This is a genomic window from Stenotrophomonas sp. YJH_SMC_91, assembly GCF_059368495.1.
In genome coordinates this window covers 1-56,361 of sequence record NZ_JCAFRT010000017.1, presented here as the reverse complement: position 1 = coordinate 56,361, position 56,361 = coordinate 1, and the positions used below count along the sequence as shown (strand labels likewise).

At 66.7% G+C, this 56,361-nt stretch carries 51 protein-coding genes and 1 rRNA gene (1 of these 52 only partly in view); 20 read left to right on the top strand and 32 right to left on the bottom strand.

Annotation, left to right across the window (positions count from 1 at the left end):
• A protein-coding gene (gene scpC / locus AC5P5X_RS17620) for a succinyl-CoA:acetate CoA-transferase ScpC (protein WP_005407828.1) crosses the window boundary here: on the top strand, positions 1–1,270 show its 3' portion. 245 nt of this gene lie to the left of the window's left edge; only the last 1,270 of its 1,515 coding nucleotides appear in the window; its start codon lies off the left edge, out of view; the stop codon is at positions 1,268–1,270.
• Positions 1,271–1,443: 173 nt separating this feature from the next.
• Here the strand turns inward: scpC and hglS are convergent, their stop codons facing one another.
• The 9 genes from hglS to AC5P5X_RS17575 form a co-directional block, all read right to left on the bottom strand.
• A complete protein-coding gene (gene hglS, locus AC5P5X_RS17615) occupies positions 1,444–2,808 on the bottom strand; it encodes a 2-oxoadipate dioxygenase/decarboxylase HglS (RefSeq protein ID WP_111189097.1) in 1,365 nt (454 codons plus the stop codon).
• A 165-nt stretch (positions 2,809–2,973) separates the two neighbouring features.
• The gene (locus AC5P5X_RS17610; RefSeq protein WP_111189098.1) at positions 2,974–3,462 is read right to left on the bottom strand and encodes a hypothetical protein; all 489 of its coding nucleotides are present in this window, start codon (positions 3,460–3,462) and stop codon (positions 2,974–2,976) included.
• A 31-nt stretch (positions 3,463–3,493) separates the two neighbouring features.
• Positions 3,494–4,246, bottom strand: coding sequence for an HAD family hydrolase (locus AC5P5X_RS17605; protein ID WP_012478958.1), 753 nt, complete (start codon positions 4,244–4,246; stop codon positions 3,494–3,496).
• 84 nt (positions 4,247–4,330) lie between these two features.
• Positions 4,331–4,747, bottom strand: coding sequence for an EF-hand domain-containing protein (locus tag AC5P5X_RS17600; RefSeq protein WP_049418551.1), 417 nt, complete (start codon positions 4,745–4,747; stop codon positions 4,331–4,333).
• 232 nt (positions 4,748–4,979) lie between these two features.
• Positions 4,980–5,351, bottom strand: a complete 372-nt coding sequence (locus AC5P5X_RS17595) for a hypothetical protein (RefSeq protein WP_012478956.1) — start codon at positions 5,349–5,351, stop codon at positions 4,980–4,982.
• Between the two features lie 398 nt (positions 5,352–5,749).
• Positions 5,750–6,463 (bottom strand): M15 family metallopeptidase, encoded by a 714-nt coding sequence (locus AC5P5X_RS17590; protein WP_087803659.1) that lies wholly within the window; start codon positions 6,461–6,463, stop codon positions 5,750–5,752.
• On the bottom strand, positions 6,396–7,949 hold the full coding sequence (locus tag AC5P5X_RS17585) for a serine hydrolase domain-containing protein (protein WP_111189099.1): 1,554 nt from the start codon (positions 7,947–7,949) through the stop codon (positions 6,396–6,398). Before AC5P5X_RS17585 ends, AC5P5X_RS17590 begins: the two co-directional genes overlap by 68 nt.
• Positions 7,950–8,004: 55 nt before the next feature.
• The gene (locus AC5P5X_RS17580) at positions 8,005–11,028 is read right to left on the bottom strand and encodes a TonB-dependent receptor (RefSeq protein ID WP_099479115.1); all 3,024 of its coding nucleotides are present in this window, start codon (positions 11,026–11,028) and stop codon (positions 8,005–8,007) included.
• A gap of 51 nt (positions 11,029–11,079) precedes the next feature.
• A complete protein-coding gene (locus AC5P5X_RS17575; RefSeq protein WP_049460875.1) occupies positions 11,080–12,552 on the bottom strand; it encodes a transglutaminase-like domain-containing protein in 1,473 nt (490 codons plus the stop codon).
• Positions 12,553–12,684: 132 nt separating this feature from the next.
• On the opposite strand from AC5P5X_RS17575, the gene AC5P5X_RS17570 reads away from it, so the two are divergent.
• From AC5P5X_RS17570 to AC5P5X_RS17545, 6 genes are all read left to right on the top strand, one after another.
• Entirely contained in the window at positions 12,685–14,121 is a 1,437-nt protein-coding gene (locus AC5P5X_RS17570; RefSeq protein ID WP_111189100.1) for a C40 family peptidase, read from the top strand.
• Positions 14,122–15,216 carry a dipeptide epimerase gene (locus tag AC5P5X_RS17565; RefSeq protein WP_111189101.1) on the top strand — a complete coding sequence of 365 codons (1,095 nt, stop codon included), beginning with the start codon at positions 14,122–14,124 and terminating at the stop codon, positions 15,214–15,216.
• A 520-nt stretch (positions 15,217–15,736) separates the two neighbouring features.
• Positions 15,737–16,585 carry a MurR/RpiR family transcriptional regulator gene (locus AC5P5X_RS17560; protein WP_005407816.1) on the top strand — a complete coding sequence of 283 codons (849 nt, stop codon included), beginning with the start codon at positions 15,737–15,739 and terminating at the stop codon, positions 16,583–16,585.
• Between the two features lie 15 nt (positions 16,586–16,600).
• Positions 16,601–17,362: a L,D-transpeptidase family protein gene (locus tag AC5P5X_RS17555; protein WP_043035505.1), complete on the top strand. Its 762-nt coding sequence runs from the start codon at positions 16,601–16,603 to the stop codon at positions 17,360–17,362.
• Entirely contained in the window at positions 17,359–18,660 is a 1,302-nt protein-coding gene (locus AC5P5X_RS17550) for an APC family permease (RefSeq protein ID WP_111189694.1), read from the top strand. The genes AC5P5X_RS17555 and AC5P5X_RS17550 overlap by 4 nt, the downstream gene beginning before the upstream one ends.
• 110 nt (positions 18,661–18,770) lie before the next feature.
• Complete coding sequence (locus AC5P5X_RS17545) at positions 18,771–19,094, top strand: hypothetical protein (protein ID WP_005412038.1); 324 nt, start codon at positions 18,771–18,773, stop codon at positions 19,092–19,094.
• Positions 19,095–19,181: 87 nt separating this feature from the next.
• Here AC5P5X_RS17545 and yiaA read toward each other — a convergent pair whose 3' ends face one another.
• Positions 19,182–19,634, bottom strand: a complete 453-nt coding sequence (gene yiaA / locus AC5P5X_RS17540) for an inner membrane protein YiaA (protein ID WP_005407812.1) — start codon at positions 19,632–19,634, stop codon at positions 19,182–19,184.
• 168 nt (positions 19,635–19,802) lie between these two features.
• Here yiaA and AC5P5X_RS17535 point away from each other — a divergent pair, with 168 nt between their 5' ends.
• The gene (locus tag AC5P5X_RS17535) at positions 19,803–20,972 is read left to right on the top strand and encodes a PQQ-dependent sugar dehydrogenase (protein WP_043035504.1); all 1,170 of its coding nucleotides are present in this window, start codon (positions 19,803–19,805) and stop codon (positions 20,970–20,972) included.
• A 64-nt stretch (positions 20,973–21,036) separates the two neighbouring features.
• On the opposite strand, the gene AC5P5X_RS17530 is transcribed toward AC5P5X_RS17535, so the two are convergent.
• The 4 genes from AC5P5X_RS17530 to folB form a co-directional block, all read right to left on the bottom strand.
• The gene (locus tag AC5P5X_RS17530; protein ID WP_111117857.1) at positions 21,037–21,582 is read right to left on the bottom strand and encodes a hypothetical protein; all 546 of its coding nucleotides are present in this window, start codon (positions 21,580–21,582) and stop codon (positions 21,037–21,039) included.
• A gap of 130 nt (positions 21,583–21,712) precedes the next feature.
• A complete protein-coding gene (locus tag AC5P5X_RS17525) occupies positions 21,713–23,887 on the bottom strand; it encodes a glycoside hydrolase family 3 N-terminal domain-containing protein (RefSeq protein ID WP_111117858.1) in 2,175 nt (724 codons plus the stop codon).
• Positions 23,888–24,015: 128 nt separating this feature from the next.
• On the bottom strand, positions 24,016–25,287 hold the full coding sequence (locus AC5P5X_RS17520; RefSeq protein ID WP_005407808.1) for a mechanosensitive ion channel family protein: 1,272 nt from the start codon (positions 25,285–25,287) through the stop codon (positions 24,016–24,018).
• Positions 25,288–25,378: 91 nt separating this feature from the next.
• Positions 25,379–25,732, bottom strand: coding sequence for a dihydroneopterin aldolase (gene folB / locus AC5P5X_RS17515; protein ID WP_005407807.1), 354 nt, complete (start codon positions 25,730–25,732; stop codon positions 25,379–25,381).
• 354 nt (positions 25,733–26,086) lie between these two features.
• On the opposite strand from folB, the gene AC5P5X_RS17510 reads away from it, so the two are divergent.
• On the top strand, positions 26,087–26,740 hold the full coding sequence (locus tag AC5P5X_RS17510) for a hypothetical protein (protein WP_049396178.1): 654 nt from the start codon (positions 26,087–26,089) through the stop codon (positions 26,738–26,740).
• Between the two features lie 33 nt (positions 26,741–26,773).
• On the opposite strand, the gene tsaD is transcribed toward AC5P5X_RS17510, so the two are convergent.
• Positions 26,774–27,799 (bottom strand): tRNA (adenosine(37)-N6)-threonylcarbamoyltransferase complex transferase subunit TsaD, encoded by a 1,026-nt coding sequence (gene tsaD / locus AC5P5X_RS17505; RefSeq protein ID WP_032966370.1) that lies wholly within the window; start codon positions 27,797–27,799, stop codon positions 26,774–26,776.
• Positions 27,800–27,965: 166 nt separating this feature from the next.
• Between tsaD and rpsU the strand changes: the two genes are divergently transcribed.
• The 6 genes from rpsU (at position 27,966) to AC5P5X_RS17475 (ending at position 33,117) form a co-directional block, all read left to right on the top strand.
• Positions 27,966–28,181, top strand: a complete 216-nt coding sequence (rpsU, locus tag AC5P5X_RS17500; protein ID WP_002808376.1) for a 30S ribosomal protein S21 — start codon at positions 27,966–27,968, stop codon at positions 28,179–28,181.
• Between the two features lie 134 nt (positions 28,182–28,315).
• Complete coding sequence (locus AC5P5X_RS17495) at positions 28,316–28,759, top strand: GatB/YqeY domain-containing protein (RefSeq protein WP_062606923.1); 444 nt, start codon at positions 28,316–28,318, stop codon at positions 28,757–28,759.
• A gap of 105 nt (positions 28,760–28,864) precedes the next feature.
• Complete coding sequence (locus AC5P5X_RS17490) at positions 28,865–29,785, top strand: YihY/virulence factor BrkB family protein (protein ID WP_049396179.1); 921 nt, start codon at positions 28,865–28,867, stop codon at positions 29,783–29,785.
• A 60-nt stretch (positions 29,786–29,845) separates the two neighbouring features.
• Positions 29,846–31,585: a DNA primase gene (gene dnaG / locus AC5P5X_RS17485; protein WP_033833640.1), complete on the top strand. Its 1,740-nt coding sequence runs from the start codon at positions 29,846–29,848 to the stop codon at positions 31,583–31,585.
• Between the two features lie 28 nt (positions 31,586–31,613).
• On the top strand, positions 31,614–32,114 hold the full coding sequence (locus tag AC5P5X_RS17480; RefSeq protein WP_076739838.1) for a protein tyrosine phosphatase family protein: 501 nt from the start codon (positions 31,614–31,616) through the stop codon (positions 32,112–32,114).
• Positions 32,115–32,145: 31 nt separating this feature from the next.
• A complete protein-coding gene (locus AC5P5X_RS17475; protein WP_005407800.1) occupies positions 32,146–33,117 on the top strand; it encodes a bile acid:sodium symporter family protein in 972 nt (323 codons plus the stop codon).
• Between the two features lie 116 nt (positions 33,118–33,233).
• Here the strand turns inward: AC5P5X_RS17475 and AC5P5X_RS17470 are convergent, their stop codons facing one another.
• From AC5P5X_RS17470 to AC5P5X_RS17450, 5 genes are all read right to left on the bottom strand, one after another.
• Positions 33,234–34,040, bottom strand: coding sequence for a hypothetical protein (locus tag AC5P5X_RS17470; RefSeq protein ID WP_049396183.1), 807 nt, complete (start codon positions 34,038–34,040; stop codon positions 33,234–33,236).
• A gap of 146 nt (positions 34,041–34,186) precedes the next feature.
• Positions 34,187–35,080, bottom strand: a complete 894-nt coding sequence (cyoE, locus tag AC5P5X_RS17465; RefSeq protein ID WP_043035494.1) for a heme o synthase — start codon at positions 35,078–35,080, stop codon at positions 34,187–34,189.
• A 4-nt stretch (positions 35,081–35,084) separates the two neighbouring features.
• Positions 35,085–36,248 carry a COX15/CtaA family protein gene (locus AC5P5X_RS17460; RefSeq protein ID WP_005407797.1) on the bottom strand — a complete coding sequence of 388 codons (1,164 nt, stop codon included), beginning with the start codon at positions 36,246–36,248 and terminating at the stop codon, positions 35,085–35,087.
• Positions 36,249–36,258: 10 nt separating this feature from the next.
• On the bottom strand, positions 36,259–36,828 hold the full coding sequence (locus AC5P5X_RS17455; protein ID WP_005412027.1) for a redox-active disulfide-containing membrane protein: 570 nt from the start codon (positions 36,826–36,828) through the stop codon (positions 36,259–36,261).
• A 108-nt stretch (positions 36,829–36,936) separates the two neighbouring features.
• Positions 36,937–37,650 (bottom strand): SURF1 family protein, encoded by a 714-nt coding sequence (locus tag AC5P5X_RS17450; protein WP_024958179.1) that lies wholly within the window; start codon positions 37,648–37,650, stop codon positions 36,937–36,939.
• A gap of 57 nt (positions 37,651–37,707) precedes the next feature.
• Here AC5P5X_RS17450 and AC5P5X_RS17445 point away from each other — a divergent pair, with 57 nt between their 5' ends.
• Positions 37,708–37,926, top strand: a complete 219-nt coding sequence (locus tag AC5P5X_RS17445; RefSeq protein ID WP_005412025.1) for a twin transmembrane helix small protein — start codon at positions 37,708–37,710, stop codon at positions 37,924–37,926.
• Between the two features lie 20 nt (positions 37,927–37,946).
• Here AC5P5X_RS17445 and AC5P5X_RS17440 read toward each other — a convergent pair whose 3' ends face one another.
• From AC5P5X_RS17440 to AC5P5X_RS17415, 6 genes are read right to left on the bottom strand one after another with little or no spacing between them, the layout of a single operon-like run.
• The gene (locus AC5P5X_RS17440; protein ID WP_005412024.1) at positions 37,947–38,822 is read right to left on the bottom strand and encodes a cytochrome c oxidase subunit 3; all 876 of its coding nucleotides are present in this window, start codon (positions 38,820–38,822) and stop codon (positions 37,947–37,949) included.
• Between the two features lie 13 nt (positions 38,823–38,835).
• A complete protein-coding gene (locus AC5P5X_RS17435) occupies positions 38,836–39,426 on the bottom strand; it encodes a cytochrome c oxidase assembly protein (protein WP_043035492.1) in 591 nt (196 codons plus the stop codon).
• Positions 39,423–39,659 carry a hypothetical protein gene (locus AC5P5X_RS17430; RefSeq protein ID WP_033835837.1) on the bottom strand — a complete coding sequence of 79 codons (237 nt, stop codon included), beginning with the start codon at positions 39,657–39,659 and terminating at the stop codon, positions 39,423–39,425. Before AC5P5X_RS17430 ends, AC5P5X_RS17435 begins: the two co-directional genes overlap by 4 nt.
• 8 nt (positions 39,660–39,667) lie before the next feature.
• The gene (ctaD, locus tag AC5P5X_RS17425; RefSeq protein WP_005407790.1) at positions 39,668–41,275 is read right to left on the bottom strand and encodes a cytochrome c oxidase subunit I; all 1,608 of its coding nucleotides are present in this window, start codon (positions 41,273–41,275) and stop codon (positions 39,668–39,670) included.
• A 59-nt stretch (positions 41,276–41,334) separates the two neighbouring features.
• On the bottom strand, positions 41,335–42,291 hold the full coding sequence (gene coxB / locus AC5P5X_RS17420; RefSeq protein ID WP_005407789.1) for a cytochrome c oxidase subunit II: 957 nt from the start codon (positions 42,289–42,291) through the stop codon (positions 41,335–41,337).
• 11 nt (positions 42,292–42,302) lie between these two features.
• Positions 42,303–42,779: a DUF2244 domain-containing protein gene (locus AC5P5X_RS17415; RefSeq protein WP_004153894.1), complete on the bottom strand. Its 477-nt coding sequence runs from the start codon at positions 42,777–42,779 to the stop codon at positions 42,303–42,305.
• A 274-nt stretch (positions 42,780–43,053) separates the two neighbouring features.
• Here AC5P5X_RS17415 and putA point away from each other — a divergent pair, with 274 nt between their 5' ends.
• Positions 43,054–46,272, top strand: coding sequence for a bifunctional proline dehydrogenase/L-glutamate gamma-semialdehyde dehydrogenase PutA (gene putA / locus AC5P5X_RS17410; RefSeq protein WP_111189695.1), 3,219 nt, complete (start codon positions 43,054–43,056; stop codon positions 46,270–46,272).
• 117 nt (positions 46,273–46,389) lie between these two features.
• Here putA and AC5P5X_RS17405 read toward each other — a convergent pair whose 3' ends face one another.
• The 3 genes from AC5P5X_RS17405 to AC5P5X_RS17395 form a co-directional block, all read right to left on the bottom strand.
• On the bottom strand, positions 46,390–47,463 hold the full coding sequence (locus AC5P5X_RS17405) for an AAA family ATPase (protein WP_111189696.1): 1,074 nt from the start codon (positions 47,461–47,463) through the stop codon (positions 46,390–46,392).
• On the bottom strand, positions 47,450–48,049 hold the full coding sequence (gene pnuC / locus AC5P5X_RS17400) for a nicotinamide riboside transporter PnuC (RefSeq protein ID WP_049417763.1): 600 nt from the start codon (positions 48,047–48,049) through the stop codon (positions 47,450–47,452). Before pnuC ends, AC5P5X_RS17405 begins: the two co-directional genes overlap by 14 nt.
• A gap of 140 nt (positions 48,050–48,189) precedes the next feature.
• Positions 48,190–49,542: an outer membrane protein transport protein gene (locus tag AC5P5X_RS17395; protein ID WP_049417761.1), complete on the bottom strand. Its 1,353-nt coding sequence runs from the start codon at positions 49,540–49,542 to the stop codon at positions 48,190–48,192.
• 227 nt (positions 49,543–49,769) lie between these two features.
• Between AC5P5X_RS17395 and AC5P5X_RS17390 the strand changes: the two genes are divergently transcribed.
• Positions 49,770–50,462, top strand: coding sequence for a rhomboid family intramembrane serine protease (locus tag AC5P5X_RS17390; protein WP_005407784.1), 693 nt, complete (start codon positions 49,770–49,772; stop codon positions 50,460–50,462).
• Between the two features lie 82 nt (positions 50,463–50,544).
• Here the strand turns inward: AC5P5X_RS17390 and AC5P5X_RS17385 are convergent, their stop codons facing one another.
• Together AC5P5X_RS17385 and AC5P5X_RS17380 are read right to left on the bottom strand one after the other, a co-directional pair.
• Entirely contained in the window at positions 50,545–51,993 is a 1,449-nt protein-coding gene (locus AC5P5X_RS17385) for a S41 family peptidase (protein WP_012478926.1), read from the bottom strand.
• Positions 51,994–52,101: 108 nt separating this feature from the next.
• The gene (locus AC5P5X_RS17380) at positions 52,102–53,403 is read right to left on the bottom strand and encodes a murein hydrolase activator EnvC family protein (protein ID WP_076739842.1); all 1,302 of its coding nucleotides are present in this window, start codon (positions 53,401–53,403) and stop codon (positions 52,102–52,104) included.
• A 94-nt stretch (positions 53,404–53,497) separates the two neighbouring features.
• Between AC5P5X_RS17380 and AC5P5X_RS17375 the strand changes: the two genes are divergently transcribed.
• On the top strand, positions 53,498–54,160 hold the full coding sequence (locus tag AC5P5X_RS17375) for a DUF4097 family beta strand repeat-containing protein (protein WP_005407780.1): 663 nt from the start codon (positions 53,498–53,500) through the stop codon (positions 54,158–54,160).
• 86 nt (positions 54,161–54,246) lie between these two features.
• Entirely contained in the window at positions 54,247–55,962 is a 1,716-nt protein-coding gene (locus AC5P5X_RS17370; protein WP_049417756.1) for a M28 family metallopeptidase, read from the top strand.
• Between the two features lie 317 nt (positions 55,963–56,279).
• Here AC5P5X_RS17370 and rrf read toward each other — a convergent pair.
• Positions 56,280–56,361 (bottom strand): 5S ribosomal RNA (gene rrf / locus AC5P5X_RS17365); the annotation flags it as partial.

Here is a 56,361-nt window from a genome sequence, read left to right as displayed (position 1 = left end):
CAAGGCCGATGGCATCGCCATGCGCATGCCGTTCCAGAGCGACCCGGATGCGCGCAACCGCATCAACGAGGGCAAGCTGGACTACATCGACATCCACCTCAGCCACGTTGCCCAGCACGTGTGGTTCGGCTTCTACGGCGAGATCGATACCGCCGTGATCGAAGTCTCGGCCATCCGCGAGGACGGCTCGCTGGTGCCTTCCACCTCGGTCGGCAACAACAAGACCTGGCTGGACCTGGCGAAGAAGGTGATCGTCGAGGTCAACGAATGGCAGCCGGCCGGCGTCGACGGCATGCATGACATTTACTACGGCACCGCGCTGCCGCCGCACCGCAAGCCGATTCCGCTGGTGAACGCCAACGACCGCATCGGCGACACCGCACTGCGCTGCGACCCGGACAAGATCGTGGCCGTGGTGCGCACCAACGGCCCGGACCGCAACAGCCCGTTCAGCCCGATCGATGCGACCAGCGAGCAGATCGCTTCGCACCTGATCGAGTTCCTCAAGCATGAGGTGAAGAAGGGCCGCCTGCCGCCGAACCTGCTGCCGCTGCAGTCGGGCGTGGGCAACATTCCCAATGCGGTGCTGGCCGGCCTGGCCAAGAGCGGTTTCCGCGACCTAGCCGCGTTCACCGAAGTGATCCAGGACGGCATGCTCGACCTGCTGCGTGATGGCGTGCTGAGCTACGCTTCGTGCACCGGCTTCGCGCTGAGCCCGCAGGCCAACGAGACGTTCAAGGAGAACATCGATTTCTACCGCGAGCGCATCATCATGCGCACGCAGGAAATCTCCAACCATCCGGAACTGGTGCGCCGCCTGGGCTGCATCGGCATGAACGGCATGATCGAGGTGGACATCTACGGCAACGTCAATTCGACGCACGTGATGGGCACGCGGATCATGAACGGCATCGGCGGTTCCGGTGACTTCGCCCGCAACGGTTTCCTGTCGGCGTTCCTGAGCCCGTCCACCGCGAAGAACGGCACCATTTCGGCGATCGTGCCGATGGCCAGCCATGTCGACCACACCGAGCACGACGTGTCGGTGATCGTCACCGAACAGGGCCTGGCCGACCTGCGTGGCCTGACCCCGCGCAAGCGCGCGCAGGTGCTGATCGACAACTGCGCGCATCCGGATTTCCGTCCGCAGCTGCAGGATTACTTCGACCGCGCCAGCCGCGAGAGCTACGGCAAGCACACCCCGCACCTGCTGCCGGAAGCGCTGTCGTGGCACCAGCGTTGGCTGGATACCGGAACGATGAAGGGCTGATTGCGTTGGGGGTCAGAGCCCTTTTCTGCCGAAAAGGGATCTGACCCCGATCATGCGCAACGTTGGGGTCGGATCCCTTTCTACAGGAAAGGGCTCTGACCCCAGCTACGGAATCGGGTAGTGCCGGCCGCTGGCCGGCTTCCCCAACAGCCGGCCAGCGGCCGGCTCTACCTTCACGCGGTGCGCAGCGCCGCCAGCGACTCAGCCTGCAGCCGCTCGTAGATCTCGAACTCGTCATTCACCGCCACGCCCAGCGCCTGCTCGAAGGCCTCGCGGTTGGCATGTGCGGCATAGGCGCGCTGTTCTTCACCACCCAGGTTCGACTGGAAGATGCCCGCGGCACTGACCGGCAGGAAATCCTCGTAGACGATCGGATCGGCCGTGGCCAGGCCGGCGGCCACCAGCACTTCGGCCGGCAGATCCGCCACGCGCTCGGGCGCGGCACGGCCGGCGTCGGTCAGCTGGTAACGGTAGTAGCCCAGTCCTTCCTGGCGCAGCGTGTCATGGTCATCCGGGAAGCTGGCGAACACCGCCTGCAGGCGCTGGCCGTAGTCGCCAACGGTACTGCCTTCGCCACCGGCATCGCGTGCCTGCGACAGCAGCTGGTCGTACAGCGCGCGGCCCTTCGGGGTGAGCGCAAGGCCGCGCTGTTCGATCTCGCCGAAGCGCGCGGTATGGGTGCCGGCATCGCCGCCTTCGCCGCCCGGGAAATGCACGGCCTCTTCCAGTGCCTTGAAGCTGGTCTGGCGCAGCAGGATCGGGCAGGCGCGGCGCGGCGGGCCCTCGATCACCGCCTTGGCCGCCATGCCGTGTTCGATCATCGCCGCCTGCGCAGCGTCGATGTCCAGCGTACGCGGGGTCAGGTGGTTGATGTGCGGGCCACGGAAGCTGACCACGTCGGCCACCAGGCGATGCGCGTTGTGCAGCGCGTGGTAGGTCGGCAGGTCGACGGTGGCATCGCCGTGCCAGCGGAAGGTTTCCAGCGCTTCGTCGACGAAGCGTTCGGCATCGGCCTGCGACAGGCCGCCGTCACGCTCGGCCTGGTCGATCAGCGCCAGCGCGCCCTCGGTGAAGATGCGGCGGCCTTCGAGGATGCGCGCGGACTCGGCACGCAGCGCTTCGTCTTCGATCAGCTCCAGGCGCAGCAGCGAGGTGAACACGCGGAACGGATTCTGCGCCAGCGCGGCGCCGGTGAGCGGGCGGAACGCGGTGGAATGCACCGGCACGCCCGCGACCGACAGGTCGTAGTAGCCGACCGGGTACATGCCCATCACGGCGAACAGGCGGCGCAGCGTCGCCAGTTCCTGCACGGTGCCGACGCGGATCGCGCCGTGGCGTTCTTCATCCAGGCGCGCGCGCTCGTCGTTGCGCTGCAACTGCGCGGCCAGAGCGGGGTCCTGCGCCAGCACCTGCGCGTTGATCCGCTCCACCAGTTCCACCAGCGTGCCGTACAGCGGCACTTCGGTGCGGTACATGCGGGACATGGCCTGTGCGAACAGGCGGCGGATCACATCAGGCGAAACCAAAGAGGCGCTCATCAGTCACTCGATTACGGGAACGGGGGAACAGCTCGGACCCGTATTGTCGCCGGAGCGCGGGGCGGCGGCGATATGCAGAGCAACATGAAACAGATCGGTAGTGCCGGCCGCTGGCCGGCATCCGCTGCGAGCGGGTATCCCCAGGTTGCCGGCCAGCGGCCGGCACTACCGCTTCAACTGGCGCTTCAGGGTGGCATCCAGGGTGATCGGCCGGTCCCAGTGCTGGTAGCTGGCCACGATGGCGTGGCGCACGGCCCGGTAATGCAGGTTGTCCGGCTTGGTGGACATCCGCTTCACCACCGCTTCCCAGCCGCCGTCCGGGTCCTGGCTGAAGGCGCGCACGCTGTCGCGGCAGGTCTGGCCGCTGGCCTTGGCCCAGAAGCAGGCGAAGTAGATGTCCCCGGCCTGCCAGCCATGGGTGGTGAACAGCGCGCTGATGTAGCCACGGGGCACATCGGCATAGCGCGATACCTCATCGAGAAAGGCATCCGGGTAGCGTTCGGCGTAATGGTTGATGTCCTGCAGCTGGGCATCAACCCAGCTGTCGCCGGTTGCCACCTCATACGCAGCCGAACGCTCGGCGGTCTGCTGGGCCAGCACGGTGGCCGGCGCCAGCAGCAGGGACAACAGCAACACGCGCAGTCGGTAATTCATGCCCCGATTCTGCCGCAGCCGCCGGGCCCTGTCAGGCCGCCGCAGCGGCCTTGGCTTCGATCGCCGCCAGTGCGGCCGGCCAGTCGTGGGCGGTGTCGGCGGTGACCATGCGCGGTTCATCATCGGCGACGCCGTGCTGGGTCTCGTGGGCCCAGGTCACTGCGTACGGGGTATGCACGCCCCAGCCTCCCAGGGTAACCACCGGCTCGATGTCCGAACGCAGCGAGTTGCCGACCATCACGAAGCGCTGCATGGGCAGGTCGAATTCGGCCAGCACGCGGGCGTAGGTTTCCGGGTCCTTCTCCGAGACGATCTCGATGCGCGGGAACAGCTCGCCCAGGTTGGCGACCTTGATCTTCGCTTCCTGGTGGAACAGGTCGCCCTTGGTGATCAGCACCACCGGGTAGTGCTCGGCGATGGCCGCCACCGCTTCGCGCACACCGTCGATCAGTTCGACCGGGTGGCGCAGGGTGTCGTGGCCGATATCCAGGATGCGCTGGATGTCCTTCGCTTCGATGCGCTGCCCGGTGATGTCGATGGCCGCTTCGATCATCGACAGCGTCATGCTCTTCACGCCGTAGCCGAAGGTGCCCAGGTGGCGCTGCTGCACTTCCAGCAGGTGGCGCGCAGTCTGGGTGTCGTGCACGTCGACGTAGCGCGACAGCAGGTCAAGGTAGTCCTGCTCGGCCTTGCGGTAGTAGTCCTCGCTCTTCCACAGCGTATCGTCACCGTCAAAACCGACCAGGCCGATGGCGCGCGACGGCGCAGGCGTGGAGGTGTTCATCGCGCAAGGATACAGGGGCCGTGGTGACGAAAAAAACCCGGGCGGCCGAAGCCGCCCGGGTTCCCATACGCCCCGATACAGGTCTTACCTGCCCTGCGCACCCTGCGCTGCGCCGCCGGCGCCGGCCTGCTGGGCGGCCACATAGGCCTTGTACTCATCGGCGCTCAGCTCGCCGTCCTTGTTGGTATCAGCCTGGTCGAACACCTGGGCCAGGCCCGCGTTCACCTGCGCCTCGGTCTTGCTGATGGTGCCGTTGCCATCGGTATCGATGCTGGCCCAGGTCTGGCCACCGCCGTTGGCCTGCGCCGATGCGGCTGCGGCAGCGTCGGTCGCCTGGTCGGCGGCCTGGCCGGCCTGTGCAGCCGCCTGCTGGGCCTGTGCGGCCTCGTTCTGCGCATGCGCCGCCTGCTGCTTGGCCGACTGGGCCATCGCCGGAATGGCCAGCACGCTGCCAGCGGCGACGATCAGGGCGATCAGGGGCTTGCGGTTGCGAATAGTCATCAGGGGTGTCTCCTGCCAATTGGGTGGTGTTGCGCGGCGTGTTGTCTCCGCACGGCACCTACCCTGCCACCCCGTTTCTGAATCGATTTTGCCCCGCGACCGGCGTCAACACGCACCATTAACCACTCGCCCCCGCGCATGCATTAGCACGGTGGTTAGCAGCAAGTGAGCAGCTCATAAGATGCGCATTCAGCGCTGCCGGATTTAACCGGCAACCAACGAAAAACCTGCGTCAGTCGACGGTTTTTTCCGATGACCGCGAACTGAACAACACCCACCCCAGCGCAACACCGGCGAGCGCACCGGCGATTTCCAGCACCACGCGGCTGCCGAGTTCGTTCGGATCGTGGATGGTGGCCAGGAACAGGCGCGCGTACAGCGGCGACTCCAGCCGCACGATGCCCATGTAGAACAGCTTCCATGCATCGATGCCGGCGGAGATGATCACGGCGATGACACAGGACCACCCGATCGCGTGACCCGCGGTCCAGTGCAGGAGCCGGCACAGCTGCGACCACAGGAAGTACACCAGCAGCCCGACCAGCAGGGCGATGGCGCCGGCTTCCAGGGTACCGAGCAGGCCGAAGTGCAGGGGAAGGTTCATCGGGTGGGCAGGGATGAAGAGGCGGCCAGTGTAAGGGATCTACCCCGGACCCAATCCGGTAGCCACAGTAGATCCATGCCATGCGTGGATGAATCTCCATCGAGATCGAGTATCTCGACGATTGAACAAGAAGCAGCCGACGAACAAAGAGCAGCCGAGCATGGACTCGGCTCTACAACGGACCGCGCGGGAAACTGTCAGAGGCTGGGCGGTGCCGGAGTGCGGGGTGTCAGCCGCATGGATGCGGCTGCCAAGCCTCCATGGACGGATTTACGGCGTCCCCGCACTCCGGCACCGCCAAGCCATCCCACGGAATGCACGCTGTTGCTGTTGCGTCTGATGTTGCCGGCCAGCGGCCGGCACTACCGCGGGTGCAGGGCGCAGCCCTGCCGATACCCCTACCGTACCGGGACGTCGTACGCGGTGCCGGGATCCGGTTCGGGCTGCAGGGTGTAGTGCCACCACTCCTGCGGATAGTTGACGAAGCCACGGCGCGCCATCGCCTGCACCAGCTGCTGGCGGTTCGCCTGCTGCACAGTGCTCAGCCCGCTCGTCCGGGTATGCGCGCGCGGGCCAAAGAAATCGAAGTCGGTGCCCATGTCCAGCGGCGTGCAGGCGCCAGTGCGGCAATCCAGCAGGCCAAGATCAACCGTGGCGCCACGACTATGGCCAGAACGCTCGGCGATGTAGCCGTCGGCAAGCAGCCGTGGCTTGTCCAGGTCCGGGTACTGCTGTGCCTTGCGCGAGAGTTCGCGCGGATCGTTCACCCAGGCCATGAAGGCCTGCACCGAGCGCACCGGCCGGTAGCAGTCGTAGAGGCGCAGGCCAAAGCCCTGCGCGCGCAGATCCTGTTCTACCTGCGCCAGCGCTTTCGCCACGGGCGCCAGCAGGTAGCAGGATGGCGCCTCATAGCCGGGCACGCGCGCGCCGGTGAAGTTGTTGGCATTGGCGTATCGGATGTCCATGTCGATGCCTGGCGACAACGTGCGGATCTCCACCAATCCGGCGCTGGCCGCATCAGTGGCCGGCGAAACGCGCGGTGGCTCAGCGGCGTTGGCGGTCGCCGCCAGGGCAGTCGCCAGTACGAGTGAAATGCAGGTCCTGGAAGTCATAGCTGAAGTCGATGTCAGGATCGATGGCGCGCAGGTCCAGTGTCGGCGCCGGGCCCTGGCCCGGCTGCAGCCACGCCTGCGCCTCGTCACCCAGCGTATCCCAGCGCAGCAGCCAGCGCCCCTGCAGTTGCAGCACGGCCGCTTGCAGCCTGGGCGACTTGTCCACGCTGAAGCGCAGGCCATCCTTGCCCGGGCACAGCGAAGCCGGGCCCAGCCAAGGGTCGGAGTAGCGGCCCTGCCAATGCGGCAGGTCATTGCCGCGTGCCGGCTGTGCGGCGGTGGTTGCTGGCCGTTGATGGCCAGATGCTGCCTGCGCTGCCCGGTCAGCCTTCAGTTCGGCCAGGTACTCCATCGCAGGGCGCGCATCGTCTGGTGCGGTGAAGCGCTTCAGAGTGGCCTGCATCAGCGCCGTGCGTGCATCCTCGCCTTCGCCGTTGATCAGCATCACCACGCCGACCCTGCGGTCAGGAAGCAATGCCAGCGACGAGTACATGCCCGACAACGTGCCGGTATGCGCCACCTTCCACTGCCCGTCCATGTCCGACACCCGCCAGCCATATCCATAACCGTAGAAATGCGCGTTGTCCCAGCGCCGCTGGCGTTCACCCAACGGCATCGGCATGTGCAGGGTCCACAGCGTGCGCCGCTGCTCGCTGCCCAGCCAGTCCGGCACCAGCGCGGGATCGAGCAGTACCTGCATCCAGCGTGTCATGTCGCGCAGCGAACAACGAATGCCACCCGCCGCCATCGAGGGCAGGTCCGGACTGATTGCAGCATCGGCGTTCACCACCTCGTTGCGTTCACCACGCCAGGCATGCGGCTGTGCCACGTTGCCCACGTGTCTCACCGACCACGCACCCACCTGGCAGCGCGTCATGCCCAGTGGTTCGAACACCTGCTCGCGCATCAGCTGGTCATACGGCTTGCCACCCGCTGCCGCCGCCACCTCGCCGGCCACCACATACATCAGGTTGTCGTAGGCATAGTGGCTGCGGAAGCTGCTGACCGGTTTCAGGTGCGCCAGCCCCGCAATGATGTCGGCACGGGTGAACGCGTTCGGCTCCGGCCACAGCATCAGGTCACCGGCGCCCAGGCCAAGGCCATTGTTGTGGATCAGCAGGTCGCGCACCTGCATCTGCTCGCCCACCCACGCATCGTGCATGCGGAAGCCCGGCAGATGCCGCTGCACCGGATCATCCCAGCGCAGCGTGCCCTGCTGCACCAACCGCGCCAGCAGCGCAGCGGTCATCGCCTTGCTGTTGGAGGCGATCTTGAACAGCGTGTCCTCGTCGATGCGGCCGCCGTCACCGCGCGCGCCGGCCGCGTGGCGATGGACAACCTGCCCATTCTCGACCACCGCCAGCGCCAGCCCGGGCAGATGCTCGGCCCGGACCACGGTCGCGATGTCGGCATCGATGGCTGCACTGTCGACCGACGAAGCGGACGCTGCGGCCAGTGCCGCCGCGAGGATCAGCAGGTGGTGCATGCGGTCAGCCCCTCCATTGCCCGCGCCGTCACGGTGGAAGGCGCGGATCGTGGCCTCAGAAGTTCCAGGTCACCACCAGCTGGGTGTAGCGCGGGGCCTGCCAGCGCGTACCGGTAGCGAACGTCGCCTCGCGATACTGGCCGGGCTGCGCCTCGTAGCGCTGGTGCACGTTGATGGTCTTCTGGTTGTTGAACAGGTTGTACACCGACAACCGGGCGCTGAGGTCGATGCCCTCCACCGGCAGGCGCCAGGTCACGTTGGCGCCCATGGTCCAGGTCCACGGCAGGCGACCAAACGCGCCGCGCGGGCTGTACTCGAACTGGCGCTGGTTGTACGGGCCCGAACAGTTGGCCACGCACAGCCAACCGGTGCCACCACCACTGCCTTCACTGGACGTGCTGCCACCGGCGATGGAGTCGTTCGGCCACATCACGCCGTAGGCGGTGATCGGGCCACCGGACTGCACCTGCAGCGTGGTGCCGAACGACCACTGCTTGTTCAGCGCATACGCGGCACGCAGCTTGAACTGATGGCGGAAATCGTTGAACAGAACACCATAGCGTTCATTGGTGGCCGGGTGGTCCCAGAACTGCACCATGCCGGTGTCGCCGTAGTTGGTATCGGAGTTCACCGGGCCTTCGAAGTTGCCCTCGCTCTTCGACCACAGGTAGGACGCGTTGAACATCCACTTCTCGTCCCAGGCGCGGTCGATCTGGAACTCCAGCGCCTTGTAGGTGCGCTTGGGCTTGGAGTAACCGATCACCTCGCCACTGCCGCCCTTTCGATAGCCGCTGTTGGCGGTGTCGATGGTGATCCAGCCTTCGTTGGCGCAACCGATGCTCTTGTCGCCCCAGATCGTCAGGCTCTCGCCCGGGTTGGCGATCGGCCACAGCGTGCTGGGGGTCGGGCCGCACGGGGTGTAATTGATGCGGATGTCATCCAGCGCGCGGGTCATGCGCCGGTAGGTGGCATTGACGCCCCACGACCAGGCCTGGTTGATCATGTTCTGGAAGCCCAGGATGTATTCGTCCTGGTAGACCGCCTTCAGGTCGCGGTCCACGCTCTGGCGCAGGTCGGCACCGCCGGTGTTCATGCGGGTGTCGGTGGGCCCGATCTGCTGGCCGACGATCGGTGCCATGTACGGCGAACCGGTCGGCGAGGTTTTCTGCTCCCAGCCGTTCAGCACGTAATAGCTGTATTCGTCGGTCAGGCCACCGGCGAAGTTCACGTTGATGTTGTTGGTGACCGGCAGGTAGTAGCGGCCGGCGTTGCCGAACAGCTTGGTGCTGCCATCACCGCGCATGTCCCACGAGAAGCCGACGCGTGGCGCGATCAGGTCGTCCATCTTGATGAACGCCTTGCCGGCGGCGGTGCGGTTCTCGAAGCGGTCCCAGCGCACGCCGAGGTTCAGCATCAGGTTCGGGGTGATGTTCCAGATGTCTTCCAGATAGAAGGCATTGGCCTCGGTCTCGAAGGTGCCGCCGGAGCGGCGGTTGCGAGCGCGCAGCATCTCGGTGACGCCAGCCGGTACGTAGGCGTTTGCGCCATCCCACACTTCATCGCCGGGGCGCGCCACGTAGGCGGTGTAGCTCAGCTCGGTCGGCCCTGGGTAACGGGTGGACTGCTTGGTGGTCATCAGTTCGCGGTCGACACCGAAGCGCAGCAGGTGATCACCGAGCTGCCATTCGAAATCCAGGCGCGCGACATCGCGGGTGTCATCGCGCTCGGCCACCGCCGCGCCGGTCGGGTGGCAGCCCGCGCGCAGCCCCTGCAGCTTGCCCAGCCGCGGGCCGTAGGTGCTGTCGGTGAACACCGGGCTGCAGGCCTGGTCCAGCGACGAGTTGGTGAAGGCACGCTGCTTGTTCTGGCCGACCATGGCGCGCGCGGTGAAATTCTGGCCGAAGTGGCCGGTGTAGGTGGCCGACCAGTTGCGGCCGCCGGTCTCGGTGACCGAGTCGCCGCCCCAGGAACCGATCCGGTCCGCATTCCAGTTGTAGCCGTACGACGCGTTGGTGACATCGCCCTCGTCGGAGAACGCCAGCAGCGCCAGGCTGTGGTTGTCGTTGATGTTCCAGTCCAGCTTGGTACCCCAGAAGCCGTTGCCGGAGTCGTTCTTGAACCAGGTACTGCCATCGGACGAGGTGTTGTGGCCCTTGTCGCTGCGGTCCTCGTACATCGCGAACAGGAACAGCTTGTCCTTGACGATCGGCCCCGAACCCCAGACGTTGGTCTTCAGGAAGGAGTTGTTGTCGCGGCTTCCGTAGGAATGCGGGGTGCCGTCGCGGTGGAAATGATCGCCGCCACTGGCGCGCCACGCACTGGGCTCGGCGGTGACTTCAATGCCGCCTTCGAACTCGTTGCTGCCCGAACGGGTCACTGCATTGATCACGCCACCGGTGGAGCGGCCGAACTCGACCGAGTAGCCACCGGTCTTGACCTGGAATTCCTTGAAGAAGGCGAACGGCGCGGTGCTGAAGCCACGACGGGTATACATGTCGGTGACATTCAGGCCGTTGATGAAGACCGCATTCTCGGCCACCGATGAACCGGCGAACGACAGGCCTCCGAATGACGAGTTGCCGCCGACCACGCCCGGCGCCATCAGCGCGACCGCGGACAGGTCCTGCGCTACCGGCAGCCGCGAGATCTCCTGGCGGTTGATGTTGAACGAGGTTTCGGTGGAGTACACATCCACGCGGTTGACCACGCGGGTGCCAACTACCTGCAGTGCATCCAGGTTGGTGACACCGCCGCCGCTGCCCAGGTTGACCGTGGTGGTACCGCCGACGGCAACGCTCACCGATACCTGGTCGCCCAGCTTCTGGTCATCGCGGCTGAGCTGCAGCTGGTAGTCGCCCACCGGCAGCTGGCCGAGGCGGTAGCTGCCATCGGCGCCTACGGTGACGGTACGGGTCAGGCCGGTGCTGCTGCTGACCACGGTCACCTGGTCACCGGCGGTTGCACGGCCGGCGACTGCACCGCTCACGTTCTGTGCCATCGCGATGCCGGGCAGCACTACGCCCAGACACGCCCCGAGGGCGACGCACAACGCCGCCCGCTTGATGCTGTAAGCCTTCATCCCCTGCTCTCTCCTGCAAGAATTGAATGGTGTGGAATGCGATGTGTCGCGCTAGCGTTGCCTGGCTGGCAGTACCCGCCACTGGAAGTCGTAGCTCCATTGGTCGAAGTACAGGTTGCCGCCTGCCCACTCGGCCTCGCCGCGCTGCGAGTCGACCGTTTCCGAGCGGAAGTGCTGCTTGGCCGGCACGAAGGGCTGGCCGAAATCGTCGTTGAAAGCAATGCGGTAGCCGTCGAGGCCACCCAGATAGAAATCGCGCAGTGCCGGCACATCGCTGGCAAGCGCGCCGGTGGTCACGTCCATCGGCAGCCAGCCGTATGGCGCCAGGTAGACCTGTCCCCAGTCATGCAGGTTGTTGTAGCCGCTGCCGTCGCTGGAGAACACCATGCCCGACTGCCAGCGCGCAGGAATGCCGTTCATGCGCAGCAGCGCGATCAGCAGCAGGGTCTGCTGCCCGCAATCCGCATGGCCGGCGCGCAGCGCATGATCACTGATGTTGCTGAGCGTCGAGTATTCGCGCGCACCGGCCCATGGAATGCGGTCCACGGCGGCAAACAGCTTGCGCACCACTTCATAGGGGCGCGTCTCGCCCTGCAGCACCTGCTCGGAGAACAGCTTCAGCGCCGGGGTGAAACGCACATGCGGCAGCTGCTCGGCCAGATAGGGCTTCAATGCGGGATCATTCGGGGTGGCCTGCACCTTCGCAGGATCGATCGCGGTGTGTCGCGCGAAGACCGTTACCGCATAGCGGATCTCGAACCGGGTCGGCTTGCCGGCTACGGCTTTGGCTTCCAGGTAGGCGGTGCGCTGCAGGGTACTGGCCGGTGCCACCCGTGCCTTGCCCGGGGCGCTGCCCAGCCACTGCACCTGTTCCTGCTGGCCCGGGATCTCGCGCGGGTATGGAATCCAGGCGCGTACGGTTTCACCCGCCGGGACGGCATCGGCTTTCACCGTGAGCGACTGGGTGAACTCAATGCGCTGCGGCAGTACGGACGCCTGGCCACTCTGTTCGGCTGCGGCAAGCACGCGCGCGTGGTGCGCGTTGAGCACTTCGTTCGGGCCCGGCGGTGACATCGGTGCATCCGCGCGGCGGCGTGCGCGTGCTTCGTCACTGAGCAGGAACAGGTTCGACGGTGCGCGCTTGAAATACCAACGCGTACCATCGATATCGAGATGCTCGATCAGGCCGAGTTGATCCCACCGCGCGAACTCCTCGTCGGTCAGGTCGGGAATCCAGCGGCGCACGGCCGCCTTGGCGGCGGTTTCGTCGAGGGAAAAATCCTGGCGGATGCGGCGCATGCGCTCACGCTGGAACGCGCCTTCGGCAGCATCGCTCCCGGTCGCCAGCAGCGCATCGGCGTCGCTGAAGCGGCCGCTGTCGATCAGGTCGATCACCTGCGTTTCGCGCGCCCGCTGCTGGCTGCTGCGCCCGTCTGCCGCCTGCGTGGCCGACGCCCACAGCAGCAGCGCGGCACACAGGCCGGCAGCAGCAGGCAGACGCGGTTTGCGAACGGCAGGATCCACAGCGACACTTCCCCAGCGCGGGTGGTAACGGCTGTGTAACACGGGCCGGGATGCCGGTCAATAATTTATTCTTGCTTTCGATGCCAAAAGGAATAAATATTCCAACAGGCATTCGAGGAGGGTGTGCACCGCATGAGCCTGGCTTCCCGCGAACCGCACCGGCGTTGGCCGCGCCGGTTGACCCTGGCCCTGTGCCTGCTGGCCGCACCGGCCTTTGCACAGGCGGCACCGCCGCCCGACCCGGGTGCGCCGCTGCCCTATGTGATCGGCCTGCACGAGGCCTACCTCACCCCGCAGTACTGGGCCGCGCGCCTGGACAACGCTGATGCGCCGATTCTGGATCGCACACAGATCGAGGCGCAGAACGCGCGGATGCGTGCGCAGGACAGCCATATCCAGGACATCGCCACACTGCCCGCCCAGCTTGATGCGGCGACGGTGCGTGCCAGCATCAGCGCGCTGTCCAGCTGGCCCACGCGTGCACTGTTCAATGAGACGGGCCAGGCCATCGCCCCCGCGCTGCGCAGCGGCATCGAAGCCAACCTCGGCCTCGATGCGATTCCTGCCCAGGTGGCACCGGCCTACGGGCTGGTGGTGAAGCGCGCGGCACTGCGTACCTTCCCCACCCGCGAGCGCGTCTTCAGCACCACCGGTGATACCGACATCGACCGCTTCCAGGAATCGGCGCTGTTCCCCGGCGACAAGGTCGCGGTGGTTCACCGCAGTGCCGACGGCCGCTGGCTGTTCGTGCACAGCGAGCGCTACAGCGCGTGGATCGAAGCCGATGCCATCGCCAGCGGCGACAAGGCCACGGTGCTCGGCTACGGCGCGAAGGGCCCGTACCGCATTGTCACCGGCGCCACCGCGCAGACCGTCTACACCCCGGAGGAACCGCGCGTATCGCGCCTGCAGCTGGACATGGGCGTGCGCCTGCCGGTGCTGGCCGACTGGCCTGCGTCAGAGCCGGTGAACGGCCAGCAGGCGCATGCCTCGTGGGTGGTGCAGTTGCCGGTGCGCGAGGCCGATGGGCGTCTGAAGCTCGTACCGGCGCTGCTGCCGCGCTCGCAGGACACCGCCGCCGACTACCTGCCACTGACCCCGCGCCTGCTGCTGCAGCAGGCCTTCAAGTTCCTGGGCGAACGCTACGGCTGGGGCCATGACTACGACACCCGTGACTGCAGCGGGTTCGTCTCCGAGATCTACCGCAGCTTCGGCGTGCTGCTGCCGCGCAATACCAGTGCACAGGCGGTCAGCCCGGCACTGGATCGCCTGCCGTTCACCGACAAGGTCGGCAAGGCCGCGCGCGACCGTGCGGTCACCGAACTACAGGTCGGCGACCTGGTCTACATCCCCGGCCACGTGATGATGGCCATTGGCCACGTCGACGGCCGCACCTGGGTGATCCACGATACGGCGGGCGGCAGCTGGTTCGGTGCCGATGGCAGACGTGTGCAGGCCCATCTCAATGGTGTTTCGGTCACGCCGCTGGAGCCGATGATGGCCAGCGATACCGTCCGCTACATCGACCGCATCACCAACATCCAGCGCCTGCGGGCCAAGACCCCCTGAATGAAGATCACTGCCATCGAACTGGGCATGCTGCGCGTGCCGCTGAAGACGCCGTTCAAGACTGCCCTGCGCACGGTGGAAACCGTGGAAGACGTGGTCGTACTGATCCGCACCGACACCGGCAACACCGGTTACGGTGAAGCCCCGGCCACCGCGGTGATCACCGGCGATACGCACGGCTCGATCATCGAAGCGATCCGCCACTTCATCGCCCCGCGCCTGATCGGCCAGGACGTGGTCAACCTCAACCGTCTGTGCACGCTGGTGCAGACCGCGATGGAGCGCAACACCAGCGCCAAGGCAGCGGTGGAGATCGCGCTGTACGACCTGTGGGCGCAGCTGCACGGTGCGCCGCTGTACCAGATGCTCGGTGGTGGCGACCCGGTGATCACCACCGACATCACCATCAGCGTGGACTACATCGACAAGATGGTGGCCGATTCGCTTTCGGCGATCGAACGCGGCTTCGAGTCGCTGAAGATCAAGGTCGGCAAGGACATCGGCCTGGACATCGAACGGGTCAAGGCGATCCATGCCGCCGTGGAAGGCCGCGCCCTGCTGCGACTGGATGCCAACCAGGGCTGGACCGCCAAGCAGGCGGTGCATGCGATGCGTACGCTGGAAGAGGCCGGCGTGGTACTGGAGCTGCTGGAGCAGCCGGTGAAAGCCGCCGATATCAGCGGGCTGAAGTACGTCACCGATCGCGTCAACACGCCGGTGATGGCCGATGAAAGCGTGTTCAGCCCCAGCCAGGTGATGGACCTGATCCAGCAGCGCGCGGCCGACATCATCAACATCAAGCTGATGAAGACCGGCGGCCTGTCCAACGCGATCCGCATCGCCGACACCGCCGGCATCTACGGCGTGCCGTGCATGATCGGCTGCATGATCGAGTCGAGCATCAGCGTGGCTGCCGCCGTGCACCTGGCCGTGGCCAAGAGTGATGTGATCACCAAGGTTGACCTCGACGGTCCCTCGCTGGGCCAGTTCGACCCGGTTAGCGGCGGCGTGCATTTCAACGAATCGGAGATCAGCATCAGCGACGTACCGGGGCTGGGCATTACTGAGGTGCGTGGGCTGGAGATGCTGGGTTGAACCGCACAGTCGAGCATGGCTCGACTCTACAGCGGCCACGGGTGACTGACGCTTGGTCGGGCGTTACTTTTCTTTTCGCGAAAAGAAAAGTAACCAAAAGAAACGCTCCGCCGGCCGCGAGCCGACGTGCTGCGCACGTCGGTGCCCTGCGCTCCTCGGTCCGCCGGGGGACGGCGCGGAACTCGCTGCGCTCAGACACCCGCGCCTCTTCGCCCTCGCCGGACCTGCGGTGCTCGGCTCGCTTGAAGGCGGACTCAACGACAGCTCCGGGTAGATCCACGCCACGCGTGGATGCTCCTGCTTCTGCTCTACCTCGTATCCTCTTCGCGGCTGGCACGCGCGCGATCTGTCCGGGGTCGGGCGGGCGGGGCTTGCGGGGGTGTCCGCCGCATGGATGCGGCGGCCAAGCCTACACGGACGTACTTGCGGCGTCCCCCGCAAACCCCGCCCGCCCGAGCCACCACGTAATCTGCTCTACGCTGCCAACCGCAACGCGCCTATCCATGTCCGGACGCCCCGCATGCCGCCCCTGCTGAAGATCCGTTCCGAGCGCGGGCAGATGTCGGCCATCGAGCGCCGCATCGCTGACTTCATCCTCGACAACGCCCACCTGCTGCGCGACTACTCGTCCCAGCAGCTGGCCAGCGCGCTGGGCATCAGCCAGTCCAGCGTGGTGAAGTTCAGCCAGAAGCTTGGCTTCAAGGGCTACCCGGACCTTAAGTACTCCATCGGCCAGGATGTCGCCCGTGCTGGCGCCGATCCGCAGCAGGCCCCCAGCGAACCCGACAGCGGCGACGACTACCTGCGCCTGGGCGACACCCTGCGCCGCAGCAAGGCGCAGGCCGAGGAGGAAACCCGCCAGGCCAACCCACGCGAGGAAATCGAGCGCATCGTGCAGCTGCTCGACGGCGCGCCCAAGCTGTTCGTGTACGGCCTGGGTGACGACGGCCTGTATGCCCGCGAGTTCGCCATGCGGCTGTCGCTGCTCGGCCTGCTGGTGGTGCCGCATACCGACCCGATCCTGATGCTGGCCAACCTGTCGGCCGCGCGCCCCGGCGATGCGCTGCTGGTGTTCTCCGAATTCGGCAACCTGCCGCAGCTTTCGCAGCTGTCGCGCCAGTTCCAGGACATGGGTGGCAAGGTGATTTCCATCACCCGCCATACCGCCAACCCGCTGCGCGCGCATGCTGACGCAGCGCTGGTGGTGTGTGCGCACGAGCGCACGCCGCAGGTCGCGCAGCTGCTGTACCGTAGCGCCATGCACGCCCTGCTCGATTTCCTGTTCGTGCTGCTCTGCCACACCAATCCGGACCGCCAGCAGCAGCTGGCGGTGAACCTGGAGCGGATCGACCACCTGCTGGATTCCTGACCGGAGCACCTGTTGATGAAATCGCTGGTCCGTCTCGCTACCGCTGCACTGCTGCTTGCCGCGGCGGTATCCGTCCACGCTGCGCCGCTGCAGGGTGCGCGCCAGCTGATCGTGGTCACCAGCGAAAGCTGGGACAGCACACAGGGCCAGCTGCAGGCCTATGTGCGTGATGGCAAGGGCTGGCATGCACATGGAGAGGCGTTCCCGGTGGCACTGGGCCGCACCGGCAGCGCCTGGGGCCTGGGCCTGCACCCGGCGCAGGCCGATGGCCCGCAGAAGCAGGAAGGCGATGGCCGCAGCCCGGCAGGCGTGTTCGCGCTCGGCAGCGCGTTCGGCTATGCCGTCACCCGCCCCGGCACCGCCATGCCCTACCAGCCGATGCTCGACAGCAGCTACTGCATGGATGTGCCGGCGTCGCCGTTCTATAACCGCATCGTCGACGCGAAGAAGGTCGGCAAGGCAGCTGTGGAAGGCTCCACCGAGCCGATGCGGCTGGATCTGCACAACAAGGGCGACGTGCGTTACCAGGAGGGCTTCGTGATCGCCCACAACCCGGACAACCAGCCCGGCAAGGGCAGCTGCATCTTCGCCCATCTGTGGCGCCAACCCGGTGAGGCCACGGCCGGCTGCACCGCCATGCCGCAGGCCCGCATGCAGGCCCTGCTGGACTGGTTGCGGCCGCAGGATGCGCCGCGCTTCGTGCTGCTGCCGCGCGCCGAGTACACGCGCCTGCAGGCCCAGTGGCAACTGCCCGCACTGCGTGGAGACGCCCGTTGAGCGTGCAGGACGAACCGCAGCTGCAGCGCGCGGTCAGCCGCTGGCAGATCGTCGGCCTGTCGATCAACGATGTGATCGGCAGCGGCATCTACCTGCTGCCGGCCGCCACCGTCGCCCTGCTCGGCCCCTTCAGCCTGTGGGGCGTGGTCGCCGCCGGTATCGTCGTGGCGCTGCTGGTGCTGTGCTACGCGCAGGCCGCCAGCTACTTCGACGAGCCCGGTGGCAGCTACCTGTATGCACGCGAGGCGTTCGGGCGCTTCGCCGGGTTCGAGATCGGCTGGATGATCTGGCTGACCCGCATCAGCTCGGCGGCCGCACTCAGCAACGCGCTGGCCGATGCCGTCGCGCGTTTCTGGCCGTGGGCCGGTGCCGGCATGGGGCGCATCGCGGTGATCGTGGTGTCGCTGGGCTTCCTGACCGGCGTCAACATCATCGGCGTGCGCTCGGCCGCGCGTACCGGCGTGGTGCTGGTGATCGGCAAGATGTTGCCGCTGCTGCTGTTCGTGGCCATCGGCGCGTTCTACATCGACCCGCAGCTGGCCTTCTCCGGCCAGCGCCCCGACCCGCACGACCTGCAGCGCATGGGCGAGGCCGCGTTGCTGCTGCTGTACGCCTATGCCGGCTTCGAGAACATCCCGGCCGCCGCCGGCGAGTACCGTAATCCGCGTCGCGATATTCCGTTCGCGCTGATCACCATGATCATCACCGTCACCGTCATCTACGGCGCGGTGCAGGTGGTGGCACAGGGCACGCTGGCCGGCCTGGCCAGCTCGGCCACGCCGCTGGCCGATGCCGCTGCCGGCTTCGGCGGCGAAGCACTGGCGCTGATCCTCACCGTAGGCGCGACCATCTCCATCCTCGGCACCAACAGCAACACGATGATGATGGGCCCACGCTTCCTGTTCGCACTGGCCCGCGATGGCTATGGGCCGAAGATCCTGGCGCAGGTGCATCCGCGCTTCCACACGCCGGCCGCGTCGATCCTGTGCCAAGGCCTGATCGCGCTGGGCCTGGCCCTGTCCGGTTCGTTCGTGCAGCTGGCCCTGCTGTCGATGACCACGCGCCTGTTCGCCTACATCGGAACGGCCGCTGCGGTACTGGTGCTGGCCAAGCGCTATGCGGACCGGCCGGGCGCACTGAAACTGCCGGGTGGCCCGCTGATTCCGGTACTGGCGCTGCTGCTGTGCCTGGCGCTGTTCGCCAGTGCCAGCTGGCAGAACATCGCTGCTGCGCTGGTGGCGTTCGCCATCGGCGCGGTGATCTACAAGCTGCCGCGAAAAGATGCCGACGCCGGATGATCGATAGCGCCGGGCCATGCCCGGCGGATTGATCTGGTGATCACGCAGCCGGACCGGGCCGTTAACCGCCACGCAGGCAGGATCAGGCTTCGTCCACAACGGAGCCTTCCATGACCGAGTACCAGATCCCCGGCCGCGTACCGGACGACAGCACGCCGCGCGATGCGGTCAGCAACTACTGGCGCGAACGCTACACCGCCGAACCGTACTACGACGACCAGCTGTTCTTCGAGGACTATGAACCGGCCTACCGCATCGGCCATGCCGCGCGTGCGCAGGACATGATCCGCGCCTACGAACAGGTCGAAGCTGAACTGGAGTCGCGCTGGGCCAGCGAGCGTGGCCGCAGCCGGCTGGAATGGGCGCAGGCACGCAATGCCGTGCGCCGTGGCTGGGAGGACGCGCAGCAGGCGGATCCGCTGTTGAAGCGATAGCGCCACGCTTTTGTCGGGCCGAGCCTACGCTCGGCTCGACTCAACAAACGCCGCAGGACAGCCGAGCATGGGCCCGGCTCTACACATTCACTCCTGTTCCGGCAGCGGCGGCACGACCGCGCTGCGCTTGCTCTCACCGCCACCGGCGGCGATCAGGTCGCGGGTGTTCTTCTGCACCGCCACCGCGCCGAACAGCGACAGTGCATACGCCATGCCGTAGAAGCCCTTCTCGCTCGGTGCCAGCGTGGCATTCCACAGGCCAACCAGCAGCAGCATCAACGCCGACAGCAGTGCGAACCAGCACAGCGCGTAGTACAGGCCACTCACCGGAATGCCCTCGACGCGGTCACGCACGCTCTTCTGCAGCGACACCGCCGCGAACAGGCCGAACAGCAGCAGGGTCAGGTAGTAGCCCTTTTCGTTGAGCGCCATCGTGGCGTTGAACAGACCGATCAGGTAGGCCGCCGCACCCAGCAGCAGGGCCACCCATGAGGCGGCGATGAAGGCGGTGGAGGGCTTGTGGGGCATGGCAGTGTTCATTGCAGATCCTTGGCAGGCAGACGGGCACGCTTTGCCCGGGCGTGCCCACCCTAGACGATCCCGCCGCGCTCGCACAGGGGTCGCAGGACCTTCGGGCCACGACGCTCACGGCGCCGGTGGTATACAAGGGACAGCCCGGCCATCCGCATCCCCGCACTGGAGATACCCATGACCCGCACGCCCCTGCTGCTCGCCCTCGGCCTGGTGCCGATCCTTGCCACCTCCGCCTGCAATGCCGCCGACCCGGCCGCCAACGGCGCCCAGACCGCAGCGCCCGCAGCCTCCACCACTGCCGACCAGCGCCCGTTCACCGCCACCGAAATCAGCCGGTTCGACCAGCCGTGGGCGATGACCTTCCTGCCGGACGGCAGCCTGCTGGTCACTGAAAAGCGCGGCAAGCTGCAGCACCTGGACCTGGCCAGCGGCCAGAAGCATGAGATCACCGGCGTTCCGAAGGTCGCTTACGGCGGCCAGGGCGGCTTCGGTGACGTGATCCTGCACCCGCAATTCGCGAGCAACCACGTGATCTACCTCAGCTATGCCGAGGAAGGCACGCTGGACACCCGCGGCGCTGCCGTGGCCCGTGCCACGCTGGCGCTGGATGCCAACGGTGCCGGCCAGCTGAAGGACCTGAAGGTGATCTGGCGACAGAGCCCGAAGGTGAGTGGTGAAGGCCACTACGGCCATCGCCTTGCTTTCGGCCCGGACGGCAAGCTGTGGATCAGCTCCAGCGAGCGCCAGAAGTTCGATCCGGCGCAGGACATGGGCGGCAACCTCGGCAAGATCATCCGCCTCAACGATGATGGCAGCCTGCCCGCCGACAACCCATTCGCCTCGCAGGGCGGCGTGGCCGCGCAGGTGTGGTCACTGGGCCACCGCAACATCCTCGGCATGGCCTTCGATGCCAACGGCAAGCTGTGGGCACACGAGATGGGCCCGGCCGGCGGTGACGAACTGAACCTGATCGTGCGCGGCGCCAACTACGGCTACCCGATCGTTTCCAATGGTGACCATTACGACGGCCGGCCGATTCCCGACCACAGCACCCGCCCGGAATTCGCCGCGCCGAAGGTGACCTGGACGCCGGTGATCTCGCCGGCCGGCTTCGTGATCTACAGCGGCAACCTGTTCCCGCAGTGGAAGGGCAGCGGCTTCATCGGCGGCCTGTCCTCCACCTCGCTGGTGCGCGTGGCCTTCGACGGCGACAGCGCGCGCGAAGCCGAACGCTTCAACATGGGCGAGCGCATCCGCGAAGTGGAACAGGGCCCGGATGGCGCCCTGTGGCTGCTGGAAGACGGCAGCAAGGCGCGCCTGCTGAAGCTCACCCCGAGCACCTGAGGTAGTGCCGGCCGCTGGCCGGCACGTTTGTCCGCAACGGCCCCGCGAGCGGGGCCGTCTGCGTTCATTGGATGGTGATGACCTTCACCTCGGTCTTCGTGCAGGCCTTGTCCAGGCACTGCCCGTTCAACCACACCTGCCCGTCACCGATCATCACGCCCTGCTGGTTGACGAACACCTTGCCGAAGTCCTGTTCGGTCACCGCCTTGACTACCGCCGGAGTGATGATCTTTTCGTAGTTGCGCTGGAACTCACCGGGGCCGGTGATCTTCTTTCCGCTACCGACGTTCAATGGAAAGCGCACTTCCTCGACCACCGCAGCGCGATCGCCGCCAACCACGGCGGCCTTGAACGCATTGAAGACCTTCTCGAACTGCGCCTCATCGCCAAGCAGCGTTTCGATGCGCGCGCGTGCGTCTTCGGCGGGCGCTTCCGCTGCGGGCGCGGCCGGTGCCGAAGCAGCGGGTTCAGTGGCAGATGCCGCAGGCGTTGCCGGGGCGCTGGCCTCCATCGGCGGCGGTGCATCCGCCGCAGGCTCGGCCGGCGGTGCCGCCGGCTGCGAACAGGCGGCCAGCATCAGGGCGGGAATCAGACAAGCCATCCGGCGCATGCGCGCACTCCATCGAAACAGGGAGCCCGATGGTAGCGCCGCCGCGGTGAGGACAACAAAAAGGGGACGGAGGGGATTAAGTCGTTAGTGGCACAAACGACTTAATCCCCTCCGTCCCCTTTTTCTTCGATCAGGCCTTCAGCAGCTCGAACTGCACGGCTTCGCCGGCCGCCGAGGACGCGCAGACCCACAGGTCGAAGTGGCCCGGTTCGGCACGCAGCACGCCGTCACGGCCGGTGAAGGCCAGTTGCTCGCGGGTGAGGGTGAACACCACGTCGGTCGACTCGCCTGGCTGCAGTGCCACCTTGCGGAAGTCCTTCAGTTCACGCACCGGACGCACGCGGCTGGCCACGCGGTCGTGGATGTACAGCTGCACCACTTCCTCGCCGGCCACGTCGCCGGTATTGGTCAGCGTGGTGGTGATGGTCAGGGTGTCGTCCCAGCCGAGCTGCGCCGCACTCAGCTGCGGCACGCCGTAGGCGAAGGTGGTGTAGCCGATGCCGTGGCCGAACGGGTACAGCGGCTCGTTCGGGATCTCGCGCCAGCGAGCCTTGAACTCCGACATGGTCGGCAGTTCCGGGCGGCCGGTGCGCGGGTGGTTGTAGAAGTACGGCTGCTGGCCGGACACCTGCGGGAAGCTGACCGGCAGGCGGCCGGACGGGCTGTAGTCGCCGAACAGCACATCAGCCACGGCATGGCCGGTCTGCGTGCCCAGGTACCAGGTGACCGCCACCGCGTGCGCGTTGCGCACCGCGCCCTGCAATGCCAGCGCACGGCCGTTGCGCAGCAGCACCACCAGCGGCTTGCCGGTCATCGCCACCGCCTCGGCCAGTGCCTGCTGTGCCGGCGGCAGGGTGATCTCCACGCGCGACTGCGCTTCACCGCTGTAGCGCTGCGGTTCGCCCAGCGCCAGCACCACCACGTCGGCGCGCAGCGCGGCAGCCACCGCTGCTTCGGTGCCGCCCGGAATGGCAGTTTCCAGTTCGCAGCCCGGCACGATCTCCAGCAGCGCTTCATCGCCGATGGCGGCGCGCACGCCGGTTTCCAGGTCCACGTAACGCTGCTTGTCGCCGAACAGGGTCCAGCAGCCTTCAATGTTCTCGCGGTCCTGCACGAACGGGCCGATCAGCGCGATCTTCTGCCCGATCTTCTGCAGCGGCAGCACGTTGTCACGGTTGTTCAGCAGCACGATCGAACGGCGCGCGGCATCGCGCGACAGTTCGTCATGCGCGGCGAGGTACGAGGTATCGGCTTCGCGCGCCGGGTCCAGCGAACGGTACGGGTCGTCGAACAGGCCGATGGTTTCCTTCAGCCACAGGATGCGGCGCACGCCCTCATCCAGCACCGCCATCGGCACCTCGCCGCTCTCGACCAGGCCCGGCAGGTGCTCGGCGTAGAAGCCGCTCTGCATGCTCAGGTCCAGGCCGGCGGTGAACGCCTTGGCGGTGGCATCGCGGTCGTCGGCGGCATAGCCGTGCGCGACCAGTTCCATATCGGCGGTGTAGTCGGAGATCACCACGCCCGGGAACTTCCATTCACCGCGCAGGATGTCGGTCAGCAGTTCGGCGTTGGCACTGGCCGGCACGCCATTGATGTCGTTGAACGAGGACATCACGGTGATCGCGCCGGCGTCGAAGGCGGCCTTGAACGGTGGCAGGTGCACGTCGCGCAGGGTCTGCGGCGAGATGTCCACCATGTTGTATTCCATGCCGGCCATCACCGCGCCATAGGCGGCGAAGTGCTTCGGCGTGGCCAGCAGCGAATCGGCGGCGCGCAGGTCGCTGCCCTGGAAGCCGCGCACGCGGGCGGCGGCAAAGGCACAGCCCAGCACCACGTCCTCACCGGCACCTTCGGCGCCACGGCCCCAGCGCTGGTCGCGGGCGATGTCCACGGCCGGGGCATAGGTCCAGTGCAGGCCGGCAGCGGTGGCCTCGATGGCGGTGGCGCGCGCGGTGCGCTCGGCCAGCGCCGGCTCGAAGCTGGCGGCCTCGCCCAGCGGAATCGGGAACACGGTGCGCATGCCGTGGATGACGTCGGCCGCCAGGATCACCGGGATGCCCAGACGGCTCTCTTCGGTGGCGACCTGCTGGATCCGGCGGCCCAGTTCGGCGCCCACACCATTGAACAGCGAGCCGACCTTGCCCTCGCGCACCTGCTGCAGCACCTGGTCGGCATTGCGCACGTTGGCTTCCGGGTTCACGTCCGGGGCGAACGGGCGGACCATGTCCGCGAAGACACCCAGCTGGCCGACCTTTTCCTCGACGGTCATCTGGGCAATGAGGGATTCGATGCGATCGGAGGCCACCGGCAGTCCTTGATGAAAACGTTTACAAACCCGGCATTCTAGCGATCCCGGACGATTTGGCGAGGGGTTTGTTCATTCAGTTTCAGCCACCAGCGGGGTCCGTATGGCCCCGCCGGGGGCACCGCAGCTTACTCCGAGCCGGCCAACTGGCGCTGCCCGGCCATCAACATGGCGTCGCTGGAGGCCTGGAACACCCGCAGGCCGAAGGCCGGCAGGATCGCCAGCAGGTGGTCGAAAATGTCCGACTGCACCGCCTCGTACTCACCCCAGGCGGTGCTGCGGGTGAAGCAGTACAGCTCCAGCGGCAGGCCTTCGGTGGTCGGCTGCAGCTGGCGTACCAGCAGGGTCATGTCGGTATGGATGCCCGGGTGGCTGCGCAGGTAGCGCTCCACATAGGCCCGGAAGGTACCCAGGTTGGTCACCCGGCGGCTGTTGACCTCGGCCACGCCCTGCTCGCGCAGGCGCCCGTTCCACTGCCCCAGCTCCTGCTCCTTGGCCTGCAGGTAGTCGCGCAGCAGCGCGAATTCACCGAGGAAGGCCAGGTCGCCCTCATCCAGGAAGCCGACGCTGTGCTGGTCCAGGTACAGCGCGCGCTTGATCCGGCGGCCACCGGCCTCCTGCATGCCGCGCCAGTTCTTGAACGACTCGGTCACCAGCTTCTTGGTCGGGATGGTGGTGATGGTCTTGTCGAAGTTCTGCACGGTGATGGTGTGCAGGGCGATGTCGATCACATCACCGTCGGCGTTCTGGCTGGGCATCTCGATCCAGTCACCGATGCGCACGCGACCATCGCCACTGATCTGTACGCTGGCCACCAGCGACAGGATGGTGTCCTGGAAGATCAGCATCAGCACTGCGGTGGCGGCGCCGAGACCGGTGACCAGATAGCGGAGGTCGACGCCGGCCAGGGTGGCAACGATCGACAGGCCGGCGATCACGAAGATGACGATCTTGGCGACCTGCAGGTACCCCTTGATCGGCTTGTTGCGTGCCTCGGGGCGGCGCTCGTAGAGATCATTGGCCGCATCCAGCGCATGCGAGATGGCCAGCACCACGGTCAGGATCGCCCACGCCTGGCAGGCGCCGATGATGAAGCTCACCAGCCCCGGCGGCAGGTCCGGCACGATGCGGATGCCCGAGGCGATCACCTGGCTGGGCACCACATTGGACAGACGCGAGATCACCCGCATCAGGTGGCTGCCACGGCCGGTATCAGCGCCCGGCAGGCGGCTGAGCAGGCGTCGCAGCCCGCGCAGCAGGATGCGCTTGGTCACCCAGTTGGCCAGGCCAGCGGCGATCAGCAGCGCCGAGATCATCAACGCCAGGTAGGCGCCAGGATAGGGTTCCAGTGTGTTCTGCAGCCGTTCCAGCCACTGTACCGCCACCACCGCGTCCACCATCGGTTGTCTCCTGTCTGTTTCGTTGTTGCCAAGGTTGCCGGCCAGCGGCCGGCACTACCGGGGTTGCTGGCCAATGGCCGGCGCGACCGGGTCAGTCCCGCGTGCGTTCGATGATCACGCCCACCGCGCGCGCGCCGCGCACCGCGCCCGGCTTGCTCAGCTTCAGGCGCAGCCACTTCACATCGAATTCGTCCAGCACGATCTGCGCGCAACGTTCGGCCAGGGTCTCGACCAGGCCGAACTCCGACTCGCGCACGAACTGTTCCAGGCGCTTGCTCACCGCCTTGTAGTTCAGGGTGTGGGCGATGTCATCGGTGGCTGCGGGGCGACGGTTGTCGAAGCCCATTTCCAGGTCGAACACCAGGTCCTGGCGGATCCGCCGCTCCCAATCGTAGATGCCGATCAGGGCGTCGATCGTCAGCCCCTCGATGAAAACCTTGTCCATTGCGGTTACCAGCCGAATACAGACGGCCATGGTACCGGCACGGCGGTGAGCCTGCCCGGAACGGGCGGCGGGCCACCGGCGTGGGGCGGTCCGGAAAAAACAAAGGGCCCTGCTAGCGGGGCCCTTTGGTACCTCTCAACGTCCCCGGGGGGAGCTGGAATCCAGCCGCGAGTCCCGGAGCACACGATGCAGATCGTGACGTTCATTTCCTCTACGGTCCAGAGTCAATCACGACATACTGGAGGAAGCCCAAGGCGATACAGGAATTTTGCTGCCTGACACGGCGGCATTGCCCGATATCACGCCTGCGGCAACCAGCGCAGGCTAGTGATCCGCCATGTGGTCCCGTATTTGATGAGAGAGCAACGAATCCTGCAGGCAGCGCTGTCACGCCCACGGTGGGCGACGTACAAACGCATTGCATACCGGCACTGTTTGGACGCCGCCTCACTTTACGTATGGAACATGCAGATGTGCGGCGCGCTGCTATCTCCCCTGCACGTCTGTGAAATCGTAATCCGCAATGCGGTGGCCGCGGCGCTGGCGCATACCTTCGGGCCGCGCTGGCCCTGGCATCCTGCACTGCTGCAGCGGATGCCAGCAGATGGCGCGTTGTCGGCCTTGCAGGATATCCATAGACAGGCAGATCCTCGGATGGACACTCCGGAGATCATCGCCAGTCTTCGTTTCGCTTTCTGGCAGCAGCTTTTCACGCGGCGCTTCGAGGGAGCCATCTGGGCGCGGGGCTTGAAGATTGCGTTGCCGAACGCGCCACAGGATGCTCTCAGCGTGGTCCGCACGAACATCCATGCTGACCTCGACCGCATCCGCCACCTGCGCAACCGCATCGCCCATCACGAGCCCATCCTCGAGCGCGACATCGGCGCCGACCTGGCCGCGATCGGGCGGCTGATCCATGCCCGCTGCCCACACACGCTGGGCTGGCTGCAGCGCCATGAGCGGGCGACAACCGTGCTGGCGGCGTCGCCGTTGGCAGTGCATCGGTAATGCGTCCGCCGGCCGTGGCCCGACGCTACCTGTTCACACCGCCGGCAGGGTCGCCATGTCCCAGCGCGGGGTCACATCCACCTTCGGCGGACTGTGCTGGCCGGCCTGCAGGCGCAGCGCGCCGGCGAAGGCGATCATCGCGCCGTTGTCGGTGCACAGTGCCGGCCGCGGGAAGCAGGCGCGGCCGCCGAGGCGCTCGGCCATCTGCTGCAGGCGGGCGCGCAGGCGCTTGTTGGCGCCGACGCCGCCGGCCACCACGATCACGTTGGTCCCCGCCGCTTCCAACGCGCGCTCGCACTTGATCGACAGGGTCTCGACCACCGCATCTTCAAAGCCCCGGGCGATGTCGGCACGGGTCTGCTCGCTCTGGTCGCTGTCGCGCCAGGCCATCAGGACCTGGGTCTTCAGGCCGGAGAAGCTGAAATCCAGCCCCGGGCGGTCGGTCATCGGCCGCGCGAAGCGATACGCGCCCGGCGTGCCCTGCTCGGCCAGCCTGGCCAGCTGCGGGCCACCGGGGTACGGCAGCCCCATCAGCTTGGCGGTCTTGTCGAAGGCCTCGCCGGCCGCATCGTCCAGGGTTTCGCCCAGCAGGCGGTACTGGCCGATCGCATCCACCGCCACCAGCTGGGTATGGCCACCGGACACCAGCAGTGCCACGAACGGCGCTTCCGGCGGGTCGTCTTCCATCAGCGGGGCCAGCAGGTGGCCTTCCATATGGTGTACGCCCACGGCCGGTACCTCCAGCGCCCAGGCCAGCGAACGCGCCACGCCCGCGCCCACCAGCAGCGCGCCGACCAGGCCGGGACCGGCCGTATAGGCCACGCCATCGATATCGCCTACCCCCAGACCGGCTTCGGCCAGGGTCTGGCGCACCAGCGGCAGCAGCTTGCGGACGTGGTCGCGGCTGGCCAGTTCTGGCACCACACCACCATATTCGGCGTGCAGGGCGATCTGGCTGTAGACCGCATGGGCGCGCAGGGCCGCGCTGCCGGACAGGCCGGTGTCATACACCGCCACGCCGGTCTCATCACAGGAAGATTCGATGCCAAGGACTCGCATGCCTGCTATTATGACGCCCCTGCCGCCCCCTCGGGGGATGTGCAGATCTCACTGCTTTCGAACTTCCGGCCCGTATTCAGGGTTGGCCGCTTGCAGTTTGTCTATTCGCCGCTATAATGTGCGGCTCGCCGGGCGTGACCCGGTTCTACTGTGTCCCGGAGATTCCATGCCCAGCGTCAAAGTCCGCGAGAACGAGCCCTTCGAGTTTGCTCTTCGCCGCTTCAAGCGCACTTGCGAAAAGGCCGGTGTGCTGGCCGAAACCCGCAAGCGCGAGTTCTACGAAAAGCCGACCCAGGAGCGCAAGCGCAAGGCCGCCGCTGCTGTGAAGCGTCAGCTGCGCCGCTCGTCGCGCGACGTCACCAAGCGTCAGCGCCTGTACTGATCGGACGCATCTTCATTGCGGCGGGCCTGCCTGTCGCGATGGAGCCGAAGCCGGCACGCGCGAGCGTCGCCGGCTTTTTGCGTTTCCGGGTTCGGGCATCCGCCCCCGCCCCACCTACCACCACGAGGTTCCTCATGAGCATGAAGCAGCAGCTCACCGAAGACATGAAGGCCGCCATGAAGGCGGGCGAGAAGCACAAGCTGGGCGTGATCCGCCTGATCAATGCCGCCATCAAGCAGCGCGAAGTGGACGAGCGCATCGAACTGGACGACACCGCCGTGGTCGCCGTGCTCGACAAGATGGTCAAGCAGCGCAAGGACTCGGTCAGCCAGTACGAAGCCGCCAACCGCGAAGACCTGGCCGAGATCGAGCGCGCCGAGATCGTGGTCATCGAAGCCTACCTGCCGGCCAAGATGGGCGAAGCCGAGATCGTGGCCGCCATCCAGGCCGCCATCGCCGAAACCGGCGCCTCCGGCCCGGCCGACATGGGCAAGCTGATGGGCGCACTGAAGCCCAAGCTCGCCGGCCAGGCCGACATGGGCCTGGTCTCCAAGCTGGTCAAGCAGCTGCTGGCGTAATCCAGCACTTGCGGTCGGATCCCTTCCGCGACGCGGAAGGGCTCTGACCCCATTGATGCACCCGCTTCACCGCACCTTCGTCGGTCGCCTGCTACAACCGCACACATGGTTGAACCCGAGCCCAACGTTCCCGTGTCACTGCACAAGTACATCAAGCGCCTGCAGGACAGCTTCCCGATGGCGGTGGCCAAGCGCTTCATCGACGTCGACGTGCTGACCCAGGCAGCTTCCGTCTCCTTCTACGCCCTGCTGTCGATGGCACCGTTGCTGGTGCTGCTGCTGTGGCTGACCGCCTCGCTGTACCCACCGGCCCAGCAGGCACTGATCGACCAGATCAGCTCGGTGGCCGGCAGCAGCGCGGCCACCGTGGCCGAAACCGTTCTGAAGAACGCCGACAACCAGCCGGATGTCGGCTCGCTGGCGGGTGTGTGGAGCACGCTGCTGCTGTTCGTCGGCGCCACCGCCGTGTTCGCCCAGCTGCAGAACGCACTGAACCTGATCTTCCGCACCAGCGGCGAGCGCCTGGAAGGCCTCAAGGCCTGGCTGCGCAAGCGCGTGTTCTCGTTCGGCGTGGTGCTGGCGCTGGGCTTCCTGCTGATCCTGTCGATGACCGCCACCACGGTGCTGCAGGTGGCCTTCGCGCAACTGCCCTCGATCCTGCCCGCGCTGGGGTACGTCACGAGCCTGCTGCTGTACGCAGTCGGCTTCGCCTTCATGTACCACTACCTGCCCGACCGTCGCGTGGCGTGGCGCCAGGCCTTCATCGGCGGCGTCATCACCTCGGCACTGTTCGCACTGGGCCGGTACGGCATCGGCGTCTACATCGCCACCGTGGCCCCCGGCAGTGCCTACGGCTCGATGGGCGCGCTGGTGATCTCGCTGGTCTGGATCTACTACGCCACCGTCGTGTTCTTCGTTGGCGCCCTGATGACGGCGGTGATCGATGAGCGCCTGCGCGCGCGTCATCACCTGGCCGCAGCCGGCATTGATCCGGCAACCGCCAGCCAGGTGCCCGACAGGGGGTAAACTAGGCCAACCGCCCCGGTTCCGTCGCGTGGTCCTGCACCGCGCCCTGCCCTGTTGCCCATGGCCCGTATCCCCGACGCTTTCATCGACGACCTGCTCGCCCGCACCGACATCGTCGAGGTGGTGGGCAGCCGCGTGCCTTTGAAGCGCCAGGGCAAGGAGTACGCCGCGCGCTGCCCGTTCCATGACGAGCGCTCCGCGTCGTTCACGGTCTCGCCCACCAAGCAGTTCTATCACTGCTTCGGCTGCGGCGCGCACGGCACCGCGATCAGCTTCCTGATGAACTACGACCGCCTCGAGTTCCTCGACGCGGTGGATGAGCTGGCCAAGCGCGCGGGCATGGAAGTACCGCGCAACGAGAACCCGCGCAGCCCCCAGCAGCAGGACGACAGCCGCGAGCTGTATTCGGCACTGGATGCCGCCGCCCGGTTCTTCCAGAAGAACCTGGAAGGCAGCGACAAGGCACGCAGTTACCTTGATGGGCGTGGCGTGGACGAAGAGAACCGCGCGCGCTTCCAGATCGGCTATGCGCCGGATGGGTACAGCGGCCTGCGCGATGCACTGGGCAAGGACGAGCGGCGCATGAAGCTGCTCGACCGCGCCGGCCTGTTCTCCAAGAACGATCGCGGCCATGTCTACGACAAGTTCCGCGACCGGGTGATGTTCCCGATCTTCGATCGTCGCGGCCGGGTGATCGCCTTCGGCGGCCGCGTGTTCGAGAAGGACGACGGCCCCAAGTACCTCAACTCGCCCGAAACCGCGCTGTTCCACAAGGGCCGCGAACTGTACGGCCTGTGGCAGGTGCGCCAGGCCAACCAGAAGATCGAGCGGTTGATCGTGGTCGAGGGCTACATGGACGTGGTCTCGCTGTTCCAGTTCGGTGTCACCCAGGCGGTGGCAACACTGGGTACCGCAACCACGCCGGACCATGCCGAGCTGCTGTTCCGCAACGCGCCGGACGTGTTCTTCTGCTTCGACGGCGACGCCGCCGGCCGCCGCGCCGGCTGGAAGGCGCTGGAGTCGGTGCTGCCGCGCATGAAGGATGGCCGCCAGGCCTTCTTCCTGTTCCTGCCCGATGGCGAGGACCCGGACACCATCGTGCGCAAGGAAGGCGCCGAGGCCTTCAACGAGCGCCTGAAGCAGGCCACGCCGCTGTCGCAGTTCTTCTTCGACGAACTGACCCGCGAGATCAACCTGGGCACGCTCGATGGCAAGGCACGCCTGGCCGAGCGCGCAAAGCCGATGCTGGCGCAGATTCCCGACGGTGCCTTCGGCGACCTGATGAAGCAGCAGCTGGCGCAGCTGACCGGGCTCGGCGGCAACGCCCAGGCTGCACGCACGCCGATGCCGCAACGCCAGCCTTCGCGCACGATCCAGCCGGTGGCCAGGCGCAGCCTGGTGCGCGGCGCGATCGCCGTGCTGCTGCAGCAACCCTCGCTGGCGCTGACCCTGGGCGGCAAGCATCACTTCCAGGGCCTGCGCCTGCCCGGTGTGGAACTGCTTCTGGAGCTGCTGGGGCTGGTCGAACAGCGCCCGGACATCAGCACCGGCGCCCTGCTGGAACACTTCGACGGCCGCGAGGAACAGGCCTCGCTGCATACATTGGCCGCACAGACGCTGCCCGGCACCGAAGCCAGCTGGACCCAGGAACTGCACGACGCAGTGGCCCAGCTGGAGAAACAGCTGCTGGTGCAACGTCTGGAGGAGTTGTTGGCAAAGCAGCGCCAGCAGGGTCTGGACGATACTGACAAATACGAACTGCGCGAGCTGCTGAAGGCCCGCGCCGGGCTGCGCCTGTAGCAGCAGAACGTTTCACGGAGAGAGGACCATGCTGCTGCGCCTGACCTGCCTGCTGTTGTTGTCACTCTGCCTGTCACTGACGGCCCTGGCCGAAGACACGCCCCTCAACGAAGTCCGCTCTGGCCTGTATGCCGGCGGCCAGCCCAGCGCCGCACAGCTGCAGGCCCTGGCCGCGCAGGGCGTGCGCACGGTGATCGACCTGCGCCAGCCTGGCGAGGACCGGGGCTTCGATGAAATCCACGCGGCCGAATCGCTGGGCCTGCGCTATGTGCGCATTCCGGTGGCCGGCGCCGAGGGCCTGGACGCGGCCAATGTGCGCGCCGTGCACCAGGCCCTGCAGCAGAGCCAGGGGCCGGTGCTGCTGCACTGCGCCTCCGGCAACCGCGCCGGTGCCGTGCTCGGCCTGGTCAATGCCCGCTATGAGCATGCCAGCCCGGAGCAGGCGCTTCAGCTCGGCCAGCGCGCCGGCCTGAAGTCGCTGGAAGCCGCCACCCGCCAGCGCCTGGCCACACCGGTCACCTCGCCCTGAACCACCCTCCGCACCAAGGACTCTGCCCACCATGACCCGCTGGTGGTCGCGCCTGCGACCGGACAACTTCACCCTCGCCCTGCTGTGCACCGTCGGCCTGGCCTCGCTGCTGCCGATGAAGGGCGCCGCCGCCATCGTGCTCGACGATGTCACCACCGTCGCCATCGCCGCGCTGTTCTTCCTGCATGGCGCGCGCCTGCCGCGCGAGTCGATCATCGGCGGCATGCTGCACTGGCGGCTGCACCTGACCATCCTGGCCTGCACCTTCCTCCTGTTCCCGCTGCTGGGGCTGATGTTCAAGCCACTGTCGGGCTGGCTGCTGACTCCGGAGCTGTACCTGGGCGTGCTGTTCCTGTGCACCCTGCCGTCCACCGTGCAGTCGTCCATCGCGTTCACCTCGATGGCCCGCGGCAACGTGCCGGCAGCGGTGTGCAGCGCCTCGCTGTCGAGCATCCTCGGCGTGTTCCTGACCCCACTGCTGCTGACCGCGCTGGCCGGCACCTCCGGCGGCGTGCATGACCCACTGCACGCGATCGGCGGCATCATGCTGCAGCTGCTGGTGCCGTTCGTGGCCGGCCACCTGCTGCGGCCGTGGATTGCCGGCTGGGTGGAGAAGCAGCGCGCGCTGCTGCGCTACACCGACCAGGGCACGATCCTGCTGGTGGTGTATTCGGCGTTCGGCGAAGCGGTGACCGAAGGGTTGTGGAGCAAGACACCGCTGCTCTCGTTGCTGGCCGTGGCCGTGGTGGCTGCCGTGCTGCTCGGCATCGCCATGCCGCTGATCACCTTCATCGCCCGCCGGCTGCGCTTCAACCGCGAGGACGAGATCGCCATCGTGTTCTGCGGCTCGAAGAAGAGCCTGGCCACCGGCGTGCCGATCGCCAAGGTGCTGTTCGCCGGCGGCAGCCTCGGCGCGATCGTGCTGCCGGTGATGATCTACCACCAGATCCAGCTGATCGTCTGCGGTGTGATCGCGCAGCGGTATGCGCGGCGCAAGCCCTGACAGGGCGCGCGGGTTGTTCCGAGTGAACCATCCACGCATGGCGTGGATCTACTCCAAACCACGGATGGCGTGAACCACCAGTAGATCCACGCCATGCGTGGATGGGTTGCCTGACGCTACGGATCCACGAGCGTGCCGACGCTCAGCTCCGGCATCCACACCCACAGGTCGTACGCCCGTTCCGCATGGGTATCGCCCCGCAGCCGCGGGGCCACCTGCTCTGGAAGTGGCCGCGCCATGCAACGGTCCGCGCACGCCCACGCCTGGCCACGCAGCGCACCCAACCGCACGCTGTAGATATCCAGATCCCGCAGCTGGGAGGCCATCGGCTGCCTCTGCATTTCCGGCGGCATACCTTCCGGCCGCCGCAGCATGGCGTGGACATTGCCAGTCAGCACCAGCATGCGTGCATTGTCTGGCAACCCTCGATAGAGCCGTCGCAACTCGGCTGCCATGAAGTCATCGCGCGCCTGGTTGCCGCCACTGCTGGCATTGACGTCATAGCCAACCAATTCGATCACGCGCCCCTGCATCTTCAGCACACGCAGGCCTTCGATCATCGCCAGCATGTCGCGGCTGCGGCGACCATCATGCTGGTCATCGCGCACGGTCCAGAACGCGCGGCCGTGCAGGTGCCGGCGCGCCCTGGCCCCGCCATCGGATTCCAGATAGTCGCGCAGCACAGGGTTCTCGGCACGTGGCAGTTCCAGCGCCAGCAGGACCGGGCCGTTGCGGCTGTAGTCGTCCACCAGCTGGCGTACCAGCAACGGGGTCTCGCGGGTGCCGTGGAATTCGCCCAGTACCAGCAGGCGGTGCTCACCGGCATGCTGGCGGATCTGCGCGGCGGTGTCATCGGCATGCGCGGTGAGGGCCACACCCAGCGCCAGCAGCAGCGCGGTGGTCCAACGGAAGATCGAATGCATCCCTGCGCCTTCCTTTCCTTTGCGGTCAGGAACAGCAATGGCGACGCAGCAACCGCGGTTCAAGTAGATCCACGCCGTGCGTGGATGCTCCCGCCATCAGACCGGGCCTGAGTCGAGCGTGGCTCGACTCTACAAAGGGCAGCCCCTCACAACCAGGGCAGGATCCAGTGGTCCACCAGCAGGAAGGCGAACAGCGCCATCAGGTACACGATGGAGTAATAGAACATCTTCATCGAGAACAATTCGTCCGGCGGGTTGAGCATGCGCCAGGCATACCAGAGGAACACCGCGTTGAGCACGATCGCGCCGCCCAGGTAGAACGCACCGCTCATGCCCACCAGGTACGGCAGCAGGCAGACCAGCGCCAGCACCACCGAATACACCATGATCTGCTTGCGGGTATGCACCACGCCGTGGGTCACCGGCAGCATCGGGATCTCCGCCTTGGCGTAGTCCTCGCGGCGGAAGATCGCCAGCGCCCAGAAGTGCGGCGGGGTCCAGATGAAGATGATCAGCACCAGCAGCGACGAGTACGCCCAGTCCGACGAACCCTGCATGCCGGTCACTGCGGCCCAGCCCAGCATCGGCGGCATCGCGCCGGCCAGGCCACCGATGACGATGTTCTGCGAGGTCGCACGCTTGAGGTACACGGTGTAGATCACCGCGTAGCCGATCAGCGAGGCGAAGGTCAGCACGGCGGTGATCAGGTTCACCCACAGCACCAGGATGGTCATCGACAGCACGATCAGCACGCCGGCGAACACCAGCACCTGCCACGGCTTGACCTTGCCCACCACCAGCGGACGCCACGAGGTGCGCGCCATCTGCGCATCGATGTGTGCGTCCAGGAGCTGGTTGATGGCGGCGGCAGCCGAAGCAGCCAGCCAGATGCCGAGGAAACCGAGCACGCCGGCGCGCATCTGCTCCCAGCTCGGCACGCCCGGAATGGCCAGGACCATGCCGACCAGGGCGGTGAAGACGATCAGGGCAACGACCTTGGGCTTGGTCAGGTCCCAGTACTGGCGGTAATTGGAAAACATGGAATCAGTCCGGTGCGCGCAGGCGGGCCAGCAGGCTGACCAGCACGAACAACAGGGCAACGGCCACGCCGTTGTGGGCCACCGCCACTTCCAGCGGCAGCGCCAGCTTCACGTTGAGGATGCCGAGGGTGACCTGCAGCACCAGCAGCGCGATCAGCGCGCTGGCCCAGCCACGCATGCTCGGCAAGCGGAACAGGCGCACGCCCAGCCACAGCAGGTAGACGGCCACCACCACCGCGAACAGCCGGTGCGCCATCTGGATGGCGATACGCGAGGCGCCATCCAGCACGCCGCCTTCGTAATCCACGCCGATGCCGCGCCACAGGGTGAAGCCTTCGACGAAGTTGTGCTGCGGCCACCACTGGTTGGCACAGCGCGGGAAGTTGTCCAGCGAGGCGCTGCCGCCGCCGCAGGCCAGCGCCGCATAGTTGGCACTGACCCATCCGCCCAGTGCGATCTGGGTGACCAGCACCGCCACGCCGATGCGCAGCACCCACTTCAGCTTCGGTGCTTCGGCCAGGGTGATCGGCATGTGCGTGGCGCGCCAGGCCATCCAGACCAGCAGCGCGAACATCAGCATGCCGCCCAGCAGGTGCCCCATCACCACGATGGGCTTGAGCAGCAGGGTCACCGTCCACATGCCCAGCAGGGCCTGGAAGATCACCACGGCCAGGGTCAGCAGTGCAGCGCGCGCCAGGTCGATGTTGCTCCAGCGCAGCGCGGCGATCAGCAGGATCGCCTCGCCGATCAGAGCCAAGGTACTGGCGGTGCCATGCCAGCCCATCATGTACAGGGGTATGCCGGCGGCCACCAGCACGCAGGCGGTCACCACCGCCGTGCTTCCGAATCGCCGCTTGCGCGTGGCCAGCAGCGCCAGGGTCAGGATCTCGATGCCCAGTGCGCCGGCCAGGAAGCGGTGCACCTGTTCACGCCAGGCCTTGTGGGTCTCCAGCGGGCGGATCTCCGCCGCCGGGTGGCCGATGGTCTCTTCCACGTGCTGCGGCCAGGTGGCCTGGCCATAGCAGGTCGGCCAGTCCGGGCAGCTCAGGCCGGCATCGGACAGGCGCACGAAGGCGCCGAACATGATCGTGCTCGCGGTCATGATCATGGCGAACCACGCCAGGCGGTGGAAATTGCGGTGCAGCGCCGGACGCGCGGAAAGGCTCATCAAACGGGACTCACTTCAGTTTCAGCAACGTGGCCATGTCCTTGCGCAGGCCACCGAGGTCGGTGCCCGGGGCATGACGCATGATCACGAAGCCGTTCGGATCGATCACGTAGACCGGCAGGCCAGCCGGATCGTCGACGCCGGGCAGGGCCGCGCGCAGTGCTGGCGACGGAGCCAGCGGCCGCAGCGCGGGCAGCGAGGCGATCGACGCCGGTGGCGTTCCCAGCCACAGGATTTCGACATTATCGGCGTTATGGCCGAACAGCTGCCACACCTTGCCCAGTCCCTGCGACAAAGTGACGCACTGGGCGTCGCAGGCACCGGCCGGCGCCACCAGCAGGCGCCAGGTACGGGCTTCGGGGTTCCACGGGTACGGCTGGCCGTTGGCCAGGGTCGGCGCCTGCTGGCGCAGGTCCACAGGCGGCTTCAGCAGCTGGCCGGCATTGCGGTGCCCGGTGGGCTGCCAGCCAGAGAAGCGCAGCACGGCGGCCAGCGCCATCGCCCCGAAGAACACGGCAAACAGCAGCACCAGGGTCCGGCGGCCGGAGCCGCGCGCCTGCGGGGACGTAGCAGTGTTCATGCGGGGCATTTTCTCATGGTTGGGTGAGGGATGCGGGTGTGACGCCGCGGTAGCGCCGGCCGCCGGCCGGCATCCAGGAATGCGGGGGTTGCCGGCCAGCGGCCGGCACTACCGGGCAGCACGTCGCCTGCGCCACTCCAGTACCAGCGCGACCACCAGCACGGTCAGGGCCAGGCCGAACCACTGCACGGCGTAGCCCAGGTGGCGTTGCGGCGGCAGCGTGTTCGGCAGCAGGTCCAGGTCGCGTTCGTCGCCGAAGGGCAGCGCCGGGTCCAGCCGCAGGACGCGATCAGGCAATCCCGGCAGGCCAAGCGCCGCCGCCAGGCCCTCGGCGGGCAAGCGGCTGGCAAGCCAACGCCCGGCCTCATCGGTAGCGGAGAACGCCGGGCCCAGGGCCAGCCCCGCCGACGGCGGCGGCGCCAGCAGGCCACGCACCGCCACCGGCGAAGGCGGTGCCGGCACATCCGGCAGCCTGCGATCGGGCGGCAGCGCGCGCCAGCCCAGATCGACCAGCAGCACGCTGCCCTCGTCACTGCGGAACGGGCGATAGATCTTCACGCCCGCGCGGCCGTGCCGGGTCTGGTTGTCCAGCAGCACCACGCCGGGCAGGAAGCGACCGTGGTCGGCCACGCCGTGCAAGGCGCCAGGTGCAACCAGAGCCTGCGCCAGTGGCAGCGCCTGTGCCACAGCTGGACCTTGTGCATCCAACATTGCCTGTTTGGCATGCATGCGCTGCAGCTGCCACAGCCCCAATGCGGTGAAACCAACCATTGCCAGCACCGCCAGCAGCCATCCGATCACGCGCGTGTGCTGGCGCATCATGACAAGTCCGCGCAAACGCGGTCAGATAGGCGCATCCACCCTGCCCTCGAGCCGCGCATGAGTGATTCGCTGAAGACCCTGCTGGTAATCGCGTTTCTGATCGTCATCGTCTGGAATCTGGGCGCCGGCCTGTATTACCTGCTGGTCGACCGCGGCCAGACCAAGCGCACGGTCAACGCACTGACGCGCCGCATCGCGGTGTCGGTTGCGTTGATCCTGCTGGTGATCGTGAGCATCTACATGGGCTGGATCAAACCGCACGGCATCGGCGGCTGAGGCCACCGATGCGTGCGCGGTCAAAGCACGTAGACGAACATGAAGAGCATCAGCCACACCACGTCGACGAAGTGCCAGTACCACGCGGCCGCTTCAAAACCGAAATGGTTGTCGCGGGTGAAGTGTCCCTTGGCCGAACGCAGCCACATCACGATCAGCATGATCGTGCCCAGCAGCACGTGCGCGCCGTGGAAGCCGGTCAGCATGAAGAACGTCGAACCGTAGATGCCCGAGCCGAGCGTCAGGTTCAGTTCCTTGTAGGCGTGGATGTACTCCTCCGCCTGCAGGGTCAGGAAGCCCAGGCCAAGCACCACGGTCAGGCCCAGCCAGATCAGCAGCTGGCGGCGGTTGCCGGCCTTCAGTGCGTGATGGGCGATGGTCAGGGTCACGCCGGAGGTGAGCAGGATCAGCGTGTTGATCAGCGGCAGGCCCCAGGCCGGGATGGTCTGGAACGCGCCGCCGATCGCCGCGGGGCCGTTGGTCGGCCAGCCGGCGGAATAACCCTGCCAGAGCAGCTCGTTGGTCATCACCCCGCGGCCTTCGCCGCTGAGCCACGACAGGCCCAGGTTGCGGGTGTAGAACAGCGCGCCAAAGAAGGCGCCGAAGAACATCACTTCGGAGAAGATGAACCAGATCATCCCCATCCGGAACGAGCCATCGACCTGGTGGTTGTAGTTGCCCGCCTGCGACTCGCGCACCACGTCGCTGAACCACCAGAACAGGGTCAGCACCAGCATCGCGATGCCGATGTAGAACGTCCAGCGCCCCCAGCTGGCATCGTTGAGCCAGCTGGCCACGCCCACCATGGTCACCATCATCGCGATGGAACCCACGAACGGCCATTTGCTCTGGGCCGGGACGAAGTACACGTTGGCGTCGGTCGGTGTCTGGGCCATGTCGGTATCCGGGTCAGGGTGCGGCGTGCGCGCCTTCCGAGGTGGCGGCCGGGGCCAGCCGATCGGACAGCGCGTCGTTGCGGTAGAAGGTGTAGGACAAGGTGATCGTCTTGATCTCCGGCGGCAGGTCCGGATCGACGATGAAACGCACCGGCATGTCGCGCTTCTCGCCAGCCTGCAGCGTCTGCGCGGTGAAACAGAAACATTCGGTCTTGCTGAAGAAGCCCGAGGCACGCGCCGGCGCCACGGAAGGCACCGCACTGCCGACCACCGCCTGCTGGCTGTCGTTGCGGGCGAAGTACAGCGCTTCGTTGAGTTCGCCGGGCACCACGTCCATGGTCAACTGCTCGGGATGGAACGACCAGGGCAGGCGCGAATTGACGCCGCCATCGAACTCCACGCGCACGGTGCGCTTGCCGGTGGCGGCGCCGGTGCTGGCCTCGCTGCCGGGGCCGCGTTCCAGGCGTACACCGAACACCTTTTCGCAGGCGATGCGGTACAGCGGCACCAGCGAGAACGTGAGCAGGAACACCGCCACCGCCACACCGATCAGGCGCGGCAGCCCCGCACTGCGTGACGGTGTGCTGGACGGTGCCTCGCTCATCGGCCGATCACCCCGCTGAGGATGAAGCCGACGTAGACCAGCACGGCGATGGCGCCGACCCACATCGCCGTGCGCCTGGCGCGCTGCCGTTGCTGTTCGATGCCGTGGCGTTGGGCTTCGGTCTGGCTTTGGCTTTGGCTTTGGCTTTGGTAGAGCCGACTGTTAGTCGGCTGCACTTCGCGAGTCGACTGACAGTCGACTCTACCGATCGGCAGCGGGCTCTCGTTATGCATGCCCCACCTCAATGCGTGATGTCGTCATGCGCCAGATCTCCCGGACGGATGGTCGGCGGCGTGGTGAAGGTATGTGCCGGTGCCGGCGACGGCAGCGTCCACTCCAGGCCGCGCGCACCCTCCCAGGACCGCGCCTCGGCCTTCTCGCCGTTGCGCAGCGAGGACAGCAGGATCGCGGCCATCATGAACGGGGTAACGAACATGCCGAACGCACCGATCGAGCTGATCAGGTTCCAGTCGGCGAAGGCCACGCTGTAATCGGGAATGCGGCGCGGCATGCCGGCCAGGCCGAGGAAATGCTGCGGGAAGAACAACAGGTTGACGAATACGATCGACCACCAGAAGTGCACCTTGGCCCACTTCTCGCTGTACATCCGCCCGGTCCACTTCGGCCACCAGTAGTACACCGCGGCGATCAGTGCGAACACCGCACCGGTCACCAGCACGTAGTGGAAGTGGGCGACCACGAAGTAGGTGTCGTGGTACTGGAAGTCGGCGGCGACGATCGCCAGCATCAGGCCGGAGAAGCCACCGATGGTGAACAGGATGACGAAGGCCACCGACCACAGCATCGGTGCCTCGAACGTCAGCGAGCCACGCCACATGGTGCTGACCCAGTTGAACACCTTCACGCCGGTCGGGATCGAGATCAGCATGGTGGCGAACATGAAGTAGATCTCGCCGCCCAGCGGCATGCCCACGGTGAACATGTGGTGGGCCCAGACGATGAACGACAGGAAGGCGATCGCGGCGGTGGCGTACACCATCGCCTGGTAGCCGAACAGCGGCTTGCGGCTGAAGGTCGGGATGATCTCGCTGACCACGCCGAAGGCGGGCAGGATCATGATGTAGACCTCGGGATGGCCGAAGAACCAGAAGATGTGCTGGTACATCACCGGGTCACCGCCACCGGCGGCGTTGAAGAAGCTGGTGCCGAAGAACTTGTCGGTCAGCAGCATGGTCACCGCACCGGCCAGCACCGGCATCACTGCGATCAGCAGGAAGGCGGTGATCAGCCAGGCCCAGCAGAAGATCGGCATTTTCAGCAGGTCGATGCCCGGCGCACGCATGTTGAGCACGGTGGCGATGATGTTGATCGCGCCCATGATCGAACTGATGCCGGCCACGTGGATGGCGAACACGCTGAAGGCGACGTTGTAGCCGCCCTGCAGCGACAGCGGCGGGTACAGCGTCCAGCCGCCGGCCGGTGCGCCGCCCGGCAGGAACAGGGTCAGCAGCAGCAGGCTGAAAGCCACCGGCAGCAACCAGAACGACCAGTTGTTCATGCGTGGCAGCGCCATGTCCGGCGCGCCGATCTGCAGCGGGATCATCCAGTTGGCCAGGCCGACAAAGGCCGGCATCACCCCACCGAAGATCATCACCAGCGCATGCACGGTGGTCATCTGGTTGAAGAACTCGGGCTTGACGAACTGCAGGCCCGGCTGCGCCAGCTCGGCGCGGATCACCACGCTCATCGCCGCGCCGATGATGAACATGATGAAGCTGAAACCGAGGTACAGCGTGCCGATGTCCTTGTGGTTGGTCGAGAAGAACCAACGTTCGAAGAAGCTCTGGTGGTGATGGTGATCGTCGTGCCCAACTGCCGAGTGCGCCATTGCAAAACACCTCTCAGAATCGGTTGTCACCGCGGCCGCGAACGGCCGCGGGCTTTACATCACGCTCCGCTGGCCGCGGTGGCAGGCGCGCTGCCGGCTTCTGCAGCAGCAGGCGCAGCCGGTGCCTCGCCCGTCGGTGCAGTCGGTTCGGCAGGTGCCGCAGGCGTGGCGGGCTCGGCGGGCGGCGCCGGCTTGCGCTGCGCCAGCCACTTCCTGAAGTCCTCCTTGGACACCGCCTCGACCACGATCGGCATGAAGCCGTGGTCCTTGCCGCACAGCTCGGCGCACTGGCCGCGGTAGACACCGGGCTGCTCGATGCTGGTCCAGGCTTCGTTGATGAAGCCGGGGATGGCGTCCTGCTTCCAGCCCAGCGCCGGCACCCACCAGGCGTGGATCACGTCGTCGGAGGTGATGACGAAACGCACCTTGGTATCGACCGGCAGCACCAGGCGGTTGTCGACATCCAGAAGGTAGTGCGGATGGCTTTCGCGGGTCGGCACGATGCCGCTCTGCCGCACCCGGTCGGACTCGCGGTCCAGGCGGCTGGTGAAGGTGACGTTCTCGCCGAGGTATTCGTACTTCCACATCCACTGGTAGCCGGTGACCTTCACCGTCATCTCGGCATCGCGGGTGTCGTACATCTTGATCAGGTTGGCCGTGGCCGGCCATGCCATCACGATCAGGATGATCACCGGGATCACTGTCCAGATGATCTCGGCCTTGGTGTTGTGGCTGAAGGTGGCCGCGACCGCGCCCTTGGATTTGCGGAACTTGAAGATGGCGTAGGCCATCGCCCCGAACACGATGACGCCGATCACCGTGCAGATGATCAACGACAGGTTGTTCGATTCCCAGGCCAGGCGCGAGGTCTGGGTCACCCCCTTGCCCATGTTCAGCTGCCACGGCTTCGGATCGGCCGCCTGGGCCCAGGCCAACGCCGGCATCAGTCCCCCGGTCGCCAGCATCGCGGCGACCGCGTTCACGCACTTCGTGCCCCACCTGCTGCTTTGCTTCATTGCCTAGACCCTTAGCGTCGTCGGTTGCCGCCATCGCTGGCGGCGAGCAAGCTTTCAAGTGTCTCTGCGAGCGTCTGACGTTCGGCCGGTGCGAGGAAACTCCCCACCTCCACCTGCCGGCCGCTGGATGCCAGCCGGACCCTCTCATCGTCGGTGAGCAGGCGCACCCAGTGGGGATGGGCCCGGAACACCGGCGATCCACCGGGTACGGGGATGACCTCCACGTACGCCGGCACTACCCGGATCTCCTCCTGCCGTTCACCGCTGCGCCACAAGGCACGCAGCGCGGCCGCCAGCACCAGGCTGTACAGCAGCGCGAACAGGGGGGCGAATGCATTGCCGGCCAACCACCCGAGGGCGGACACCAGCCACATCGCACCCGACAACACGGTGAACAACAGGACGAACTGCCGGGCATCGAGCGCCCGTGGGGGACGCAGCCGCAGCTGCGTACCTGACCCATCCGGAGCTGGAAGCACCTCGATCATGTCGCAACCGCGTTCCTGCCGCGGGAAACGCCTCGATGGTAGCCCCGCCCTCTCGCCGGTAGCAAGGGTGCATTCACACATTTTCCGATGCTGCAACACAGCATGAGGTCGGCAGTACGAATGACGAATTCGGCACAAACTCATCCGCACTTGCTGAACACGCTGAATCCACCGCAGCTATTGGCTATCAGCGCTTCACGAAGGTGGCTGCAGGGCACTTCCGCAACCCGCAAAAATGATTAAAATCGCCAAGTTTTCCACTGGCCGGACCGGCATGAACGCACCTTCCTCCTCCCCTGCAGCCCCCGACGCCCTGCGTCCCGGCGCGTTGCTGTCGCCGGAACTGCCGGCGCCCCCCAACCCGTTCCGCCAGGCCATCACCGACGCCTGGTTGAAGGACGAGGCCACCCACGTGCGCGAGCTGCTGGCGCAGGCCCGCCTGCCCGCCGACGAGCAGGCCCGGGTGCAGGCACTGGCCGCCGACCTGGTCGGCCGCGTGCGCGTGCGCGCCAAGGACCAGGGCGCGATCGAAGCCTTCATGCGCCAGTACGACCTGGGCAGCGAGGAAGGCGTGCTGCTGATGTGCGTGGCCGAGGCACTGCTGCGTATTCCGGACCAGGACACCGCCGACAAGCTGATCCGCGACAAGCTGGCCGATGCCGACTGGGAAAAGCACCTGGGCGGCAGCGACTCGGTGCTGGTCAATGCCTCCACCTGGGGCCTGATGCTGACCGGCAAGCTGGTGCAGATGAACGACGCCACCCGCGCCGATGCGCCCAGCGCGTTCAAGCGCCTGGTCGGCCGCGTCGGTGAGCCGGTGGTGCGCCTGGCCGTGCGCCAGGCGATGAAGATCATGGGCCACCAGTTCGTCATGGGCCGCACCATCAGCGAAGCGCTGGCGCGCTCGCACAAGGGCGACAACGCCAGCTACCGCTACTCCTTCGACATGCTCGGCGAAGGTGCGCTGACCATGAAGGACGCGCTGCGCTACCTGGAAGACTACCGTCGTGCGATCCACGCCATCGGCGGCGATCACAAGGCACGCGGCGGCCGTCCGGACGGCGACGTCAACAATGCCCCGGGCATCTCGATCAAGCTGTCGGCGCTGTACCCGCGCTACGAGCACGCCAAGCGCGAGCGCGTGCTGAAGGACCTGGTGCCGGGCGTGCTGGAACTGGCGCAGCTGGCCAAGAGCTACGGCATCGGCTGCACCGTCGACGCCGAAGAGTCCGACCGCCTGGAACTGTCGCTGGACATCATCGAGCAGGTGTTCTCCGACGCGTCGCTGTCCGGCTGGGATGGCTTCGGCGTGGTCGTGCAGGCCTACCAGAAGCGCACCCCGTACACGATCGACCACCTGGCCGACATGGCGCGCCGCGCCGGTCGCCGCCTGCAGGTGCGCCTGGTCAAGGGCGCGTACTGGGACGCCGAGATCAAGCGCGCGCAGATCGAAGGCTACCCGGGCTACCCGGTGTTCACCCGCAAGCAGAACACCGACGTGTCCTACCTGGCCTGCGCCAAGCGGCTGTTCACCCATGCCGACGCGATCTACCCGATGTTCGCCACGCACAACGCGCACACCATCGCGGCCGTGCGCAGCATCGCCAACGGCGGCGTGTACGAGCACCAGAAGCTGCACGGCATGGGCGACGACCTGTACGCCGAAGTGGTGCCGGCTGACCGCCTGGGCCTGCCCTGCCGCGTGTATGCACCGGTCGGTTCGCATGAAGACCTGCTGCCGTACCTGGTGCGTCGCCTGCTGGAAAACGGCGCCAACTCCAGTTTCGTCAACCGCATCACCGACGAGCGCGTGCCGATCGCCGACCTGATCCGCGACCCGGTCGAGATGGTCGCCTCGTTCGCTTCGATTCCGCATCCCAAGATCCCGCTGCCGGTTGACCTGCTGCGCAGCCAGAACCACGACAGGAAGAACTCCATGGGCGCCAACCTCGCCAACGACAACGAACTGCGCGCCCTGGCCGAGCAGATCAACGCGGCTGTGAAGCCCTGGCAGGCCGCGCCGCTGGTGCCGGGCGCCAACCCGGCCTGCGCCGCGCTGCCGGTGACCAACCCGGCCGACACCCGCGAAGTAGTTGGCCAGTGGCTGGCCGCAGACGCCGCCACCGTGCAGAAGGCCCTGGCGAATGCCGTAGCCGCGCAGCCGGCCTGGAACCGCACCCCGGCCGCCAGCCGCGCCGCCATCCTCGAGCACGCCGCCGACCAGCTGGAAGCACGCATGCCGGAATTCATGGCGCTGTGCGTGAAGGAAGCCGGCAAGAGCCTGCCCGACAGCATCGCCGAAGTGCGCGAAGCGGTGGACTTCCTGCGCTACTACGCCAAGCAGGCGCGCGAGCAGTTCAGCCACGCCGAGAAGCTGCCGAGCCCGACCGGTGAGTCCAACGAGCTGCAGCTGCACGGCCGCGGCGTGTTCGTTTGCATCAGCCCGTGGAACTTCCCGCTGGCGATCTTCCTGGGCCAGGTCGCTGCCGCCCTGGCCGCCGGCAACAGCGTCATCGCCAAGCCGGCCGAGCAGACCAACCTGATCGGCTACTACGCGGTGAAGCTGCTGCACGACGCCGGCGTGCCGGCCGAGGTGGTGCAGTTCCTGCCGGGCGACGGTGCTACCGTCGGTGCCGCGCTGACCGCCGACCCGCGCGTGGCCGGCGTGGCCTTCACCGGCTCCACCGACACCGCCCGTGCGATCAACCGCGCGATGGCGGCGCGTGACGCCGCCATCGGTGTGCTGATTGCCGAGACCGGCGGCCAGAACGCCTTCATCGCCGATTCGTCGGCGCTGCCGGAACAGCTGGTCAAGGACGCGATCGGTTCGGCCTTCACCTCCGCCGGCCAGCGCTGCTCGGCCGCGCGCGTGCTGTTCGTGCAGGACGACATCGCCGACAAGGTGATGACCATGCTGGCCGGTGCGATGAAGGAACTGAAGGTCGGCAACCCCGGCCTGCTGTCCACCGACGTCGGCCCGGTGATCGATGCAGATGCGCTGAAGATCCTGCAGGACCACGCTGAGCGCATGGACCGCGAAGCGCGCCTGATCGCCGCCGCCGAGCTGTCGGCCGAGGCCGCCAACGGCACCTTCTTCGCACCGCGCGCGTACGAACTGAAGGACCTGGGCCAGCTGCAGAAGGAAGTGTTCGGCCCGGTGCTGCACGTGATCCGCTGGAAGGGCGACCAGCTCGACGCGGTGATCGACCAGATCAACGCCACCGGCTACGGCCTGACCCTGGGCGTGCATTCGCGCATCGACGAGACCGTCGACCGCATCAGCAACGGCATCCATGTCGGCAACGTCTACGTCAACCGCAACCAGATCGGTGCGGTGGTCGGCGTGCAGCCGTTCGGCGGCCAGGGCCTGTCCGGCACCGGCCCGAAGGCCGGCGGCCCGCACTACCTGCTGCGCTTCGCCACCGAAAAGACGGTGACGGTGAATACCACCGCCGCCGGCGGCAACGCCTCGCTGCTGACCCTGGGCGACTGATCGCCCGGTTGATGCAGTGAACGAAAAACCCCGCGAAAGCGGGGTTTTTTGTGCCCTGCTTCCTGTAGAGCCGGGCCCACGCTCGGTTTGCCTCGCACAGCCGAGCGTGGGCTCGCTCTACAGAGGCTGGGCAACACTGAACCGATTGTCCGCCCGCTTCGCCAGCTCGCCGTGCACGCGCGCGATGCGCGCTTCCAGCCCCCCCTCCAGCAGCACGTAGTCGACTCCCCGCGCCTCCAGCTCGCGCACGTACCACGCATGCTGCTGCGCCCGGAAGGCTTCGCCCACCCGCGTGCCGTCCTGGTCGAACGGGATATCCGGCGCACACAGGAACAGCAGGTCATACGGTCGCAATGCAGCCTGCCGCAGTGCCTCCGGCGCCGTACCAGACATCCAGCCGCTGTAGCCCAGCGTCACCAGCGGCGTGGTATCGCAGAACAGCCAGCGATGCGCATGCCGTGCGGTCTCGTCTTCGTGCTGCGGCTGTGCCATTGCGATGCGAAGCAGATCATCTGGCGTCAGCTCTCCGCCCTGCTGCTCCCATAGCGTGCGGCCATACTCCGGCACCCAAGCGGTCTGCAGGCGCTCGGCCATCACGCGCGCCAGCGTGGTCTTTCCGCTGGACTCGCCACCAATGAACGCCACGCGCTGCACATAGCCGGCATAGACCTGCGGTGCGAGGCCATGACGGTGCGCATGTGGATCGGCGCGCAGCTGGGTGCCACACGCCTGCCCGACGTCCAGTGCGCGATCGAACCGCTCATGGCGTACCGGCGCACCGAAGTGCGTGGCCAACGCCTGCGCGAAGCCGTCACCGTAGTCCTCCCCGGTGTACACCGCCTGCACCGGCCCGCCGAACAGGCTCAGGCACAGCCAGGCGGTGAACTCGCGCTGCACGTGCTCGTTGTCGCTGTCCTGCGGCAGCGTGCGCACGGGCAAACCGTGCTGGGCGCACCATGCTGCCAGCCGCGCGTCATCCAGCACCGCCACCGTCGCCTGCGGGAAGCGCGCTCGCAGCCAGCGCTCGCGACGCTCGGCGCTGTAGCCTGGGAAACCCGGCTGCGACCAGCCAATCACCAGCAGCTGCCGGCAGCGCGTGGCGGCGAACTCGATCAGGCGTTCGTGGCCGAGGTGCAGCGGGCAGAACTTGCCCACCACCAGGCCGCGTGCAACGCGCTCAGGCAGCAGCATCGGCCGTCTTGGCCTCGTCACGCATCAGGTGCCGCCAATGGCGCAAGGCCACCAGCGCATTGATCCAGAAGCCCACGTACAGGATCGAGGTCAGGTGCAGGCCACGGCTGTAGTACAGCGGCACCGCCACGGTGTTCACCAGCAGCCACACCCACCACGATTCCAGCTTGCGGCGCATCATCAGGATCTGCGCGATCACGCTCAATACCAGCACCGCCGAATCGATGTACGGCGCGTAGGCATTGGTCAGGCGGGTCAGCATCCAGCCGTAGCCGAAGGTGGCCACCACTGCCAGCGGCGCCAGCCAGGCCCAGGCGCGCGGCCGCAATGAAGTGATCGGCAACGGCGCGCCATGGTCACCACGCAGCCACTGCCACCAGCCCAGCACGCTGATGGCGATGAAGAAGAACTGCAGCACCATGTCCGCATACAGGTGCGATCGTTCGAACACCGCAGCAAACAATGCGCAGCCGACGATGCCCAGCCACCAGGTGTGCACGTTGTTGCGGCCGGCCAGCAGGATCGAGCCGGCGACGGCGATGTTGGCAGCCAGCTCCAGCTGGAAGTTCGGGTCGGACAGGTTCATGACGCTATTGTCATGGATTCGCCCCCTGCGTACACAACCGGGCGTAGCCACGCCCGACGTGGATGCCCTGGGCCGCACTGCAAAAAGAAGGCCCCGCTTACGCGGGGCCTTCCGTGTCTTGCTTCAGGCAATCGCCTGGATCAGAACTTGTACTGGAACGAAGCTGCCAGCACGTCGCCACGAACCTTGTACTTGCCAGCCAGCGAGTTGCCCTGGTTGTTGGTAGTCGGCTTGATGTTCACGTTCGGGTCGCTGGTGAACAGGTGGGTGTAGCCGAAGTTGTATTCGGTGTTAGCCGACGGGGTCCAGCCCACGCCCAGCGACAGCCACTTGCGGCTGGTATCTGGCACGCGCACATCGCGATGAGCGTCGGTAGTCGGGGTCTGGTCCAGCGCGACACCACCGCGCAGGGTGACGGTATCGCTCAGCTTGTAGTCCGCACCCAGCGACACGAAGGTGGTATCGCGATAGCCGAAGTCCAGCACAGAGTCCTTCTGGGCCGAAGCGTAGTCGATGGTGACAGCGTCGAATGCGGTCGACCAAGCGGTGCGGGTGACGTCACCCATCACAGTCCAGCGGTCGTTGACCTTGTGGGTCACACTGAGGGTTGCCGACGCCGGCAGCTTTACGGTTGCCTTCCCGCTGGTGCTGACGAACTGGCCCGGCTGAGTCTGTCCCAGGATGGTCGCGGTGCGGCCATTGTCGTTCGGCATCAGGAAGGTGGCATCGCCACCGGTGATCTTGTGCGTAACCTTGGAGCGGTAGCTCAGGCCGATGTGGGTATTCTCATCGATCGAGAACAGACCACCGACCGTCCAGCCCACTGCATTGTTGTCGCCTTCAACGGTCAGCTTGCCGTCGGCGCTGCCCGGGGCGTAACCCGGCACGCGGGCCTGGGCCAGCGCAGTACCGAAATCGATGTTGTTGCTCAGCTCGATAGTCAGGTGCTCGACGAACACCGACGCACCGAAGGAAACGTACGGGTTGACGTCATAGGATGCGGCGAAGCCGAGGTCGATCGCCTTCAAATCGGTCTTCAGGCCGCTGTAGCGACCCACCCAACCATTGTCGTACTGGGTCTTGAAACCAAACGGAGCAGTCAGCGACACACCGAAGTGCGCCTTCTCGCCGACTGGCATATGGAAGTATGCGGCCGGAACCGGGGCGATCATTCCAGCGTCGCCGCCGTCACCGCCGGTCTGCGCGGCGCCGGTCGGCTTACGGCCTTGGCCTTTGAACTCGGCCTTGAAGCTGATGGCGCTCAGGTCACCCTGAATCAGGGTGCCATCAAGCTGGCGCATGCCGGCCGGGTTGACGGCGATGATGGAGGCGTCGCCTTCGGCGCTGCCGGAGCCGGCGAACGCGCGGCCCAGGCCCTTGGCGCTGTTTTCCTTCAGCTGGAAGGCGGCAGCATTGGCATCGGCGGCGGCCAGCGCACCGGCAACGCCGACGGCCAGCAGGGTCAGTCGGGCAATGGTGGAAGCGGTTTGCATCGTAGTTCTCTCTCTCCGGTAAGCGGTGATGGTGCTCTGAGTGCGCCTGCGCCCGGCAGGCCCAGAGGCCCGTCGAAGCGCGCCGGATTCCCCTCCCGACATACGACGCCGTATGCGAGTATTACCCAGAGCCGTTAATGAAACAATAACGACGCAGGCGGTTTTTTCGTCTCAAAAGCTGAACAGGACAATCCCCGTCGCAAGCGCCCGCACGCTAGGCTAGTGCCATGTTCGTCTCCCTCCCGTCCCGCAAGAAGGCGGCCCTGCGCTGGGCCACGCCCGTGCTGTTTGCGGCACTGTGGCTGGCGTTCCTATGGTCGATCTCGCGTCCGGACGATGCCCGCGGCAGCCTCTGGCTGGACTGGGGCGCCCTGTCCACGGGCCTGACCCACCCGCTCGACTGGTGGGCGACGCTGCAGGACGGCAGCGTGCTGCGCCTGTTCACCGCCCTGTTCCTGCACGCGGACTGGTCGCACCTGCTGGGCAACCTGGTGTTCCTGCTGATCTTCGGCCTGCCTGCTGAGCGGGTGCTGGGCCCCTGGCGCCTACTGCTGCTGTTCCTGGTCGGCGGCGCGGTGTCCAACCTGGTGGCCATCTACACCATGGGCAGCCCGGACCAGATCATCATCGGTGCCAGTGGCGCGGTCTCGGCACTGATCGGTGCCTACCTGGCCCTGTTCCCGGGGGCGCGGCTGGGCGTGGTGATCCCGCTTGGCCTGTTCCTGGAATTCGTGCGTGCCCCGGCCTACCTGCTGATCGGCGTATGGGCAGCGCTGCAGGTGGTGTTCGCCCATATCGGCCCGAGCTTCGGCATGGTGGCCTGGTGGGCCCACATCGGCGGCTTCGTGTTCGGCCTGGTGTACGGGGTCTACGTGCGCGCGGCGATCGCCCGCCGGCTGCGCAAGCGCCACGGCTTCTGACCCCTGGTAGTGCCGGCCGCTGGCCGGCATTTGGTTTCTTCTTCCGCCCTTGAGCCGACGCCGGGCATGGCCCGGCGCTACCTCACGGCTTCGCTGGGGCCGGTGCGGGCTTTGCTTCCGGCTGTGCTTCCGGCTTAGGTTCGACCTTCGCTTCCGGCTTCGCCGCAGCGGCCTTCGCAGCCTTGGCCGCATCCGCCTTCGCCGCTTCGGCCTTCAAGCGTGCAGCCACCGAACCCGGGTTCTTCAGCTCGGCCAGCGCGTCGTTGATCGGGCCATCGCCCGGCAGCACCGCACCGGCGCGGTAGCCCTCGGTGCCTTCGTCGTCGCCACGCAGATGGCCCGGCAGGGTCGCTTCGCTGTAATCGCTCAGGCTGGCCGGCAGTGCCTCGTCTCCCGGGCGCGCCGCAGGCTTCAGTTCGACCTCCGGCACGATGCCAGTGGCCTGGATCGACTTGCCGCTGGGCGTGTAATAACGCGCGGTGGTCAGCTTCACCGAGTCACCGTTGTCCAGCGGCAACACGGTCTGCACCGAGCCTTTGCCGAAGGTGCGGCTGCCGACCACGCGCGCGCGCTTGTTGTCGCGCAGCGCCCCAGCCAGCACTTCCGAGGCGCTGGCCGAACCGGCATCGACCAGCACCACCACTGGTGCGCCCTTCAGCAGGTCGCCCGGCGTCGCATCGAACCGGGCATCACTGATGCTGATGCGGCCGCGGGTGCTGACGATGTTGCCCTTGTCGAGCAGGTCGTCGGCCACCTGCACCGCGGCAGTCAAAAGGCCGCCCGGGTTGCTGCGCAGATCCAGCACCAGGCCCTTGAGCTGGCCACCGGACTGCTTCTGCAGCTGCTGCAGGTGCTTCTGGAAGTCCGACCCGGTGTCGGCCTGGAAGGTGCTCAGGCGGATGTAGCCGTAGCCCGGCTCCAGCAGGCGGCTGCGCACGCTGGTCACGCGGATGGTCTGGCGGGTGAGGCTGACGTCGAACGGCTTCGGCTTGCCCGCGCGCACGATGGTCAGCACCACCTTGCTGCCGGCCGGGCCACGCAACGGTTCGCTCGCATCAATGGCGCTGATCGGCTTGCCGTCGATGGCGATGATCAGGTCACCGGCGAGGATGCCGGCCTTGGCCGCCGGCGTGTCGTCGATCGGCGAGATGACCTTCATGCTGGCGTTGTCGGGCTGCTGCTGCAACTCCACGCCGATGCCCTCGTAGGCGCCGTTGGCCTGCTCGTCGAAGGCCTGCGCGTCTTCCTTGTTGAAGTACGTGCTGTGCGGGTCGAGGTCGAGCAGCAGGCCGCGCACCGCCGACTGCATCAGCTTCTTGTCATCGACCGGGTCGACATAGGCCGCGCGCACCGCGTTGTACACCGCCACGAAGCGGCGGATGTCCTCCAGCGGCACCTTCGAGGTCACCGCCTCCTCGCTGTTCGCTGCCTGCCCGCTGGTTTCCTTGCTCGGGGCGGGCGCGGTCTGCTGCGCCCAGGACAGCGCCGGCAACAGGGCCAGCAAGAGGGTGGCGGTACGGGCTGCGCGCATGGATCACTCCTGTCGACGTTGGCATCGTGCCCAAGGCACATGCGTCGATTATGCGCGAAGCACAGCTAAATTCCCGTTGAATCCGTCCGCCACTCGACAGCGCCGGATTCAGCGCCGCTGCAGCCAGCTGTCCGGGTTGACCGGCTGCCCGCCCCGGCGCAGTTCGAAGTACAGCGCGGTCACGCCCTGGCCACCGGAATTGCCGACCTTGGCCACCGCATCGCCGCGGCTGACCCGTGCGCCGGCATCCTTCAGCAGGGTGTCGTTGTGCGCGTACAGGCTCATGTAGCCGTTGCCGTGATCGACGATCAGGATCATGCCGTAGCCGGTCATCCAATCGGAGAACACCACGGTGCCGTCGGCCACGGCGGTGACGGTGCTGCCGGCGGGCGCGCCGATCAACACACCACTGCTGGTGCGGCCGTCGGGCAGCTTTCCGCCGTAGCGGGCCAACAGGTTGCCCGACAACGGCCAGCCCAGGCCACCCACCTTCGGCGCCGGCGCAGAGGCCACGGCAGGCGGGACCTTGGTGGGCGGCGGTGGCGGGCGGCCCTGCGCGGCGGCCTGGCGTGCGGCACGCTCGGCGGCGGCCTTTTCAGCGGCTGCTCGCCGCGCCGCGGCGCGGCGCTCGGCTTCGGCCCTTGCCGCAGCGGCACGCAGGTTGGCCAGCAGCTTCTCCAGTGCCTTGGCGTCCTGGCCCAGCGCCTGTTCCTTCTCGCGCTGGTCCTTGAAGCGCTCATCCAGCGAGGCGACGGTCCTGGCGCGATCGCGACGGTCGGCTTCCAGCGCCGCAGCCTGCTGCTTCTGGTCCTGCTGCGCACCCTGCAGCTTCTGCTTGCGCTCGGCGATCTGCGCCTGCAGCACTTCCAGCTCTTTCAGGTCGGCTGTCAGCGTGGTGATGCGCTGTGCCCGCTCGCGTTGCAGGTAGCGGTGGTAGGCCAGGGCACGATTGGCATCGGCCACCGTGTCCTGCGACAGCAGCAGCTTCAGAGGTGCATGGTTGCCCAGCTGGTAGGCCGCACGCAGCAGGCCGGCCAGCTCGCGATGCTGCTGGGCGAGGTTGGCCTGCAGCGTGCTGCGGCGTTGTTCGGCCTCGGCCAGGGCCCTTCCCTGCTCGCGCAGCGCAGTTTCAGTCTGCGCAAGCGCACGGCCGGTGCGGGCCACCTTCTCGTCCGCCTCACGCAGCTGCTGCGAGGCCTGGCCCCGCTGGCCCTCGATCTGCCTGCGCTCCTGCGCCACGCCCTTCAACTCGCTACGCAGCTTCTGCAGCTTGCGCTCGGTCTCGCGGGTGGTCTGAGCGGCGCCCGGCAACGGCAGCGCCAAGGCGATAGCCAGCCCCAACAGCAGGCAGCGCCCGCCGCGGATGGCGGCGATGTGATGTCGGCGTGATGGGAAGGCGTTGTCGCGCAAGGGCTTTCCAGTGACTTCAGGCAGTTGCAGGGGGTACCGGGGAATGGTGACATCTCCGCACGCGGCCTGCCAGCCGCACATCCATCGAGGTCCCATGAAAACTCTTTCCATTCCGCTGTTGTTGGGCGTCCTGCTCGTTGCCGGCCCCGCCGGTGCCCAGGACAACATCAGCAAGGTCAACGGCAGCATCAGCGCCGAGCCTGGCCAGCGCTACGGCAAGCTGGATACCGTCAACGGCGGTATCCGGGTTGGTGAAGGCGTCGAGACCGGCAGCATCGACACCGTCAACGGCGGGGTCAAGGTGGCCGACCGTGCACGTACCGGCAAGATTGAAACGGTCAACGGCGGCGTGCGCCTGGGCCGCGAGGTGATTGCACACGGCAGCGTCAGCACCGTCAACGGCAGCATCTTCACCGATCGCGGCAGCCAGATCGAAGGCGGCGTCGAAACCGTGAACGGTGGCATCGGCCTGGTCGAAAGCCGCGTCGGCAAGGACGTGGAGACCGTCAACGGCGATATCACCGTCGGCATCGGTTCCCAGGTCAACGGCGGTGTGCACGTGCGCAAGCCGAACTTCAGCGTCTCGCTCACCGCCAGCCGCAAGCCGCGCGTGATCGTCGGCCCGAATGCCGTAGTCAACGGCCCCCTGCAGTTCGAACGCGAGGTGGTGCTTTACGTGCATCGCACCGCGCGCATCGGTCCGGTCACCGGCGCCGAACCGATCCCGTTCGACACCGAAACCGCCCCGGCGGACTGAGCGCACCGGACCGCTTGGTTCGGTGATACTCGCTGATACCGGCCGTGCACGACGTGCGGCCGCCCTTTGTTTTCCAGGAATCGACGATGCCCCGCAAACTCCTCCTGTGCCTGGCCGCCGCGGCCGCGCTCAGTGCCTGCAAAGGCGAAGACACGCCGGCCACCGCACCGGCGTCAGCCACCGACACCGCTGCCGCGAAGCCGGCGGCTCATCAGTTCTCCCCCGAGATCAACGCCGGCGACTTCGCCGAGATGGTCAAGACCCTGGCCTCGGATGAATTCGAAGGCCGCGCGCCGGGCAGCAAGGGCGAGGAACTGACGGTCAACTACATCCGCGACCAGATGCAGCGCATCGGCCTGCAGCCGGGCAACGGTGACAGCTGGTTCCAGGACGTGCCGATGACCGAGACCACGGCCGACGCATCGACCGTGCTGAAGATCACCCAGGGTGGCAAGACCACCGAGCTGAAGTTCGGTACCGACATGGTGGTCGGCACCCGTACCGGCCAGGCTGAGGTGAAAGTCGATGCCAGCGACCTGGTGTTCGTCGGCTACGGCGTTGATGCGCCGGAGCAGAAGTGGAACGACTATGCCGGCCAGGACTGGAAGGGCAAGACGGTCGTGATGTTCGTCAACGATCCGGGCTTCCATGTTGACGACGCGAAGCTGTTCGACGGCAAGCGCATGACCTACTACGGCCGCTGGACCTACAAGTTCGAAGAGGCCGCGCGCAAGGGCGCCGCCGCGGCGCTGATCGTGCACGACACCGCCGGTGCCTCCTATGGCTGGGACGTAGTGAAGAACTCCTGGGCCGGCCCGCAGTACGACCTGCCGGCCAAGGATGACCCGGAAGCCCGCATTCCGGTGCAGGGCTGGCTGAGCGCCGACGCCGCCAAGGCGCTGTTTGCCGGTGCCGGCCTGGACCTCGCGCAGGCTTACAAGGATGCGAGCAAGCGCGGCTTCAAGCCGGTGCCGCTGAAAGCCACCGCCGCGGTCGACCTGAAGAGCCAGATCGCGCAGAAGCAGTCGCGCAACGTGGTGGGCGTGCTGCCGGGCAGCAAGCGTGCCGACGAGGCCGTGCTGTACATGGCGCACTGGGACCATCTGGGCAAGCACGAGGGTGAAACCGGCGACAACATCTACAACGGTGCGGTCGACAACGCGACCGGCGTGGCCGGCATCCTTGAGGTGGCCGAAGCCATGGCCCACCAGGATCCGAAGCCGGAGCGCTCGGTGGTGTTCCTGGCGGTGACCCTGGAAGAGTCCGGCCTGCTGGGTTCGAAGTACTACGTCTCCCACCCGACCTTCCCGCTGGACAAGATCGCCGGTGTGATCAACATCGACGCGATGTCGGTGGCCGGCCGTGCCAAGGACGTGACCGTCACCGGCTTCGGCAGCTCGGAACTGGAGGACATCCTCAAGCCGCTGGCTGCAGCCCAGGACCGCACGCTGCATGGTGAGACCTCGGTGCAGAGCGGCTTCTACTTCCGCTCGGATCACTTCAACTTCGCCAAGGCCGGCGTGCCGGCCCTGTACGCCGATGGTGGCGAGGATCTGCGCGAGGGTGGCGTGGACGCCGGCCGCAAGGCCGCAGCGGACTACGGCGCCAACCGCTACCACGGTCCGAAGGACGAGTTCGACGCGTCCACCTGGAAGCTGGACGGGACTGTCGAGGACCTGCAGCTGATGTACGGCGTCGGCAAGGAACTGGCCGGTGCCGATCGTTGGCCGAACTGGTACGAAGGCAACCCGTTCAAGGCAGCCCGCGACGCGATGATGAAGGACAAGGCACCGGCAAAGTAAAGACGGGCCATGCTCGACTGAACATCGTTGAGAGCAGAGCGGCGCCCCACGGGGCGCCGCTTTTCTTTTGCGTACCGTCGGCGGCAGATCCACGATTGGTGTGGATCTGCCGGTAGTGCCGGCCGCTGGCCGGCAATCGATTGGTAGCGGCCAACCTTGGTTGGCGCCATGCTTCCTCGCAGTGGGCCTCCACGCATGGCGTGGATCTACCGGGCCATGTAATGCCATCGGGTTGCCGGCCAGCGGCCGGCACGACCCGCATTTACTGCGCACAAAGAAAAACCCCGCTGCGTGAGCAGCGGGGTTTTGGGTGTAAACCCTGGCGATGACCTACTCTCGCATGGCTTGAGCCACACTACCATCGGCGCAGCTGCGTTTCACTTCCGAGTTCGGGATGGG

Excerpts from the sequence above, each read along its gene's own strand:
- AC5P5X_RS17530 (WP_111117857.1), bottom strand. The coding sequence starts at position 21,582 with ATGCGCCGGATGGCTTGTCTGATTCCCGCCCTGATGCTGGCCGCCTGT.
- AC5P5X_RS17565 (WP_111189101.1), top strand. The coding sequence starts at position 14,122 with ATGAAGATCACTGCCATCGAACTGGGCATGCTGCGCGTGCCGCTGAAG.
- AC5P5X_RS17460 (WP_005407797.1), bottom strand. The coding sequence starts at position 36,248 with ATGAGCCTTTCCGCGCGTCCGGCGCTGCACCGCAATTTCCACCGCCTG.
- tsaD (WP_032966370.1), bottom strand. The coding sequence starts at position 27,799 with ATGCGAGTCCTTGGCATCGAATCTTCCTGTGATGAGACCGGCGTGGCG.
- AC5P5X_RS17395 (WP_049417761.1), bottom strand. The coding sequence starts at position 49,542 with ATGCAAACCGCTTCCACCATTGCCCGACTGACCCTGCTGGCCGTCGGC.
- coxB (WP_005407789.1), bottom strand. The coding sequence starts at position 42,291 with ATGAAGCAAAGCAGCAGGTGGGGCACGAAGTGCGTGAACGCGGTCGCC.
- AC5P5X_RS17445 (WP_005412025.1), top strand. The coding sequence starts at position 37,708 with ATGAGTGATTCGCTGAAGACCCTGCTGGTAATCGCGTTTCTGATCGTC.
- AC5P5X_RS17430 (WP_033835837.1), bottom strand. The coding sequence starts at position 39,659 with ATGCATAACGAGAGCCCGCTGCCGATCGGTAGAGTCGACTGTCAGTCG.
- AC5P5X_RS17415 (WP_004153894.1), bottom strand. The coding sequence starts at position 42,779 with ATGATCGAGGTGCTTCCAGCTCCGGATGGGTCAGGTACGCAGCTGCGG.
- AC5P5X_RS17370 (WP_049417756.1), top strand. The coding sequence starts at position 54,247 with ATGCCCCGCAAACTCCTCCTGTGCCTGGCCGCCGCGGCCGCGCTCAGT.
- AC5P5X_RS17390 (WP_005407784.1), top strand. The coding sequence starts at position 49,770 with ATGTTCGTCTCCCTCCCGTCCCGCAAGAAGGCGGCCCTGCGCTGGGCC.
- ctaD (WP_005407790.1), bottom strand. The coding sequence starts at position 41,275 with ATGGCGCACTCGGCAGTTGGGCACGACGATCACCATCACCACCAGAGC.
- AC5P5X_RS17580 (WP_099479115.1), bottom strand. The coding sequence starts at position 11,028 with ATGAAGGCTTACAGCATCAAGCGGGCGGCGTTGTGCGTCGCCCTCGGG.
- AC5P5X_RS17590 (WP_087803659.1), bottom strand. The coding sequence starts at position 6,463 with ATGACTTCCAGGACCTGCATTTCACTCGTACTGGCGACTGCCCTGGCG.
- AC5P5X_RS17545 (WP_005412038.1), top strand. The coding sequence starts at position 18,771 with ATGACCGAGTACCAGATCCCCGGCCGCGTACCGGACGACAGCACGCCG.
- yiaA (WP_005407812.1), bottom strand. The coding sequence starts at position 19,634 with ATGAACACTGCCATGCCCCACAAGCCCTCCACCGCCTTCATCGCCGCC.
- hglS (WP_111189097.1), bottom strand. The coding sequence starts at position 2,808 with ATGAGCGCCTCTTTGGTTTCGCCTGATGTGATCCGCCGCCTGTTCGCA.
- folB (WP_005407807.1), bottom strand. The coding sequence starts at position 25,732 with ATGGACAAGGTTTTCATCGAGGGGCTGACGATCGACGCCCTGATCGGC.
- AC5P5X_RS17435 (WP_043035492.1), bottom strand. The coding sequence starts at position 39,426 with ATGAGCGAGGCACCGTCCAGCACACCGTCACGCAGTGCGGGGCTGCCG.
- dnaG (WP_033833640.1), top strand. The coding sequence starts at position 29,846 with ATGGCCCGTATCCCCGACGCTTTCATCGACGACCTGCTCGCCCGCACC.
- AC5P5X_RS17535 (WP_043035504.1), top strand. The coding sequence starts at position 19,803 with ATGACCCGCACGCCCCTGCTGCTCGCCCTCGGCCTGGTGCCGATCCTT.
- AC5P5X_RS17440 (WP_005412024.1), bottom strand. The coding sequence starts at position 38,822 with ATGGCCCAGACACCGACCGACGCCAACGTGTACTTCGTCCCGGCCCAG.
- pnuC (WP_049417763.1), bottom strand. The coding sequence starts at position 48,049 with ATGAACCTGTCCGACCCGAACTTCCAGCTGGAGCTGGCTGCCAACATC.
- AC5P5X_RS17405 (WP_111189696.1), bottom strand. The coding sequence starts at position 47,463 with ATGCTGCTGCCTGAGCGCGTTGCACGCGGCCTGGTGGTGGGCAAGTTC.
- AC5P5X_RS17510 (WP_049396178.1), top strand. The coding sequence starts at position 26,087 with ATGAGAGAGCAACGAATCCTGCAGGCAGCGCTGTCACGCCCACGGTGG.
- AC5P5X_RS17375 (WP_005407780.1), top strand. The coding sequence starts at position 53,498 with ATGAAAACTCTTTCCATTCCGCTGTTGTTGGGCGTCCTGCTCGTTGCC.
- rpsU (WP_002808376.1), top strand. The coding sequence starts at position 27,966 with ATGCCCAGCGTCAAAGTCCGCGAGAACGAGCCCTTCGAGTTTGCTCTT.
- AC5P5X_RS17480 (WP_076739838.1), top strand. The coding sequence starts at position 31,614 with ATGCTGCTGCGCCTGACCTGCCTGCTGTTGTTGTCACTCTGCCTGTCA.
- AC5P5X_RS17560 (WP_005407816.1), top strand. The coding sequence starts at position 15,737 with ATGCCGCCCCTGCTGAAGATCCGTTCCGAGCGCGGGCAGATGTCGGCC.
- AC5P5X_RS17475 (WP_005407800.1), top strand. The coding sequence starts at position 32,146 with ATGACCCGCTGGTGGTCGCGCCTGCGACCGGACAACTTCACCCTCGCC.
- putA (WP_111189695.1), top strand. The coding sequence starts at position 43,054 with ATGAACGCACCTTCCTCCTCCCCTGCAGCCCCCGACGCCCTGCGTCCC.
- AC5P5X_RS17495 (WP_062606923.1), top strand. The coding sequence starts at position 28,316 with ATGAGCATGAAGCAGCAGCTCACCGAAGACATGAAGGCCGCCATGAAG.
- AC5P5X_RS17595 (WP_012478956.1), bottom strand. The coding sequence starts at position 5,351 with ATGAACCTTCCCCTGCACTTCGGCCTGCTCGGTACCCTGGAAGCCGGC.
- AC5P5X_RS17455 (WP_005412027.1), bottom strand. The coding sequence starts at position 36,828 with ATGAACACTGCTACGTCCCCGCAGGCGCGCGGCTCCGGCCGCCGGACC.
- AC5P5X_RS17605 (WP_012478958.1), bottom strand. The coding sequence starts at position 4,246 with ATGAACACCTCCACGCCTGCGCCGTCGCGCGCCATCGGCCTGGTCGGT.
- AC5P5X_RS17470 (WP_049396183.1), bottom strand. The coding sequence starts at position 34,040 with ATGCATTCGATCTTCCGTTGGACCACCGCGCTGCTGCTGGCGCTGGGT.
- AC5P5X_RS17490 (WP_049396179.1), top strand. The coding sequence starts at position 28,865 with ATGGTTGAACCCGAGCCCAACGTTCCCGTGTCACTGCACAAGTACATC.
- AC5P5X_RS17555 (WP_043035505.1), top strand. The coding sequence starts at position 16,601 with ATGAAATCGCTGGTCCGTCTCGCTACCGCTGCACTGCTGCTTGCCGCG.
- AC5P5X_RS17610 (WP_111189098.1), bottom strand. The coding sequence starts at position 3,462 with ATGAATTACCGACTGCGCGTGTTGCTGTTGTCCCTGCTGCTGGCGCCG.
- AC5P5X_RS17385 (WP_012478926.1), bottom strand. The coding sequence starts at position 51,993 with ATGCGCGCAGCCCGTACCGCCACCCTCTTGCTGGCCCTGTTGCCGGCG.
- cyoE (WP_043035494.1), bottom strand. The coding sequence starts at position 35,080 with ATGTTTTCCAATTACCGCCAGTACTGGGACCTGACCAAGCCCAAGGTC.
- AC5P5X_RS17570 (WP_111189100.1), top strand. The coding sequence starts at position 12,685 with ATGAGCCTGGCTTCCCGCGAACCGCACCGGCGTTGGCCGCGCCGGTTG.
- AC5P5X_RS17450 (WP_024958179.1), bottom strand. The coding sequence starts at position 37,650 with ATGATGCGCCAGCACACGCGCGTGATCGGATGGCTGCTGGCGGTGCTG.
- AC5P5X_RS17600 (WP_049418551.1), bottom strand. The coding sequence starts at position 4,747 with ATGACTATTCGCAACCGCAAGCCCCTGATCGCCCTGATCGTCGCCGCT.
- AC5P5X_RS17585 (WP_111189099.1), bottom strand. The coding sequence starts at position 7,949 with ATGCACCACCTGCTGATCCTCGCGGCGGCACTGGCCGCAGCGTCCGCT.
- AC5P5X_RS17520 (WP_005407808.1), bottom strand. The coding sequence starts at position 25,287 with ATGGTGGACGCGGTGGTGGCGGTACAGTGGCTGGAACGGCTGCAGAAC.